Raw genomic sequence first — 56684 nt, 5'->3', positions numbered from 1 at the left:
TTAAATTATCAAATTATATAAATATGAATTTTAATACCAAAGTAATTCACGGAGGGCAGCATCATGAGTCTGCAACAGGATCTGTAAATGTTCCTGTATTTTTAACCTCTACGTTTGCACAGAAAAGTCCCGGAGTACATTCCGGATATGAATATTCAAGAGCCGCTAATCCAACAAGACAGGCATTAGAAGATTCTTTAGCGAGTATTGAAAACGGAGCGAGAGGTTTAGCTTTCGGTTCCGGGCTTGCTGCTATCGACTGCGTTTTGAAGTTATTAAATCCTGATGATGAGGTCATCGCGGTAGATGATCTTTATGGAGGAACTTACAGAATGTTCACAAGACTTTTTGAAAAATATCAGCTGAAGTTCACATTTGTGAATTTTGATGACGTTTCTAAAATTGCAGATGTTATTACAGATAAGACCAAACTAATCTGGGTTGAAACTCCCACGAACCCTTTGATGAAGCTTGTAGACATCAAAGCTGTAGTAGACATTGCTAAAGGAAAAGATATCTTAGTAGCTGTTGACAATACTTTTGCCACTCCTTATATTCAAAGACCTATTGATCTGGGAGCTGATATCGTAATGCACTCTGCCACCAAATATTTAGGAGGACACTCTGATGTAATCGCAGGAGCACTTATTGCTAAAGATGCAGAATTGGGTGAAAAACTTCACTTTATTCAGTTTGCAAGTGGTGGTATTTTAGGCCCTCACGATTCTTATCTTGTACTAAGAGGAATTAAAACACTGGCGTTAAGAATGCAGAGACATTCTGACAATGGTCTTGCAGTAGCAAAATATCTTGAAACTCATCCTGCTGTAGATAAAGTAATTTATCCAGGATTAGAATCTCACCCTCAATATGAGCTGGCAAAATCTCAAATGAAGGAATCTGGAGGAATGGTTTCATTCACATTTAAATCCGGAAAGAAAGAAGACGCAATCAAATTCCTTGAAAAAGTAAGAGTATTTACATTAGCTGAATCTTTAGGAGGTGTGGAATCTTTAGCAAATCACCCAGCATTAATGACTCACGCTTCTATCCCGGCTGAAAAACGTGCTGAATTGGGAATCACAGATGACCTTGTACGTTTAAGCGTTGGAATTGAAGATGCTGAAGACCTTATTGCAGATCTGGAAAAAGCTTTTTCTTAAGACATTAACAAAAATAAAATGAGAAGGATTTACTATCTTTCTCATTTTTATTACCATCACCAAATACCCATGAAAAATACAAGAAAAGCAATCGTTGCAGATTTACCTCAACTGGCTGAATTGTTCGATCAATACAGAATATTCTATCATAAGTCATCCGATATTCCTGCCGCTTCAGATTTTCTCCGGGAAAGAATTGAAAATAAAGACTCTGAAATTTTTGTAGCAGAAGAAAATGGTATCCTAACTGGTTTTGTACAATTATACCCTATATTTTCTTCCACAAGAATGCAGCGCTATTGGCTGCTGAATGATCTGTATGTCAATGCTCACCACAGAGGAAAAGGCTACTCCAAAGAACTTATTGAAAAAGCAAAAGAATTATGCAAAGCTTCCAACGCCTGCGGGATCCTGCTTGAAACAGGAAAAGGCAATGATGTAGGTAACCAATTGTATCCTGTCTGTGGTTTTGAACGCTATGATTCTGTGAACTTTTACGAGTGGACAAATAAATAATATAACAATGCATCAGTTTAACAGTTTACCAATGATTGTTACATGGTTAGACTGCTAAATTGTTAAATTCTAAAACTATGACAGATTTTCAAAAATACATTCAAAGATATTTAGACCAGATCCCATCGGGAGATTGGCTGGCTGAATTAAAAATATCAGAAGAGAAAACAGTAGGAATTTACTCTAATCTTACTGAAGAACAATCAAAATTTGCATACGCTGAAGGTAAATGGACCTTAAAAGGATTGCTCCTTCACTTATCTGATACAGAAAGAGTTTTTCAATACAGAATCTTAGCTTTTGCAAGAGGTGATAAAAACAATCTTCCAGGATTTGATGAAAATGAATATGCAGAGCAGTCTTTTGCCAATGAAAGATCCACAGAATCTTTACTAGAAGAATATAAATTGGTAAGAAAGTCGTCTCAGATTCTACTAGAAACAATGAATCCGGCAGCTCTACAAAATATCGGTACAGCTAACGGTCATGAAATCTCAGTGGAAACCATAGGAAAATTGATTATCGGACATAATTACCACCACCTGAATATTATTGAGGAAAGATATTTGCCGAAATTGGGATGGATGTAATGTAATAAAATGATAAATTGTTAAATGGGCTAAACCCCATTCCTATTGAATTGAATAAAATACTACACAGATTATTTTAAAATATATTTTCTATTCATTCGTAATAATACATTTGTAATTTACACGTATTGAACATCAATAGAGATGGGCTTCAGCCTAGTGGTGGTCGGAAGAATATCCGACCATTTTATTTTAAGTTTTAAAAACTTTATCAGGATTTCCCCCTGCCCCTATTATTAATATAGATATGGCAAGGTTCCTTATCTCCATAGCAAATCTTCTTTTGGCTGTTTTATATCCTATATTATTTGCTTTTTTATAGATGAGAATGAGCATAGCTGTAATAAGAGTCATGTAAATCATTACTTCTATACCATTTTTATTGAGTGAAAGAAGATGACTAGCATGAAGTTCCTGTTTTAGAAATCTAAAAAACACTTCAATGTCCCATCTTTTCCGATAATAATCCGCAATATCTTTTGCAGAGATTTGAAAGTCATTGGTTAGAAACCAAAATTCTTTTTCAGGTTGCTGTTTGCTGCTTACTACAACCAATCTGAAATGTGTTTCAATTTGCTCCTCCTTATTATAAGTTTTCCCTTTTTGAGTTGGGACAGGTTTTGACGAATATAACTTTACTAAACTATCTTTTATGAGTACAATTTCTCCTAAGTCGATATTCTGATCTTTTTCAATAAAAGACTTTATTTCTTCATGTTTTCTATTTTCTTTAGATCTTATAACAAAAAACACCCCTTTATCATCAAATTCTTTCATTCTTTGGGCAGAACCCAATCCTTTATCTATAATATAAATATTGGCATGTTCTTTTTCTCTTTTCACATGTTGCAATACAGCTTCAGAAAGAGCATTATCTTCTGCACAGTATTTAGGAGTATTGTAAATTTCAACTCCGCAAGGAAGCAGCCCATCAAATAAGACACTATACTTAATAAATTTCTTACCTCCGTTTTGAGCAATGCCTTCCTTTAATTTTCCAGCTGCTTCACCAATAACAGTGCTATCTGTTCTGATTAGATCATATTTTTCTCTTTCTGCCGGGTTATAGGAATCACAGAACATATTATAGATACAATCGTAGATTTCTTTAAAGTATCTTGAATCGATTTTTGAAAGCCTCTCAGAAATAGAACTGCGTCTTACAGTTTCAGTTTCATCAAGATTGAATAAAGCCTTAAATACAGGATCTTTAAATGTGTCTTCCAGTGTTCGCTGGCTTAATTTTTCATTGCTGGTAATGGCAAATAACAGAAGATAAAACATCTTTCTGCCTTGAAGTACTTTAGAATAATGATCTACTTTGGTATTGGCTGAAAGATGAGATAAGAGGGCTTCAGGAATAAAGCTTAACAACTGGGAAACTGAAATTTTGTGCTCGCTAAAAATGGACATATTAATAAGTATACTTATCAAAGATAAAACTTAAGTAACCCAAAATGAAAATCGGAAGAAAAAATCTTCCGACCATCACTAGGCTTCAGCCCATCTTTAATTTTATAAATCATCCATTGGCTTTAGCCAAAACCTAAAAACACATCAATACACAATCCTTTTTACTCTCATTTTTTGTCTAAAATTCATATATTTTTTACCTTTATCCCTTATTTTGAATGTAATAAAAATATGGAACCTATTATTGAAATATTAAAATCCGGCGGAACTATTCTATATCCTACTGATACCATTTGGGGAATTGGCTGTGACGCGACCAATATAGAGGCTGTCAATAAGATTTTTGATATCAAAAAACGTGAAAAAAACAAATCCATGATTATTCTGGTAGAATCTGAAAAAAGGCTTCAGGATTTGGTGGATGTTCCCGAAATGGCTTGGGAAATTATTGATTTAAGTGAAAAACCGGTAACTATTGTTTATGAAAATCCAAGAGGATTACCTAAAGAATTACTAGCCGAAGATGGCAGCATCGGAATCAGATTGGTAAAAAATGATTTTTGTAAAAAATTAATCACGAAGCTGAATAAGCCTTTAGTTTCTACTTCTGCTAATTTCAGTGGTGATAAAAGCCCGTTGAAATTCTCAGATATTTCTTCGGAAATTATTAATCTTGTGGATTATGCTGTGGAGGAAGACAGAGATAAAGTTTCCAAATATTCAGGATCTTCGGTGATCAAAATATGGAATGATAACAGAATAAAAGTCCTTAGAGAATAAAAATTCTGTAGTAATCTGCTTATTTTTTAGAGTCTTGTCAGTTCATATCGGCAGGATTTCTTTTTTTTAATTCTATCTTTGCAAAATCCAACTCATAAAATACATGCTATGCATCATCAAGAATTCGCTAAAATGTGGGTAAACACCTGGAACTCTCATGATTTAGAGGATATCCTCACCCATTATTCTGATGATATTGAAATTACAACTCCTATGATTGCAATGGCTGCCGGAGGAAAGGAAAGTTCTTTAAAAGGTAAAGAAGCCGTTCGTGAATACTGGAGAAAGGCATTGGACAAGTTTCCGGATCTGCATTTTGATCTGATTCATTCCACAGCAGGAGTAGATTCTGTAGCATTATTTTATAAGTCCATCATGGATAAACATGCTGTAGAAGTTATGTTTTTTAATGAAGAGGGAAAAATAAATAGAATGTACGCTCATTATGACTAATGGCCGGCATTGTTAATTGACGCTATTATAAACGATGAAAATTAATCTTACTCAAAATAAGAATTTAAAACTTTTTAAAATAATTTCTGAAGCCGCAGAAAGGAATAACCAGTCGGTATATATTGTCGGTGGATATGTTCGTGATCTTCTGATGAAGAGAAAAGCATCTACCGATATAGATTTTGTGACGGAACAAAGCGGTATTGAACTGGCTCAGAATGTAGCTCAGGACATTGATCCCAAATTAAAAGTTTCCGTATTCAAAACCTATGGAACCGCGATGATTAAATATAAGGATCTTGAACTGGAATTTGTAGGTGCCAGAAAGGAAAGCTATACCGAAAACAGCCGAAAGCCCGAAGTAGAAGGCGGAACTTTAGAAGACGATCAGAAAAGGAGAGATTTCACAATCAATGCGATGGCCATTTCTCTGAATAAAGACAATTTTGGAGAACTCATCGATCCGTTCAACGGGGTTGAAGATCTGGAAAAAGAAATTTTAAGAACCCCACTAGAGCCTGCCCAAACCTATTCTGATGATCCATTGAGAATGATGAGAGCGGTACGATTTGCCTCTACTTTAAACTTCACGATTGAAGAGAATTCTTTAGAAGCTATCAGGCAGGAAGCGGAAAGAATCAAGATTGTTTCTATGGAAAGAATCATGGTAGAATTCAACAAAATCATGCTTTCTGAAAAACCTTCTGTAGGATTAAAATTAATGGAACAAACAGGGCTTTTAAAGCTTGTTATTCCTGAATTGATCGAACTTAAAGGAGTGGAAGAAGTAGAAGGACAAACCCACAAAGATAATTTCTATCACACCCTGGAGGTAGTGGATAATATTTCTGTGAATACCGATAACCTTTGGCTGCGTTGGGCTGCATTACTTCATGATATAGGAAAAGCGCCTACCAAAAAATTTGTTGAAGGTACAGGATGGACATTCCATGGACATGAATTTTTAGGTTCTAAGATGGTAAAAACGCTTTTTCAGAGATTAAAACTGCCATTAGGAAGCGATATGAAATATGTTCAGAAGATGGTTAAACTTTCTTCCAGACCTATTGCCCTGATTACGGATGATGCTTCAGATTCTGCATTAAGGAGGCTTTTATTTGATGCCGGAGAAGACCTTGAAGAACTGTTTACTCTTTGCAAGGCAGACATTACGACTAAAAACTCTAAAAAGCAGGAAAAATTCAAGAAAAATTTTGAATATGTAGCAGTGAAGATCAAAGAGGTTGAAGAAAAAGATCAGGTAAGAAATTTCCAGCCTCCTATTACCGGAGAAGAAATTATGGAAATGTTTAACCTTCAGCCAGGCCGAGAAATCGGTATTTTAAAGGAAAAAGTAAAAGAAGCTATCCTTGAAGGTGAAATCCCAAATGAAAAGGAAGAAGCAACAAAATTTGTGATTGCTGAAGCAGAAAAACTGGGATTAAAAATAAACTAATTTTCACGATATAGAAAAGTAAAGCTGGATGAGTAATCCAGCTTTTTTACGTTTTTAAAGAGGTATATATCAAAGCCGGGCGGGTTCTAAGAACCCGCCCGGAAAAAACACAAATGATGAAAAAATAAAAAATTATATTATATACGCCGAAGCGCAATTTTTAGTTTTTATAGAACCCGTTTGTTCCAACACCCGCTGTAAAGGTTTTTAATAGAGTACCACTTAATGCATCGTAAACATTCACTTTACCATCTGTAGTAAAGTTTGCTTCCGCAGCAAATATCTTTCCATCAATAACATCAAACCCATACACATTCCCGGTAGCTGTTGCAAGAGGCATTATTGGAGCTCCTGTAGCAATAGGCTTCTCATATATTTTTTGGTATCGGTAATAAAATAGAATTCATTATTATAAGCTCTCAATTTCTGTACATTAGGAATGCTGGTAAGCGTAGTGGTAGTGTAGCTTCCTGTTTTGGAATTAATTTCATAAATGTATGAATCTACTTTATCAGCAACTAATACGTAAGCAATTCCCTCATAAGCAATAAGATCTTTGATAATTCCTTTTGCAGGTAATGTAATTGTGGTAGGATTAACCATTGTAGAAGGGTTTACAACAGTGATCGTATACCCAGTTGGAAGTTCTTGAGTAAAACTAGCATCATAGCCTACCCCATCGGTCTGTACAATAATATTACCTTCAGCTTCTACCACTTTCTCAGCTAAACGAGGAAATTCTATGCTTCCAACATAAGTATTATCTGAAATATTATAAGCATTTAATTTCTTTTTACCGGAAAAGTTATTATTCGTTACAAAATATTTACTTCCAGAAAATGCAATATATCTTGGATTATCAAGATTCTCCGTTACTGTAGTTTGTAATTTAAAGGTCGTTCTGTTGACAATATCAATTTTGTTAGGAATATTCGCAACAAGATATGCTTTATCTCCACTAAAGCCTATAGTTTGAAGCACTTTTCCAAAAGCTTCACCTTTATTATTGTTAGCATAAATATTATTATAAACTGTTCCCAGATTGTTACTAATAAAAGTAACGTCAGAAGTAGGTTTTGTAAAACCTCCTTCATTAGAAACAAGTATTCCGTTTGTATAGTTCACTTTCGTTTCTATTGTTTCAACATCATTATCACTGCTACATGAAACATTAAAAAGTAACATTGAAGCAAACGCAAGAGGTAAAATTCTTTTGATATTCATATATATTAAATTTTTTTTAAAAGTTGATATTTAAATTAACACTGTAATTTCTTCCAGGCAGCGGATAAGCAAACATGGTATAATAAGTCTGATTGAAAATATTATTGATTTTAAAACCCAAAGTATAATTTTTCAATAATGTTGCACTTACTCCGGCGTTCATTATAAAATATTCTTTCAGCGCCTCACTTTTCTTTTCGTTGGAATCTGTGTAAGTAAGTCCGGTAAACAATCCCTGAACATATATCTTTATGAATTCGTACTGATAATCAATATTTCCGGTAAACTTATGGAACGGTACATACATCAGTTGTTTTTTCTGTTCCAGATCCTGAGAATTGGTGTACGCATATCCTAAACCAGTGTGTAAAAGGTGATTTCCAAATTTTTTAGTAAACTCCGCCTGAGCTTCTACTCCATAAGACCTCACATGAGCTGTATTTACAGGAGTATAAATTCCTAATGAATTAGGAATCCAGCGTATCATATCTCTGATATCCATATAATAAGGAAGCAGTGAGGCTTTAAAATCTCCGGCTTTAAACTGATTTCTCAATTCAAACTGATAAGAAGTTTCCGGTTTTAGATCTTTATTTCCTCCAGGTCTCCAATACAAATCATTGAAAGAAGGAGCTCTGAAATTCCTCGAAACGCTTAAACCTAGATTATACCAACTTAAAGCATTCCATTTTCCTGAAAAAGAAAATAAAAGAGGCGACTTAGTCACTCCCACAAAATCCTGTCTTATTCCGGCTTCAAGACGCAAATCAGGGGTAGGAAAATATCTTATTAATCCTGCCACAGAACCCATATTCCGGCTTATATGATCTATTCCGGATCCATAACCTTCCCCTTTATTCAGCTGGTATTCTCCAATAATATTGAAGTTCCACTTTGAGGTAAGAAAATAATTGAAGTCGTTCTTTAGAATATAATTTTTTCCTGTCCCACTACTTAATTTAGGTCTGTCTATATCATTAAAATATTGAAAATTTTCTTCTGTATAAGCTGCTTTAAAAGAGTTATTAAATCTGATTTTATTCCAATCCCAGGAAACCAGACTTCTTACATTTTGAGTCTGATATTTAGTTTTTGTTTCTGTTTCAAAAAGAATTGGAAAATGCTGCTGCCCGTTATAGAACTCTGAAATCCATGAAATCTGATGGTGTGGAGCTAATTTGTAAGCAGCTGAAATATTAAAATTTGTATTGTAATACTCACCGTTAAGGTTGATATAATTTCGGGGTTCTTTACTCACCTCGTAGGCATTCTCACTGATAGAATAATTTCCGGAAGCTTTAAAGCTGAATTTATCATTACTGTAAGAACCTTTAATAAAATTATTATGGGTATTAAAAGATCCGGCTTCAGAAAACAAGGTTCCATGAAAACCTTGATTAAAACTAAGACTATTATCCAAATGAATACTTCCGCCAATAGCTCCGGAACCATAAGTAACGCTTCCGCCACCTGCTTTTATTCCGATTTGGTCATATCCAAAAAGAGAAATATTGTTTACATCTCCCTGGCCCAGAAAATTAGAATTAATACTAATTCCATTCCATACAAAAGAAGTCTGTTGAGCGGTAGTTCCTCTAAATGATGGTGAAGCTGTTCCACCACGTCCGTTTTCCTTAATATAGATGGAAGATTGAAACCTTAATAGTTCTGAAAGATTGCCAGAGTTTTTCTCTACATCTTCAATATGAATAATTTTCACAGGGTGAAATTGTTTCACCTTATTCATCTGGCTGTCAAATATATAAATAGTATCTACAGCTTTCTCCTGTCCGAAAAGAAAGCAGCCATAAGATGAGAGAAACAATACCAGAGATCTTTTTATATCCATATCCTTCTACTTTTCCACCGAAAGCAATATGTTTTTTGATTATTATTCTGGCAGGTCTCCTGACTTTCGCTTTCTGTGCCTTCCCGTTTTTATACAGTGGCTGAGTACAGAAATTGGTATTGCGATCTACAGTTGCGGGGACAGTTTGGGAGTTACACCCAATTCCCTTTTCATTCCAATATACTGGAAACCAAAATTTTTGCAAAGATAGCTTTTTAAATGTATTAGACAAAAAATGGATGTTGTAGCTGAAAACAAAGAAGATAGGAGTTGAAAAGTAGTAAAGTATATATATCAACAAAATAGCGATAGTAATCCCCTTTAAAAACTATCTCTTTTATCGTGTGCATACTCTGATAAAATTTCCAACATCCCTCTTCAATGATTCATAAAAAAACAGCTGCTTTCGCTATTGAAAACAGCCGTTCAATGATATAACTATTATTAAAATTTGCTGAATTTTATTTCTTAATGAATTTGTAATTCTGCTGCTTGCCTCCTTTCTCTGAAAGCTGTACGATATAATTCCCTTTTGGCAAAGATGATACATCAATCTGATGTTCCACAGCTGTATACGATTTTACTTTTTGCCCTACCATATTATAAATTTCTGCTTTTTCGATATTTACTGTTTCTTTTATATATAAAATATCAGCTACCGGATTAGGATAAATCCCCATTGTATTTTTATCTTTTGAAACATCACTCACTGATAAATATTCTGTAAGATCAAGATAAAATGCCACCATTTGATTCGAAGCATTCATTCCCGTTCCTGCTATTTTTTTCCCATCCTGAGAAATCGCCAAAGGAAGTCCCATAGTTACTCCATTGGTATTAATTCCTAAGCTTGTTGCATAGTCATTAAGGTTAACACGGCCATCTGTTTCTGTCCAGATAAAACCTTCTCCCGACATCGGCGGTGCTCCAAATGCCCTGTAAAATCCAATAACCTTTGTTCCATCTCCGGAAACACCGGTGGCCCCTCCTTTAAAAGAGAATGAAGCATTGGGATGTGTAATATAAGTCACTCCGGTAGCTGCTTTCCAAACATATGGGTTCGGGTTTGCTGAACCAATTATTGTATTTCCATCAGCAGAAACTGCTCCTGCTTCTCCTACATTATTTCCGTTGCTATCTGTAATGAAACTTTCCACCCCATCTATCCATTTTGCACCACTTCTGGTTCCTGTGGGTTCGTCCTGCCATCCTACTACCACAGCACCATCTGCACTTATGGCATTCGCTCTTGAGCTTCTTCCGCTTACCATACTTCCCAGGTCTACCACTCCGTTTGTCTGATCCCATTTTACAGCATGGGCATTTGCTGCAGTAAGCCAGCCTAGGCCTACAATAGTGTTTCCATTGGGAGACATTCCCCATGTGGAGCTCACACTTCCGTCCCAACCGGTAGGAACAAGGCCGCCTTTGTTTGTCCATGTTGAGGTAAGTACATCATAAATTGAAATTTCATTAAAGCCTGTTGATGCATTCGTAATTGATGATGCAATTGTATTTCCATCGTTAGAAACTACAGTTTTTCCCGCAGCCGGATACCCGTTTGAGATGGATCCTATCTGTACAATTCCAGTATTGGATGTCCACATATATATACCACCGCCGCTGGTATGCATACTTACTATCCCTTTATCAGACACTGCTCCTACATTATAATTCCCGAGTCCCATTACCGTAAGTTGAGCTTTTGCCACACCAATATTCAAAAAGAAACAAGCAACAATCATTTTTATTGACACTTTGTAAAAATTTTTCATATATTATTATATTTAATATTTAAAATCAACAGAAACAATATTAACATTATATTTACCCAACCAAAAGAAATAGACTTTCACAATTCGTGAATTTCGAAAGAATTAAAACTTTAAAAAATTAATAATCAAACACTTAAATAATTCTATTTTGTAAACAGCTTTTCAGGCAAGTTGTTGAGAAGAACATGAAAAATAAATGGTTATTCAGAAAAATGGTTAAAAACAGTAGAAGAATTTCTCTGCTGATCTTTACATTATGCTTCCTTGTTATCAATGGACAGTCTGGTCCTGATTTTACTATTATTGCTGATAAAGCATTTCAGAAACTGTATCAAAATCCTGATGACTGTATTAGTTATACTCAGGGACTTTTGGTAAGTGATCAGGATATAGAGCATAAGATTGTACTTCAGAACATTATTTCACAGGCTTTTGCCATGAAGGGAGATTATATGCAGTCAGTCAATAGTTTTTCTCAGAAAGAAAATCCAGGTCAAAGTCAGGAGCTCTCTTATTTTATGCAGATCTTTGGGGATTATAATCTTGCAGACCAATATCAAAACCTGGGATTGTATAATCAATCGAAAAAAATAATTGCTCATCTTTTATCAGAGCAGAAGATTCTGAAAAGCAATGATCCCAAATTAAGAATCACTACCGCCAAGCTCTATCAGCTTCAAGCTTTGAATCTGGGAATTAACAGAGACTATTCCAATGCATTAAAAAATCTTGACAAAAGTGATCAATATACCAACAATGATAATCAAGAGAATAGAATCATTACAGCAGAGAACAATATTTTCCGTTCCTCTTATTTAATGAAACAAAATAAGCTGGCCGAATATAAAAAACTGATAGAAAATGTAATTTCTGACCTTGAAAAACAGCAAAATCAACCATTTTTACTCAGTTTAGCTTATGAAAATCTTTCCCGATACTATTTTCTACAGCAGGATTATAAAACTTCAATTCAAAAACTGGAACTAGGATTGTTATTAATTGAAGATCTTCCTTTTAACAATATAAAGATTAAGATTTACGAGTCATTGTCCCGAACTTATTTTGCCCTCCATGATGATGTAAAATATCATCAATACAACAAATATTATAATGATTTAAAAACCAAAACGGATTCCAATACAAAAGAAGGAATACGATACATTGTAAAACTGGTGGAAACCAATCAAAATAAAACCCTTGAATTTGAAAAACAGACTTATTTAAAATCTTACTGGACTTTCACGTTGATTTTATCTGCAATCATCATTGCCTTATTCATCTATTTTTTAATTATTAAAAGCAAAAATAAAGATTTGAAAAAGCAATTTGACTTCTTTGAAAAACAGAATTATCAGCAAAAACAAACTGTCCCTCCTGCCACCATCTTACCTAAAAACATTTCTGATCCAGAAAGAAATCCCAATAAAATTTCTAAGGAAAAAGAGGAAGAAATCCTTCAAAAGCTTGAGAAATTTGAACAGTCTGACCGGTATCTGAACAAAAACATGTCATTATCAATGCTTTCAGCTCAGTTGGAGATCAACACCAAATACCTTTCGGAAGTTATCAATAATAATAAAGAAAAAAATTTCAATGGATATATTAATAAACTAAGGATCAATCATATTGCTCAACTGCTAAGAACAAACCCTACTTTTCTTAACTATAAAGTAAGCTATCTTGCAGAGTACTCGGGCTTTTCTTCACATAGTGCCTTTACCACTGTTTTTAAATCTATTACCGGAATGTCTCCTAACGCTTACATCCAGGAAATCAGTAAAAGTAAAGTATCATGAAACTAAGATTAAAAATTTTCTCATTATTCCTTTTGTCCTTTATTGTTATAAACGGTCAAAGCACTACAGATGCTTCCCTGTTGAAAAAAGCTAAATTGGAAATCTATGATAATCCGGAGAAGGCCATCCGCATTGGAAAACAACTTCTGAAAAAAGACAATAGCCTCAAAACCTCTATTGAGATCTATATGCTTCTTTCCACGGCCAATGTTGCTAAAAGAAATTTTGAAGAATCTCTTAAATATATTTTAAAGGCCAAAGAACTTTCACAAAAAACAAATGATGCGAAAAGCCAGGTAAGTGTACTTGTTTCCGTAGCGATACAGTATCAGCAAATGGAGCTTTTCAGCAAAAGCCTTGAAACATTGAATGAAGCAGATCAATATCTGGCCAAAATCCCTGAAAAAACTCCCGAAAAATATATAGAAACAGCCACAATCTATGCCATAAAAGGAATGATTTATAAAAGCCAGTCCAATCCTGACATAGCCCTGGAAAAGTTTTTGATCTCTATAGAAAACTTTGAAAAAGTGCCGGCAAAGAAAACTACTTATTCTAATATGAGTGTGGTGTATTACAATATTGGCTATTGTTATCTTAATCTCAATCAAATTGATAAGGCCCAACAGGCATTTTTGCAGTCAACAGATTGTGCCCAGCGAAATAATGCCAAAAGCCTGGAGGCATTCGCACTAAAAGGAATGTCTGAAGTATATAAACAAAAACATGAGAATCAAACCGCCATCAATCTTTTGATAAAGGCTGAAAATCTTAGTAAAAATACAGGTGATATTATTTTGAATGAAGGAATTTACAATGAGATGGCCAATAACTACCTCGCTATGGGACAGCAGGACCAATACCAGCTGTACAATAAGAAATACTTTGAAATGAAATTTAAGAGAAAGCAAAACGAGCTGTCATCCATCAACCAAGTCATAGATAATCACAACAAAGAAACGTCTGTAAAAAGCCAAAAACTGAAATCTCAGTATTATTATATGAATATTCTGTCTTTTGTGATCGCCAGCATTCTTATCCCTATTTTACTATATTTTATTGTAAGAATCACAAAACAGAATAAAAACTTTCAAAAAGAGATCCAACAGATCATACACACTCCATAATTTATGTGCACAAAAAAAACATTCCAAAATGGAATGTTTTTTTTGTGTATATGTTATTCAGCTTATTTACCCATAACTTCAGTAATTGGATTTCCAACACTTCCACTTGGGAACTGAATTTTCAGTAATGAAGAAACAGTAGGAGCAATATCTGTCATATGATAAGCTTTATTGCTTTCTCCCTGCTTCACTCCCCAGCCCATAAAAATCAATGGAATATGTGAATCATAAGAATTCCATACACTGTGGGTAGTTCCTGTTTTAGAATATGGAGGAAGCATAGAATCGTGAGAGATTAATTGGATATCACCACTTCTCTGCCTGTTAATTCCGTTGATAATTCTTTGTTTAATAGGTTCCGGAATGCTTGATTCAGCCACTCTATCTACAGAAACTGCATATAATACAGTAGGATCTTTTTCTAACTCTTTAACTGCGAAGTTTCTTACATCATCCAATTCAAGTTTGCTGTCTGCCAATACTTTTCTGTCAAAATAAATCTGATAGTTATCTATGGCGTTGATTAATTTATCCGCTCCGAATTTATCTTTCAACTTTTGGTTAAGATTCTTTTCAGCGCCTTCTCCAAAGAAACCAGTTGGGATTTTATGCTCTTTTAAGAATCCTACAGAATGTGCTCCACCGTGATCAGCAGAAAGGAAAACAGTATACTCTCCTTTTCCTACTTTAGAATCCAGGTAGTTGAAGAATTGTGCTAAATCCTGATCTAATCTGATATAAACATCTTCCACTTCAATAGAGTTTGGACCGAATTTATGTCCGGCATAATCTGTAGAAGCCAGGTTGATCGCTAAAAAGTCTGTAATGGCATCACCACCCAATTTTTCACCTTCTACAGAAGCTTCAGCCAATTTCAAGGTCAACGTATTTCCGAAAGGTGTATAACGGATGTTGTCTTTTTTGGTCTGATAATCTTTTGCAAGATCATTGTAAGGGAATGTAGGTGTTTTTGCGCTTCCTAATAGTCCTTCCCAAGGAGAATTGTCTGGTGCGCTTTCCGTATATTGATTAATCGGAAGTAAAGTATTCCAACCGTTAGCTACCAATTTTTCTGGTAAATTCTGTGAGTTAAATGATTTCACCCACTGAGGAAGATCATTCATATACCATGTGCTAGTGATGAAATTCCCGGTGCTGTCGTCAAACCAAAAAGCTCCGTTTGGTGTGTGACCTGCAGGAAGAATAGAAGCTCTGTCTTTTAAAGAAACTCCGATTACTTTTCCCTGAAAGTTCGTTGCCAGTCTCAACTCATCAGTTACTGTCGTAGACCACAGGTTTTTAGGAGAATGGCTTCCTGTCTTTGTATTGGTTGTACCTACCGGCTGAACACTATCATCGGCAGTACAATATACTCCTTTCCCTGTTTCTTTATCTGTCCAGTCGTTTCCGGCAATTCCGTGAATTGCAGGTACAGATCCGGTGTAGATACAAGTATGTCCTAGAGCTGTAATGGTAGGAACATAAGGAATATGTACGTTATTTAAAGAATATCCTGTATTCAAAAGTCTTTTGAAACCGTCATTGCCATATTTATTATAAAAACGGTATAAATAGTCCCAACGCATCTGGTCTACTACCAGCCCTACGACCAATTTAGGTCTTTCAAGTTGAGAATTTCTGTTCTTCTGCGCATTAATTGTAACTACGGACAAGAAAGTAGCTGCCGCAATTGAAATGTTCCTAAGCATCCAAGTAAAATTTTATTGTTCACAAATTTAGGGGTTTTGAATGTCTTAGAACGTGAAATTTTATTTAAATTTGATATTTATTCAATTCTCAACAAAAATTCATCATGATTCTCGGAGTATACTGGTACTTTAAATTTCCCGAAAACTTGTATCATTTCAAATTTTTTAATTTTTTTGAGGGATATGGCGGACATGCGGATAATGAAGCAGAATTAGCAGCAAGAGTTCAGGTTGATCATATGGATGATCTTATCAAAAAATTGGAATCATTGAAAGCCAGGTTTAAAAAAACTTTTTTACATCTTAACATCAGTGAAAACCAGCTTATCATCAGTATTGGAGATCATATGCTTTTTGATTTTTATTTTCAGTTTGCTCTTGAGATAGAAGACCTTTTGATTTGTGAAAATGCTTTATTATTGGATTCCAGCATTCCATTTAAATCACTTTCTACTAAAACTTATCATGCAGAAAGAGACCAATTTGAAAATAATGAGCATCGTTTTATACAGATTGTAGGTTCAGATTTTAAAAAGAATAATGCTGAAAACCTTTCTATAAGAATTGACTGCAACCTTCCTTTAGCAGATAAAAAAATTTTCATCAATGATCTGGGTTCTATCTGCCGGGAAGAAAACATCAATGTATTCTATTATAATGATCATGACTTTAACAGTCATTGTAATCTGATGCTTTTCTTTTCGAATGGCCGTCAGAAAGGAGACTCAATTCAAACAGTCAATCTCAGCTCGTTTGGAAATAAGGTCAGACAGCTTACTAAAAAACATCCTATTCATTTTGGTCATTTGGAAGGGGTAAAATATTATCCTCAAAATGGTCCTTACGTTGAATTGATGGTAGATGAAGAATATATTTTAAATAAAAAATAAAACAGATTTAATTCAAAAAACACCTTTAAATATCATAGTTATGATTAAGTTTAAATATGTCATTCTATATGTAGAAAATGTGGAATCAGCGATGAATTTCTACAAAAATACGTTTAATGCTGAGATCAAATTCATCACTCCGGAAAAAGATTATGGTGAATTGATTACAGGAGAAACCACCCTATCTTTCGCCTCTGTTGAATTGGCCAGCTCTAATATTAAAAAAGGATTCCTCCTTTCACAAGCTGAAGAAAAACCTTTCGGAATTGAACTTGGATTTGTGACAGACGATGTAGAGAATTTGGTAGAAAAAGCAGTTAAAAATGGAGCAATTCTGTATGAGAAGATTACCGTAAAACCTTGGGGACAAAAGACGGCTTACATTAAAGATCCCAATAATTATCTTGTAGAGATCTGTACTGAAATTCAATAAAACATTCTTCTGTGGAAATAAAAAAATTACAAAAACTAACTTCCAATCCTAGCATAAAATGGGGTCAAAATGGATATTCTACTGATATTATTTACTCTGTTTCTTCAATAGAGCTTAGCAGTAACTTTGAGTTTACTCTGAGAGAGAAAAAATTATCTTACACTAAAATCTGGGAAACCGGTTCCGATGATATTGATGAACTTAATATGATTATTGAAAAAGATTCCTCTTTCGGAGTATTTGCAGAGAATGAACTTCAAGGCTGGATCATTTGTGAACACAGAACCTGGAACAATAGTTTTTACATTGAAAACATTCTGGTTAATGAAAAGTACAGAAGACAAGGGCTGGGAATCATGCTGATTAAAAATGCCATCAAAGAAGCAAGAAAACTAAACTGCCGGGTGATTGAACTGGAGACCCAGAACACAAATTATCCTGCCATACAGTTTTACAGAAGAATGGGATTCAATATTACCGGATTGAATACGAGATTATATGACCAATCTGATGAAATTGCTCTTTTTATGACATTGGATGTAGAATAAACCAGTGAATATTTTAGGTTTTGGCTAAAGCCAATGGATACCGGGTTAATGATAAAAGCTAAATTTCTGTTCTTTTATTTAACTTTTGGTAAAACGATCAGGCTTTCGTTTCCTGAAGCATTTACAGCTTGTACAGCAAAAAAATAATTGTCTTTAGAATAAGGCAGCTTCATCAAAGTTTCTTTGGTAAAGAGTTTTTTCTGCCATGTAGAAGCATCTGTTTCACGCATCAAAACATAATATCCCGTTATATCTCCCGATTTGGGTTTTTCCCAGGAAAGATCTGTAAAGTTGGTAAGTTTGGTGACTTCTATTTTCACATTTTCAGGTTTTGAAGGTGACTTTGCCAGGTTGGCCAGAACCGCAATATTCACGCCTACATTCTTTTTAAAATAGTCAAAATCCATAAATTCCGGTAAGTCTCCATACTGCACTCCATTTTCTTTTCTGATATCTTGGTGCTGATGATCGAAGTTCTCGTTAAATTCCGTCAGCCGTACAGCAGAAAATCCTTTTTCAACGAATGGTGTATGGTCTCCGCCTCTCAAAAAACGGTCGTTTCTGTAAATTAATTTGACCTGAAGATTATCCACATACCGCTCCCCTATTTCTTTAATATATCTTGCCAGCTGTCTTGGTTCTCCATCATTTTCTAATCCGAATTTCCTGATATCCTGTGCTTTTTTATCCAGTTCATATTGAGGCAGTCCTTCGGAGAAAACTCTCAACTGATGGGTATTAATCAAATTTGTATCACTGCTGAGATTATTGGAAATCATATCATTATTTAGCAAGGCTTCAAGTTGCCAAGCTTCATTAGCTACTTTCTCAGCCAGCATCTTTGATCCCAACAAACCCTGTTCTTCTCCGGAAAAAGCAACCAATACAATACTGGCAGAAAATTTAGATTTACTTAATATTCTTGCACTTTCAATCAATGCTGCTACCCCGCTTCCATCATCATTAGCCCCCGGAGCATTGTCTTTGAAGTTCATCACATCACTTACCCTTGAATCCAGATGCCCACTCATCATAAATACTCTTTTATCATTAGGATTTGTGCCATGGATAATAGCAATAGCATTTCCTAAATCGGTAGGACGGTCAATTCTTTTACCATCCGGCTGAATGGTTTGACTCTGAAGAAAAACTTCCATTCTATCGCCAGCATTTTTTGAATAGTCACTGAACTTTTTAAGGACCCATTTTCTCGCGGCACCTATTCCTCTTTTAGGGTCTGTAGTGGAACTCATGGTATGCCTCGTACCAAAACTCACCAAGGAATTGATATGGCTTTTCAGAGAGTCTGTACTTACCTGTGAAACATAATTGATGATTTCAGGATCCTGTTGAACCGTTTGCTGGGCGTGAGATACAACGGGGATAAAGAACAAAGTGAATATCAGTTTTTTCATAATAGGGCTATCAATTAATCTTTTACAGCTTATTTTGAATTAATAAATTTACGAAAAAAGGGAATTAACAACTTAATTACAAAAGCCAATGACCGGAATATTTGATAAAAAATATGCATCTTTGAAAGATCTTATTTCTTTTCCAAAGATTTACCATGAAAAATCTCCTTACCTACATCCGTTCTCTTACCCCATTTTCTGATGAAAGCTGGACATTACTTCAGCCAGCTCTTTCTGAAAAACGATACAAGAAGAATGAAGTGATGCTGAGAGAAGGTGAAATATGTAAATCTTTATTCTACATTGATAAAGGATACTGTAAATCTTATTATGAAATAGATGGCATTACAAAAAATACTGATTTCTTTTTTGAAAATGAAATTGCTACCAATATAAGTAGTTTTGGCAGTGGAAAACCTTCGGAATTCAATATGATGGCTTGTGAAGAATTACATGTTGTTGTCTTTAATAAAGAAATACTCTTTACAATTGCACAACAATATATTGAAATAGAATCTCTGGGGCGTCACTGCATCCGTCAATTTGCAACTAAACAGGAGGAATTCGCCAACCTGTTCAAACTGTATTCGGCTCAGGAGAGATTGGAATATCTTGAAAAAAAATATCCTGAAATGGTACAACGGGTTCCTCTTATCCAACTGGCATCACTCCTTGGTGTCGCAAGAGAAACTTTAAGCAGAATCAGGAAACGGCGAATTTCACAGTAACTGAAGTTTCTTACCCAAAGAATCAAAACAATAACATCATATCCAAACCAAAATGAAAACATTAATCTGGAAAGGAATTGCTTTTCAATCCCTGGAATATTTCAACCTTACAGAAAATGACAAGAACCTGATCGTAGAATCAAAAATAATTGGTTTCTATGAAGACAAAATGTATACTGTAGATTATCAGCTAATCATCGATCTTAACTGGAATATCTTTGAGTTTATCATTGAATCTGAGGTTAACACAATCAAAAATAAATTAACCGGTAGAAAGCTGCAGAATGAATGGGAAATAAACAATGTAATCAATCCTGATTTTAATGGTTTTCCCTTCATTGATATTTCTTTAACTCCTTTTACCAATACTTTACCCATCAACAATCTAAAGTTGGCTGAAAATGATACTCAGCAAATCAAAGTCATTTATATTGATGTTCTGAATAACCTCATCAAACCTGTTACCCAGCAATATACCAGAATTGCTACTTATACCTATCATTATAACAATCTTCAGACTGACTTTAAATCTGATATTTTAGTTGATGAGAATGGTTTGGTGGTTAATTATCCCGGGTTATTTGATAAAATTGCTGAAATTTAAAACGCTGTTCCATTCAATATTAATTTCTTTATCCTTATTCAATTTTTTATCTTTGAATAGACATCAACAATCACTATGACTATTACCGAAATAAAAGAAGCTGCTCTTACTTGTGGCGTTCTAAACCAACAGGAACTGAGCAAGAAAATAAGAGAATTAAAAGACAGTGGAATTTCATATCTCGGATGTTTTACATTTACTCAACATAATCAACAGATTTCCACTTTAGAAGCTAAAAACCTAACATTGAAACTTGATGCATTTACAGAGAAAGAAAAAGCTGAATATAATGGGTATCATAATTTGATGATGGATGAATTTAAAGAAGAAGACTAAAATTACAACTAAATGGATAACAGAATTCAAGAAATTAAAGATAAAATAGAGAAGCCTGCCACAGAATTTTTTACTGGCGGCTTCAGACCTCTTAATATTTTGGAAGAATCATGGATCGGACGGGTATTTGCCTATGCTGAAGATGAAGAAATTCCTTTGGATAAAAATGGTGACCCAATGATGCCGCTTATCCAGTTCTATCTTCCCAACCAACCTTTTGTACCTGAACAGATCAAGGATAAAAAATTAATTACAGTCTTTATCTCTCAAGACTTTCCAGAAACTTTTGAGAAGATGGGGGAAAACTGGTTAATCAGAGAATATGATAGTCTGGAGAATATTATCATCAAAGATTTACAAAGTCCGGTTTCTTACTTAAAACCATTTCCACTGCGCTCCGAATTATATCCTAAAGACGCTCCTTTATGGGATGGTGGCGGAATTGAGGATATAGATTACAAATTAATCTCTGAAATTGTTAAGCTTGAAAGAGAAGGACATTTCAACAGTTATTATAATATCATTAAGCACTGCTACAGTACTAAATTGGGTGGTTATCCATCATTCTGCCAGCCGGGCATTGGCTTCAAAGATGGTTTTGGAGAAGGTTTTGAGTTTGTTTTCCAAGTTTCTTCAGATAACAAGGCTCAACTGAATGTGATTGACAGTGGAAGTTTTATGTTTGCCAAGAATAAAGAAACTGGTGAATGGAGTTTGTACTACGATTTTTATTAAGGTACTTAGACATAGTTTTACATATTGTTTTCTGATGAAGGAAGAATCTTATATGTCGTTTAAATTCTTCATTTCACTTCATTACATCCAGAATTTCAAAACAAAATGACTTATTAAATAAAAATATTTTCGGAGAGGCCTTTGGCCTCGCCGAAAATATTTAAATCAATTTTTATGGATTTCTGTAATCTGCCTCTGATAAAATATTCTAAGTTTGAATACTAATGTCATTATCATGAAAAAACTATTCTTCTTATCCGTTTTATCCTTACTATCATGTTCACAAAAAACTAATCCAGAAACTGAATGGACTAAAAACGGAAACCTTCATGATAAAACTATTATTGAATGGAAATCAGCTTCAGATCAAAACAAACTAGCAACATGTGCCGATTTTATGGCAAGCCTTAAAAGAGCTGAAAATCAAACTTACACCTCCATTCAGGAGATGAAATTTGATGCTAATAATTTGAAAGTTTGTATTGATGAAGGCACAGCAGACAATAAATATGCTGACTATATGAAAGTCAGAGAAATAGCAGTAACATGCTATATATTGATGAAAGCATATGAATAGACCCCCGCGCCCTTCGGGCGCGGGGGTCTATATAAATAAAAAATTCAGTATATTAGAATTTAAGATCTCCATTCACTTCTCTTACTGCATTAGCAGCTTCAGCGAATTTCAATTGCTCCTCAGCAGTTAATGTTACATTTACGATTGATTCTACTCCGTTTGCTCCGATGATAGCCGGAACTCCTAAACAGATATCGTTTTGACCGTATTCCCCTTCAAGCATTAAAGAACAAGGGATCATTTTCTTTTGATCACAAGCAATAGCCTGAACCATTACAGAAACAGCTGCACCTGGTGCATACCAAGCAGAAGTTCCTAATAGTTTAGTAAGCGTAGCCCCTCCTACTTTAGTTTCTTCGATAACATATTTTTGTTGGTCATCGTTCAAGAATTCAGTTACAGGAACTCCATTTCTTGTCGCTTTGCTCAATAATGGAAGCATACCAGTATCACTGTGAGCAGCGATTACCATACCATCAACATCAGAAATTGGAGCTTCTAATGCTTCAGCCAATCTGTATTTGAATCTTGCAGAGTCTAATGCACCACCCATTCCAATGATTTTGTGCTTAGGAAGACCTGAAGTTTTGTGTACCAAATAAGCCATCGTATCCATTGGGTTAGAAACTACGATGATGATTACTTCCGGAGAATGTTTTACTAAGTTTTCAGTAACTTCTTTCACGATACCCGCATTGATACCGATCAACTCTTCTCTTGTCATTCCAGGTTTTCTTGGAATCCCTGAAGTGATTACGGCTACATGAGAACCTGCAGTTTTGCTGTAATCTCCTGTTGTTCCGGTAATTTTTGTATCGAATCCGTTAAGCGACGCTGTCTGCATCAAATCCATTGCCTTACCTTCAGCAAACCCTTCTTTAATATCTACCAAAACTACTTCTGAACAGAAGTTCTTCATTGCGATGTATTCTGCACAGCTTGCTCCTACAGCGCCTGCACCTACTACAGTTACTTTCATATTGTTACTTTTTTAATTATTTATTGTTTAGTTACTATTTAATTTTGAAACTTCCCAAATTTAATAAATCCTGAAAAAATGCACAATTTTTCAGGAAATTTATTAGCATTAAAAGGAATTAGTTGACATTCAGTAAAAATGAGTACAGCTTTTTCGCGCCAGACAGCACTTCTCCGTACTTTTCCTCTGAAACTTCAGTGTCCAAAACCTCCTTAAAGTTCTTCCACATGGCTCCTGTATTTTCCTGATAGCATCCGAAGAAGTTAAAAGTCACCGCATCAAAACCTTCCGTTTTCGAAAGCTGCTTGGCAATTACATTCCCTCCCAATGTAGAACCTTCAATGACATACATGGCCCCTAAAGCTTCATGTTCATTTTCAAATTCAAGATGATGGGAGGCCGGTTGATTTTCAAGAGAAAGACTCTCAAGGTCCTTTTCAATAAGAGGAAGCTTCTTTCTTTCAGCAAGCTGAAGTTTATCAGCATACTTATTGGAAAGGCTGTTGAATATTTTATCTTCACTGTGAAGAAGCATCAGGTAATTGGTATGGATGATCTTTTTATAATCTTCTAAAGTGAAGGTTTTATTAAAAATCTTTTCAGAATTAAAAAGTTTCTCGGCTGCATCGTGATACTCTGCTGTATTGTGTTTAAGATATTCTGATACCATAATTACATTTTAAAGTTTCTCAAATGTAAGGCTTTTTGAACGTTAAAATGAAGGATGTCCCCTCTTTATTACTCTCATAATCTATATCTCCGCCTATTCTTTTCATAATACGGTGAACAATAGACAACCCTACTCCGTTTCCTTTGAACTTCTTGGCATTATCCATTCGGTTGAAGATCTTGAACATCTTATGCTTTTCAGATTCCGGAATCCCGATTCCGTTGTCTGAAATTCTGTAGACAATAGTTTGCCCATCTTCCGTCCCTTCAATTTCTACTTTAGGCTGATCTTTATGAGACGAATATTTCACTGCATTATTGATGATATTCAGAAATACCTGGTGAAGCATCGTTTTATCAGCCAAAACATCCGGACATTCTTTAATAACAATCTCACTTTTCGGACTTCCATAGGTGATCTTAGCGTTGTCTGAGATCTTTTGAATGGTATTGCTTGTTTTCAGAGTTTCAAGCTGTATTTCGCTATGTTTTGCACGGCTGAGCTGCAGAACGTCCTGCATCATTTCAGCCATATTATCGATTTCCTCAATAATCGTGTTGATCTTTGTCTTACTCTTTTCGGAACCATCGGTAAGATTTCCCAACAGCATTTGGGCATTCAGTTTCATAACCGTTAAAGGGGTTCCTAGATCATGAGAGATGGTATAGGAAAAACTATCCAGCTCTTCATTCACTTTTTTGAGCTCGTCATTAAGCCTTTTGATCGCGTTATAATTCTTATGAGAAGTTTCTAAAATAAGGTCTCTCACAGCCTGTACAGAACTTACATTTCTGGAATTCCATCTTTTGGAATGTCCTTTAATATTTTCAGTAAAAATACGGAATGAAGTTCTTGGGGAAATCATCTGTCTGTCTTCTCCATTTTGAGAAAACACCCCTATTTTCTTTTCCGGATTTCCGGCCCAGTCAATATGCTCATCGAATTCTTTACGGAACCAGATCAGCATCTCATTTTTATCTCTTTCAATAAAATAAATAATGATTCCCGCTGCATTTTCAGAAAGTTCTAATTCTTGACCATGGTTTTTAAGGAAGCTACGGTTAACATAAATTCTATCCGCCGTATTTTCAAGAGCCCAATGTACAATCCTGTTGATACAATCCATTGCCGGGGTCACTCCTTCAGTAATTATGTTTTCATCAGATACAATGGCCAAACCATCTGCTTCCGGCAGATTCATAATCTCGGATTTACTTTCCCACAGGGAATCAAATAAATTATTATGTTTTAAAAACTCCGTTTTAAGCTGTGAGATTCTCTCATTGAGTTCTAAACGGTGATTCAGTTCATTTTTAGATTTAAAAGAGGAATAGGCATTTGCAGCCAATGCTGTAAAAATTCCAGCCTGAACCCTGTCTTCAAGATCAATATGCTTAGGCTCTACATTCTGGCAGGTCACCAATCCCCAAAGATGATTATCTATAATAATTGATACACTAAAACTGGAAGAAACTCCTGAATTTTTAAGATATTGCCCATGAACAGGAGACATAGCCCGCGATGCAGAAAGACTCAAATCAATATCCTCCATCGTTTTGCTTACCACAGGAACCGTATCTGCATAGACATTACTGAAGATTCTTTTTCTCTTTTTAAGATAAAGATCTCTTGCCTGTTTCGGGATATCCGATTCAGGATAGTGAAGCCCGAGAAAACTTTCCATATCTTCATTTTTCTTCTCAGCAATGACCTTTCCGGAACCGTCCATCATAAATTTATAGACCATTGTCCGGTCATAATTCACAACCTTAGATAGGGTTTCCAGCAAGTGATTCCAAAGTTCCTGTTCATCATCAATCACATAAAAGTTATCGTATTTATTGGAAATCCTTTTATCCGGATTAATCAGAACTTCTTCAAACTCAAGAAAAATAGATCCATTGCTTCTGAAAACAGAAAAGTGATATTCTGTTTCATCAATAAAGATTTTATCGAAATAGGTTTCATTCTCCCTTCTGGTAAAGCGATCCAGGGAAGTGTAAATATCCGAATCAATAATGTTCTGAAAACTTTCCGGGAAATCCGTAAGTCTCCTTCCGAATAACTCATCCTGGTTTTCGATTTTAAAAATATCCGAAATGTTCCGGCTTAAAAAAGTAATGGAGTGAGATTCTGCATCAATGCCAATCAGATAGCCAAAACTTTGTATAGAACCCGGAATATGGATAGGTTCTTCATGACATTCTACAAAATTCATATTTCTTTTCAGTCTATCTATCAAAGATAGCGCTTTTTTTAACTGATTTTGGTGATGTGGTACATAATTATCACCTCGCTAATCTGGTATCATACAGTAGAAAAGCTGGGCTTATTTTCATTGAAAAATCATCGATTTTCAACCAATTTTGCTGTGATATCTCTAAAATATACGAAAAATTTCCCAATAATGGCGTTTTTACACACTAAACCATGATTCATAACATGAAATGCAGCTTATCAGCTAAAATAATTATGTTATTTAAACAAATTTAACTAAATTTATATCACCAAATAATGAATACCACCACAAAACAATTGAATTATTCACAATAATTTCAATATAAATTTTAAATTCAAATAATACTATTATGAAAAAGTTCCCATTAATTTTATTTTCTCTTGTTCTTTCAGTAGGATTATGGAATCCGTCAGAAGCATGTACCCGCGTTGTATACAAAGGTCCGCAAAATACTATTCTTACTGCCCGCTCTATGGACTGGCGTGATGAGATTCCGGCTAATATCTGGGTTTTCCCGAAAGGAATAGACCGCAATGGCCAAACCGGTCCTAAATCTGTAAAATGGACTTCCAAATACGGAAGTGTCATCAGTTCTACCTGGGATATTGCTTCTGCAGACGGAATGAACGAAAAAGGTCTGGTAGCGAATATGCTGTGGTTAGGAGAGTCTCAATATCCTAAATTCGATCCTAAAGGAGGGAAAAAAGGCCTTGCCATCTCTCTGTGGGCACAATATTATCTCGACAACTTCTCAACGGTAAAAGAAGCGGTGGAATTTTCAAGAAAAGAACCATTTGTAGTAGTGAGTGATAATATTCCGGGAACAGAAAGATTTACAACCATTCACCTTTCTCTTTCTGACGCTTCAGGAGATAATGCTGTATTAGAATACATCAACGGAAAACTGGTGATCCATCATGATCCGTCTTACACAGTAATGACCAACTCTCCTATTTTTGATGAGCAGCTTGCTCTTAACAATTACTGGAAAGGGATCCCGGGAACGGTGATGCTTCCAGGAACTAACCGTGCCGCCGATCGTTTTGTAAGAGCTTCTTATTACATTGATGCAATTCCTAAAACGGCTGACACCCGTACTGCTGTAGCCAGCGTATTCAGTGTTATCAGAAACTGTTCTGTGCCATATGGCATTTCTTCTCCTACTGAACCTAATATTTCTTCTACAAGATGGCGTTCTGTTTCGGATCAGAAGAATCTGGTATATTATTTTGAAACCGTTTTTACTCCCAATACATTTTGGGTAGATCTTAAAGATTTTGATCTGAGTGCTAAAGGGAAAGTAATGAAGCTGGACCTAAGCAACTATCAGACCTATCACGGTAAATCAAATACCAGCTTCAAAGAAACTCCATCTTTCAAATTCTTAGGTCTGGAATAAAAATTCAGGTTTAAAATAAAGATGTAATTCTGAATCATGATATTCAGAATAGAATATTAAGATCATTTCCTTCCTCTGAAGATGCATATATCGGAGATATAACGGAAGGAGCAAAGCAATAAAAGTTTTATCATATGTGGGCACGTGCAGTGCATCCCCTCAACTTTTTAAGGATCGAGACAGGAACTTTTATGCTTACGAGCATTCAAAAAAGCAAAAATTAAACAAATAGATATGGCCTTTTTTTCATTAAAAAGAGAAGCTTAATTCTGTGTATTCTCATGAGCTGTTTTTCAGCCAATGCACAGATACAGGATTCTCTACAGACCACCCCCCAACCACAGGAAGAAGATCATGTGAAATATCCTCAACTTCAGATCAAAGGGCTTTTTCAGGCACGCTATCTGGTAGGAATGAGCAAGGATGTAGATGTAAACGGCCTTCATCATTCAGACGGATCAGGAACCAGCAATAATTTCATGCTGAAATACATGAGGGTTCAGGTAAGAGCACAAATCAGTAAACGTACTGAAGTGGTAGCCTTGGCTAACTTCGCAGATTTCAAAAATGATCCCAAAAGCAGAGTCCTTGAAAATGCCTATCTGAAATACACTTTCAGTCCCAAGTTGGCATTTACCGTTGGACAGTTCAGACCCTGGTTCGGTATTGAGGAGACCTACCCTATCGATATTATTAAATCCCTGGACTGGTCTAATCAATATTCTGAATTTGGAAAACTGGGCTGGACGAGCTTTCAGATTGGACTTTCTGCCACAGGACAAGTAAAATTAGGAGAGATACCACTTCAATATGCGGTGTCTGTTGTCAACGGAAACGGGAAAAACCAGATCAATGATAATGACAACGGAAAACAATATTCAACACGGTTACTTTTCGGATTATCCAAGAAATATAATTTCAATGTTGGATTAAACGGAGGGATCGGTGAGGTATTTAGCAAAAAAGTATATGCTGTAGGGATTGACCTCAGCTCGATGGTTCATTTTGATCCGAGATGGAGCCTAGATATGCAGCTGGAAGCAAAACAGGCTACCAACCACGTTCTGTACAATTCTATCGCTCCTGAAGTAAGACCTGATAATCCGGATCAATATCTGATTCGTGGAGTTTATTTTCTTCCGAATCTGAGGTATGAGATCAATCACAAAAACCTAAGCGCTTTCGAATTGTCTTGCCGATATGAATATCTGGATACAAATTTCAGAATGGCATCCAATCCTAGACAAACTATCACTCCCATGGTAGGTCTTGAATTCCTGAAAAACTATGGCGCAAGAATTCAGCTGGGTGTACAATTCGACCGCTACAAATACCAGGTAGAAAATACTAATCAATACAACAACAATCTATTCATAGTGCAAGTACAAAGTAGGTTCTAAGGATTAAATAGAAAATTATGAAAGAAATTAATATTAAAAACGTTGCGATCACATTTGTCGTTGCGTTAATCATCTGGTTCATTCCTGCTCCCAAAGGGGTTGCTGAGAATGCCTGGCATCTGTTTGCCATCTTTGCGGCAACTATTTTAGGAATTATTCTAAAAGCCGCTCCTATGGGGACGATGTGTATGATGGCGATTGGATTTACTGCCCTTACCCAAGTGGTAGCTCCCGGAGATGCCGGAAAATCAATTACCAAAGCGCTTTCCGGATTTGGAGATAAAGTGATCTGGCTGATCGGGATTTCATTCTTTATTGCCCGAGGATTTATCAAAACAGGACTTGGAAACCGTATTGCCTTTTTGTTCATCAGAGTTTTCGGTAAAAGTTCATTAGGATTAGCTTACGGATTAGGGCTTGCTGATGTTTGTCTGGCTCCGGCTATTCCTAGTAACACCGCAAGAGGAGGAGGAATTATTTACCCAATCATGAAATCTATGGCCATAAGCTTTGATTCCGTTCCTGAAAAACCGGAAACCCATAGAAAATTGGGCTCATTCTTAACGTTGAACAGTTATTATATGAACCTCATCGCTTCTTCTATGTTCTTAACCGGAACAGCAAGTAACCCGATGTGTCAAAAGTTTGCAGCCAACCTTGGTATCGATATTACATGGATGTCTTGGGCTGCAGCTGGTTTTGTACCAGGTTTAGTAGCGTTCTTCGTAGTTCCTTTGGTCTTGTATAAATTATATCCACCTGAATTGAAAAAGACAGGAGATGCCCCGAAAATGGCCGCTCAGAAATTAAAAGAAATGGGACCCATTTCCAGAAATGAATGGTTAATGCTTCTAGCTTTCTTCATTCTTTTATTCCTTTGGATCTTTGGCGGAGCACTTTCTATTGACGCCACAACTACCGCATTTATCGGATTAACTTTACTGTTACTAACCTCAGTATTAACCTGGGAGGATGTAAAAGGTGAAAAAGGAGCTTGGGATACCATTGTTTGGTTCGCTGTTTTAGTAATGATGGCAAGTTCTTTAAATGAATTAGGCTTTATTGGCTGGTTCAGTAACCTTATTAAAGTTCAGATCGGAGGTTTGAGCTGGCAGGTAGCTTTCCCGGTTATTATCGTCGTTTACTTCTTCAGTCACTATATTTTTGCAAGTGCTACGGCTCATGTAGCTGCTATGTATGCAGCCTTGTTAGGTGTAGGTGTTTCTTTAGGAATTCCGCCTATGCTATTAGCGATGATGTTAGGTTTCATGGGATCTATTTATGGTGTGCTTACTCATTATGGACACGGTCCTGCACCGGTATTCTTCGGTAGTGGATATGTAGATCTGAAAGCCTGGTGGCTCCGTGGTCTTGAAATAGGAATCGTTCTCTTAATCATCTATATGGTTGTAGGAGGTCTATGGATGAAAGTTTTAGGATATTATTAATTATTAAATCAACTCTATGTTATCAACATTGTCAAGAAAAATGCTGATGTGCCTTACAGGACTCTTTTTGGGATTCTTCCTGTTGATTCATTTCCTCGGAAATCTTCAGCTATTTCTGCCTCAGGAGCAGGCTCATCTGCAATTCAATGCTTATTCGCATTTTTTATCAGGAAATATCATTATCAAAATAGTTTCTTACGTTTTGTATGCCAGTATCATCCTGCATGCTGTAGATGGGCTGATGATTACTTTAAAAAATAAAAAATCAGGAGGCGGTTATCAGTCTGACAAGCGTGGAAGAGCCAGCAAATGGGCTTCCAGAAATATGGGAATCCTCGGAACCTTAATCCTGCTCTTTTTAGTCATTCATTTTCAAAATTTCTGGTATGTCTATAAATTCGGAAATCCGCCATTGGATGAGAATGGAAATAAGGACTTATATATTTTGGTAGTCACTGTATTTAAAGAATGGTGGTATGTGGTTATTTATGTGCTTTCTATGATTGCACTATGCTATCACCTGATCCACGGATTGTACAGTTCCGTAAGAACTCTTGGATTATACCATCCGAAGTTTGTGAAATGGGTTAAAATCATCGGAACAGCCTACTCTATCATTATCAGTTTAGGTTTTGCCCTGATGCCTGTTTATGTATTCTTTACTTATCATTAAAAAAGACCTATCATGATTTTAGATTCAAAAATACCACAAGGCCCATTGGAACAGAAATGGGCATATTATAAAAAGAAAGCCAAGCTTGTGAACCCGGCCAACCGCAAAAAGCTTGATGTGATTGTTGTAGGGACGGGTCTTGCCGGAAGTTCTATCGCTGCCTCTTTAGGAGAAATGGGCTATAATGTAAAGGCATTTTGTTTCCAGGACAGTCCGAGAAGAGCGCACTCTGTAGCGGCTCAAGGTGGTGTAAATGCTGCTAAAAATTATAAAAACGATGGTGACAGTGTGTACAGGATGTTTGTTGATACCTTGAAAGGTGGAGACTTCAGAGCCCGTGAAGCCAACGTTTACCGAATGGCGGAATGTTCTTTAAACCTCATCGATCAGGCCGTAGCACAAGGTGTTCCTTTTGGCCGGGAATATGGCGGTTACCTTAACAACCGTTCTTTTGGAGGGGTTCAGGTGAGCCGAACGTTCTATGCCAGAGGACAAACCGGACAGCAATTGCTTCTGGGAGCTTATCAGGCTTTGATGAGACAGGTTGGAAAAGGTTCTGTACAATTATTTTCAAGACATGAAATGCTTGATCTGGTCATTATTGACGGCAAAGCAAGAGGAATTATCGTAAGAAACTTAGATACCGGAGAAATTGAAAGACACGCCGCTCATGCTGTCATATTGGCAACCGGAGGGTATGGAAAGATTTATTATCTATCTACATTGGCTATGGGATGTAATGGTTCCGCCATCTGGAGAGCCCATAAGAAAGGAGCTTTAATGGCTTCTCCAAGCTGGATTCAGGTACACCCTACTTCCCTTCCGCAATCCGGAGATTATCAATCAAAATTAACATTGATGTCTGAATCATTGCGTAATGACGGAAGAATCTGGGTTCCTGCAAAACAGGATGAAAACAGAGCTCCGAATGATATTCCTGAAGATGAAAGAGACTATTATCTGGAAAGAAGATATCCGGCATTCGGAAACTTAGCTCCAAGAGATATTTCTTCCCGTGCAGCCAAAGAAAGAATTGATGCAGGTTTCGGAATCGGTCCTTTGAAAAATGCAGTATATCTTGATTTTTCAAAAGCAATTAAAGAACAAGGAAAAGATAAAATCAAAGAGAAATATGGAAACTTATTCGATATGTATCTTAAAATCACCGGATATGACGCTTATAAAGAGCCAATGATGATCTCTCCTTCTGCTCACTTTTCCATGGGTGGCCTTTGGGTAGATTATGAATTGATGACGACCGTTCCGGGGCTATTTGCCTTAGGTGAAGCTAATTTTGCAGATCATGGAGCCAACAGATTGGGAGCCAACTCTCTTTTACAAGCTTCTGTAGATGGATATTTTATTGCTCCTTATACGGTCGCCAATTATCTGGCCGATGAAATTCACACCGGAAAAATATCGCCGGATGCTCCTGAGTTTGAGCAGGCTGAAAATGCCGTTAAAAACCAGATTCAGAATTTAATGAATATCAAAGGAACCAAAACCGTTGATTATTTCCATAAAACTTTAGGAAAGCTTCTTTATGATTATTGCGGACTGGCAAGAAATGAGGAAGGACTTAAATATGCTATCCAGGAAATCAGAAAACTAAAACAGGAGTTCTACAAAGACGTAAGGGTTTCCGGGCAAGGGGATAAGATGAATGCCGAGCTGGAAAAGGCTGGCCGTGTTGCGGATTATTTTGAAATCGGAGAACTGATGTGTTATGATGCTTTAACCCGCAATGAGTCCTGTGGTGCTCACTTCCGTGAAGAATACCAAACTCCGGATGGTGAAGCCATGAGAAATGACGCAGAATACCAGTTTATCTCAGCATGGGCATGGACAGGTGAAAACGGTGAACCTGAACTGGTTAAAGAACCATTAATCTTTGAAGAAATACAGCCAACGGTAAGAAGTTACAAATAAAAAACAAAAATTATGGATTTACACCTTAAGATATGGAGACAGAAAGACAGAAAAAGTGAGGGAAAACTGGTCAGCTATGACCTTAAAGACCTGAACTCTCACATGTCTTTCCTTGAAATGCTGGATACATTAAATGAGAAACTGATTACCGAAGGAGATGAGCCTGTAGAATTCGATCACGACTGCCGTGAAGGAATCTGCGGCCAATGTGGAATGATGATTAACGGTATAGCTCATGGTCCTTTAAAAAATACAACGACCTGCCAGCTTCATCTGCGTTCTTTTAAAGATGGTGAAACTATTCTGATAGAACCTTTCCGTGCAGGAGCATTTCCAGTGAAAAAGATTTAAAGGTAGACCGTTCTGCCTTTGACAGGATTATTTCTTCAGGAGGTTTTGTATCTGTGAATACAGGCCAGGCTCCTGATGCTACAGCTATTCCGGTAACCCATCAGACTGCTGAGGAAGCTTTTGATTCTGCAGCATGCATTGGATGTGGCGCGTGTGTGGCTACTTGTAAAAACGGAAGTGCAGCTTTATTTACTTCTGCCAAGATTTCTCATATGGCATTGCTCCCTCAGGGTAAAGAAGAAAGAAGCAAACGTGTACTGGATATGGTTTCTCAGATGGATACCGAACTATTCGGGCACTGTTCCAATACGGAAGCCTGTGAAGTGGAATGCCCGCAGGGAATTTCCGTTCTGAATATTGCCAGAATGAATTTTGAATACAACAGAGCTCTATTTTTCAATAAAAAGGATAAATAAACGAAGAACGCTAAAAATGATACTTTGTGAAAGGGTGAATCTGCAAATGCAGGTTTGCTCTTTCTTTTTTAAACAAAGTTTTATGGATCAGTCTCAAAAGCTGGGTGATCGTATTGCTGATATTTATGGAATTTAATTTAACGCAAAGTTTTTAGTATATTATCTCCTATTTTCAAGGGAGCAAAGGATGGAATAAATTTCATTGATTCATTCTAAGCAAATGCATATCCACTAAGCTTCTTCAGCAACAAAGTTGCACTTTTTAGCTTCCTAAAATAAAGCACTTGAATCATATTTCTTTGCGATTAAAAATGATCTTTTGGTTCAATAAAAAGTATAGATTTTGTACTAATAACTAAATTTTGCACTTGATCAATTTTTATTAATTCATCATGGCCACTACTCTTGCCGGAGCAGCAGAACCGCCAACGATCTTTAACGGAAATACGCAAACTTTGAAACCTGAAGGGGGCAGCGCCTGAAGATTGGTTAGCTGTTCTATATGCAGATATTCTTTTTCTATTCCCACACGGTGGCCTTCCCAAAAGTATTCAGGATCATTCAATTCTTTTGCTTTTTTAGCCATAAATTTTAAAGGTAAATCCCAGCCCCATTGATCAATTCCCATTACTTTCACGCCTTGATCAATCAACCACTCAGTTGCTTCACGGCTCATTCCGGTTCCTTTTTCTACAAAGTCAGGAGTTCCCATCAACTTATCCCTGTCAGTTCTGATTAAAACAATATTTCCTTCCTGGATGGTAATTCCATTTTTATCAAGATCTTTTTCAGATCATCAACGGTGATGGCTACAAAATCTTCTTTGTGGCTGCAGTCTATAACAATACCGTCTCCGTAACACCACTCTAAAGGAATCTGATCAATTGTTTTAGCCGGTTTTCCTTCCACCTCAGGTCCGTAATGCCAAGGTGCATCAATATGAGTGGTGGCATGAAGTCCCATATTTTTAATCGTATCATCTGCCCAACCTGTCCAGTTTTTTGGAAAAAGCCTAAAAGGAAGATTCAATGCCAAACGGATCAGCCAATGGGATTTTCTATGAGGTTTATGTTTGATTTTCACTCTCATAAACCATGGATCTCCGGCGTTATACTGAATAGGTTTTGATAAATCGATAATGTTTGTTTTCATAGAATCCGCTTTGGGGATAAAGATAGTAAGTTAGATTGGAAGATGGGGGCTGGAAGATGAAAGTTATAAAGACCACAAAAACAGTTATTCGTTTGTTTTACCCTATTCGAGATAAAATTAATGATGTGGTTGATTATTAGTAATTAAAACTGAAAGTAACTTCCAGCTTCTTTCTTCGTGCTTCCTACCTTTTAAAATATCTTCGGAATCATAATCTTCTTCGGATCATTTTCATCATACATAATCTCTAGAGCTCCTTTCTTAGGTACAGAAGAAAGATTCAGAAGGCTTACAATTTTCTTATAGATAGCAATTTGTTCATTTCCTCTGAAATCTTTAAAGCTAACCTGAAACATAATTTGCGGCTGATCATTAATGGTAACACCTGTTTCACTGACACTGAGAATATGAGCTTCCGCATTTCTTCCGGCAAACAAAATACGTTCTTCTTTATTATTCTTAAAAAACTTTCCTACAATCAACTGAAAGACCAACACATAAATGAGGGTCATGATTCCGCTGAAAATAATAGGGTGCATGAAAGTGAGAAACCTCCATCCAAAATCAAAGGATTCCCGCATATAGAAATAAGAATATAATCCTACCACGTAAGCAATCAACAATACTATAAATACAACTCTTAGCACCATTCCCGATGCATTGAATCCCACTTTCTGATCACTCAAAATAAAATAAGGTTCCTGAGACACATTAGGATTCAACAGCACTTTTACACTGTTTCCCACATCAAATCTTTTTTCCTGAGGTTTGGAATCATGAAACATCATCTCATGCTCAATCATCGTATTTCTAAGATTCGGAAATGAAAGCACAACCTGAATGGCATTCATATTGGTTTTCGGAAAGTATTTGAGAAGCTGATAGCGGATAATTTTTGCCTCTCTTGGAATTCCGTTTCTCAAAATGGAATGCATGGTATTCTTCTGTTTAAAGGTTTTAATGAAAAGAGTATTAATGAAGAATATGAGAATATATCCCCATATTAACAAAGAAAAACCAAGATATCCATAGCTCACCGCTAATGAATTTCTCGGTCCTATTGTAACTTCCTCAGTCATCATATAAATGAATATCGGAAAGGGTACGCAGAAAAAAATAAGGAAAGCTCCCCAGAAAATGAGCATAAATTTCATAACTACTGTTTTGCAATCAGCAATAAAGTTATGATATTATTTTTAATGAAAAACATAAAGGCTGGAAGCTGGAAGAAAGAAGCAGGAAGTTACTTTCAGTTTTCATTAAAAATAGTTAACGACGCCATTACCTTTACCTTAAAAGGATAATAACAGACGAAACCTGTTCTTATAACCTTCATAACTTCCAGCTTCCAACTTTCTAAAACTCTTCTTAATTATACTTCTTTATCGAAATACAATCTGTAATATTTTCCTTTATCATCCTCTCCCATCTCCAGTTTCTGTCTGTCTCCGTGGATGTAAATATGGAAGTTTTTATCTAGTTTGATGATACTTTTAAAGTGTCTTTGAGTCTTTTTCACAGCAGATTCATTGATCGGGAATTCTTCTGCAATATTCACCTGCATATCCTGCTCATAATCGGTTTTAAAGTTCACAAAACTTTCAATCACATGCTCATCTCCTAATACTTCATTGGTAAATTCATCCAATTTGAACTCTTCTTTTTCTTTGAAGAAATTGATTGATTTATTCAGGAAATCCGCCTGGTCCGCTTTTGAAACTTCAAATTCCTGAGGAAGCTGCTTTGTGATATAATCTTTGTAAACCATCAATGCTTCCTGAGTGTGGAAATACTCATCATCACGCTGTTTTACTTTTAAGAAATCTTCAAACCAGTAGTACATATCTCCGTTTTTGTTGTTGTCAACTACAGAAAGTACATAACCTGTATCTTTATTATTATTGTAGATTAATGCTGCTTTATCAATTTTAGATAAACCGATTCCCTGATCTTTTTCAATATCAAATGTTTCTTCCGTAGGATGAATTTTCAGGAATGATTCTCTTTTCTCCGTTTTAAAGATCCCGATCTTATCTACTTTATCTGGACGGTCACTTTCATCTTCAAAAAGAACGATAAACAACTCTCCACTCTGAACTCGTGGGTTTTCAGCCGCTTCAAAAAGGTGTTTTGCAATATTTTCAGATTCCCAGATAAATTTGGACTTATCATCAAAAATTTCAGATACAGCACTATAAATCGGGTTATTCACCAAATAGGTGTCACTGTAAAAATGAAAAGTTTCTTCTGACTTGAATGATCCTAAAAAGTAATCCTCAAGCATCTCTGCCATGCCTTCCTCCAGCTTCAATTCCTCCTGGGAAAGCGTTAGAGAATCTCCGTTGATCTTATTTCCGACTCTGTGTACTATTATTTTTGAAAACATCTTCTGAATATTTGGACTGCAAAGATATTCATTCTATTCTTCACATGAAACTGAAAAACAGGTTTGATTGTACTGAATCTTTAAACCACAAATCGAAAATTCTACGAAGTCAAAAGTCACAAAAACTTTATTTCAAAAACACTTTAGTTCACTTAAGAAGTTCAAAATAGTCCTGTTGAAAAGTTCAAATAAGATGAAAATCTTAGATTTAAAAAAACTAAAGTGTACTTCTTATGCATCAAGTTTGTCACTTCAAGGTAACTTAAATGTTTAAATTCTTTTGTGACTTTTGTGGTTGATATCATAAACGGCTAATACTTTAAAAAAATTCCTGCTTCTTCCAATTTGATAAAATCCTTATCATTTTGAAATGCTTTTTCATCTTTCAAACCTCAAAAACAAACACACAAACAATTGTTTTTCAAACAATTAAACAAAATTCATTTTCAAAGGTATACCATTGGCATCATGATTATCAAAACATACAAAAATGGACTTGAAAACATTGAACAGAATAGACAAACTAAGAAGATTAAAAAGCAGAGGACCTCAAACGCCTAAATGGTTGAAGCCTTATCATTTACTTTTTATCGCTTTTTTAATCGTTTTCATGTTTGGAGCTTTCATTAAACTGTTGGAACAAAACCACATTTAACAATATATACTATGAACTATTTACAAGCTGTACAGGAAATCAATGAGCTATTCCCTGACTTTGAAACAGAATTGGATGAAACGAAAAGTCCCAACTCATACAGTGTGATCCGGACTTTCACGGAACGTATCAAAAATACGATCCGCCAGAATGACAGTAATCTGCTGTTCAAAAGTTTACAAAAAATAGACAAAATGTACCTTCATGGAGATACGCTGTTAAAAAATGCCATTGAGAACACTTTTATTTACTCTCTGGACAATTTTACGACGTTTTGCAGTAAGGAATACCGCCAAATGATCTTCAGTCACATCTCTTCTGACCTGAAAAACAGCTATTCGAGACAAATTTACAGTCATGGTATATGAAACTTTTATTACATTTTTCAAAGGTTTCATTACAAAGTGTTTAAATTAAACAAAAATAAAAATAACTCACAATCAATAGATTATGAAAAATAAAATCAGAAGAATTTCCGATTGGAAAACCTGGAAAAACACGACTAACAGACACAATGCAGAGATATTACTCACTCACATCGCTGTGATTGTAGGGGTATTTATTTTTGCGGCATGTCTTTAAATTTTGGTATACATTTCGCTGCAATAAAAAGTGTTTGAAAAATTCTTAATTATGATGAAAGTACAAATGCAAACTATTAATCAAAAAATAGCTGTTGAATACTTAAAATTTTTCTATCCGCGACTTCGTAATGAAATCATACAGCTGTCTGGCCAGGACAACTTTGCAGGAATTATGCAGGCAACAGTCAATTATCTGAAAGGATTGTTGAAAGAATCGAAGATCAACATTATTGCCCATCATATCAAACTGATGGATGGACTTTACAGAAATGGAAATTCCTATGTAAGAACAATGATTGAAAACATCTTCGTAAGATCTTTTGAAAGCTTTAAAAAACATGCTAAGATTGCCCATTGGAAACTTCTTTATCAGTATATGCCGGTAAGCTTTCAAATTATTTATAATGAGCAGCAGAAGCAGGATCAGATTTATTTCGGAAAATAAATTCCAAAGAATACACAGAAAATAGATAATGATTTCACAAGGAAAGATCATTATAAAAATAAGATTCAATAGATAAAAAATTGCCTCAAATACTGTTATTTGAGGCAATTTTTATTTGGTCTGTACATTAGAAGTTTTTACTTCTTGGTAAACACCTTTTCAATGTTTAAAATCTCTTCTTTCTTCAGTTTTGAACTTTTCTCAAGCTTGGCTATAAAAGTGGCTACTTCTTCCGGAGTGGAAGGCGATCCCAAATTTTCTCCTTTGGCATTGAATGAATCTGCAAGCACCTCTCCTTTCGGATTTAAGATCAGCCAAAACGGAAGCCCTGCATTTTCTCCTTTGTATTTATTCATCACTTCCTGCCCGCCAGGATTTTCAAGAGATTTTTTATCACCTCTCTCCTGAACATCCACATAAGCAGTGACAAACCTGTCCCCAAAAATAGACTGTGTCTCTGGAAGATTCATATTTTTTTCCATCATCTTACACCATTTGCACCATGAAGCATGAAACACTAATAAAACATTTTTCTTACCTGCTTTAGCTTCAACCAATGCTTTATTTAATACCACATCAGCCTTTTCCTGTGCTGCACCCAGCTGAAACAGCAATAGGGAAACGATCACAATAATTTTTGAATATTTCATTGAATTTTATTTTATGCCATACGAATGTAGGAATTTTTCTCTTGTTGGCTTCCTTAAATCCGTCCCATAAAATCTTTATTTTACATTGGCATTTTTTGTAATTTCGTTTCAGTGAATATACAAAATGATTGAAGTAAAAAAATATTCTCATCAGGAAGGGCACTCAGCACCAAGACGGGTGATAAAATATACTTTGTTCTGGTGCAATACCGGAACTGCTGAAATTCTGATTGACGAAAATATTTTCATACTCAAAAGGGACCAAGCAGTGACCATTACTTCCGGACAGTTTCATCAGCTGATCTCTGTAGACGGGGAACTCACTGCCCTTGAATTCACTCTTGACTTTTTCTGTAAAAGCGACAGTGATATTGAGCTGATTTTTCACAACGGATTATTTTGTCACTTTGGAATGAATGAAATGATTACCGTTCAGCATCCTGTATTTTTTACAGAAACCCTTAACCTTATTGAAAAAGAGATTCAGGAAAAACCTTATCAGTATCTGATTTCCACCCATTCTCTGGTAGAATTACTTTTAGTGGAAATCAATCGCAGTAAAATTGCCAACGGTGATGAAATCTGGAAACCGGATGCTCTGTTTTTAAAGTTTTTGGAAAGTGTCCGAAATCATTTTTCAAATAACTATCCCGTATCCTATCATGCTGATGCTTTGGCAACCACTGAAGCTAAACTGAATAAGGTTTCTAAACTGCACACCAATAAAACGGCTCAAAACGTCATCTACAGTCTTACCATTTCCGAAGCCAAAAGATTGTTACTTTATGAGAAGTTGAGTGTGAAGGAAATTGCCTACCAGCTTGGCTTCAATGATCCTTTTTATTTTTCAAATTTCTTTAAAAAACATACTTCCCTTTCTCCCAAAGACTATCAAAAGTCGGTGAAGAATTAGAGTAAGGCAGGAAGATGGAGGAAGGAAGCTTCTGAAGCCTATATAACGATCCAGTGAATTCAAAATAATTAATTTTCTACCTCTAAGTTTTTTTTGTTTTTTTTCGCAAAGTTTTTATTTAAAGTACCCCTTATTGTTAAGGGAGCTAAGAAGAAATCGATTAATCGATTCTCATGAAGCGAATGTTATCCAGCTGCTTCATCAAATCAACTCTGTTGATCCCATCTTTGCCTCCTAAACAATACATAAGTTTCTTAAAACTTTGCGTCTGAACTAAACGCAGATTCAATATAATTTATTAACCCGGATCCTGAACTTCATCAAATATTATATGCTTTTCCCGGAATTGTCTATTCTTTAGGCGAGCGCTTTCGCTGAACTTTGCCCCTGTCATTAAGACCTAAAATTATTCTTATGAAAACAAGGCAGAACATCGCGGGATTTTTATTAAGAATAGCATTGGCAGCCGGATTTTTATCTGCTGTAGCCAGCCGGCTGGGCTTTTGGGGAGCACAGTCTTCAGGATGGAAAAATTTTATAAGCTATTCTGCTGAAGTTAATTCATTTTTCCCTTCATCATGGGCTCCTGCACTTGCTGTAATTTCTACTACTGCAGAATTAATCATCGGTATTTTTCTGCTAACAGGATATCAGGTTCGTAAAACAGCACTGGCTGCATCTGTTCTTACTTTACTGTTTGGAATTGCCATGAGCATTTCTTTCGGATGTAAAGAAGCTTTAGATTACTCTGTTTTTGTATTCAGTGCGGGAGCATTTTTACTCAGCACTTCCCCCGCTATATAGGGTCTTTAGATCAATTTTTACATCAATAATAATTTAAAATATACTATCATGAGTACTAACATCTACGACTACATCGTAAAAACAGAGCAGAAAGAATGGCAGCCTTTAATGGAAAAAGGAGTTCATTATGAAGGTATTTTTGTAAAATCCTTAAAATTTGATCCTGTACAAAATAGGGCTACAACAATCCTTCTTAAATTTGAAGCGGGAGCAAGCTATCCTTATCATAACCACCCGGCTGGTGAAGAACTTTTCATACTGGAAGGTGATGCGGTTATCGCAGGCGGAAACCTGGAAAAAGGAGATTATTTATATACTCCTCCTAATTTCAAACATTCTGTACAATCAGAAAATGGATGTATTATTTTGTTTATGGTTCCGGAGGAAGTAGAAATCCTTTAATCCGATCAATCCTTTTACAATCAAACCTTTGATGGACTGCTTTTTCATCATGGGTTTGCCTGTTTCTAGCCTTTTATTCACTGTAAAAAATGTATCTTTGACTATCAAATTACATCATGAATAAAGATTTTGAAGCTTTTAAAAAGCATTTGTCGTGGCTTATTCACCCTTCTCAAATTGATACCGTTTCAGAAGCGGAAATCAGATTATCTCAAACATTTAAAGATACCTTTTCCTGTTCTTACCAATTTAGAAACTTTTGAAATAAAAAAACGCCATGAACAATATCAAAAAACTAATAGTCGTTATTTCAGCATCAGTTCTTTGGAGCTGTCATAACAATACCCCGAAAAAAACTCCAAGTAAAGTGGACCACACTACTCTACTGGTGGCTACAGAAGGAAATATTTTTAATTTTGATCTTGATAAAAACACCATTGCCTGGCAATATAAAAGTCCGATAGATTCAGCCGGCAACAGGAATCTTTTTGTTTTAGACGGACAGAATATTTTCATGCCTTTTGAAAGCGGAAAATTCATCAATTTTGATCTTAATACCGGGAAAATCATCTGGCAGCAACAGATCTATGGAAATGAAGGAACTCCCATGAGCATGAGCAATGATCCAAATGCTGAAGCTGCAGTGTTACGCCCATTAGTTCCTTTGTTTATGGCTAAACCTTTGGTAGATGATCAGAATATTTTGATGGTGTCAGCCGGCCAGCCTGAGAATGTAAAAAGTGCCTGGTTATACAATTTCAACAGAACGAATGGAGAGCGAAAATGGCTGATTGAATTACCCACAGTATACAATTATTTTGCTCCGGTAAAATACCGTGATTCTTATTTTGTAAATTCAGCTGTTTTCCTTAACAAATACAGTATACAAAATGGTACAGATACATCCTACGGGATGTTTGACGGTGATGTGGAAATAGCAGGCCAGCCGAGACAACATCATGAACCTAATCAGTTTGCCAATACTACTTACAGCCAGATACAGACGGATGGAGAGCATCTGTTTATTGCCGAAGATAGCGGAAATATTTATGCTTTAAATCTAAATAAAAACGGCAACCTGCCTGATGGAGATATTTCTGATCCTAATAACACCTTTATCAAAAATCCAAAAGTTTTCAAATGGGCATTCCAGGATAAAACTTATGGTTCACATAAAAGCAACAGGTTCTTTTTGAAGGATGGTACCTTATATATAGAATTCGGACTTCCTATTGATGGCAGAAGCTGTCTTTTTACCCTGAATGCGGATGATGGAAAAATGAAATGGCGAAAAATGATACCTTCTGAAATCAAAAGCTGGACACTTAGTGGCGAAAAAATCATCGGTCATACAGCAAAAGGTATTTTTTATATGGATACCAATGGCGAAAACTATACGGAATTCAATGTCAAAAACTTACCGATTTCTGATATAACATCCATCGACAAAACTCATTTTGTATACATCACCCAGAAAGGGATTGAAATTTTTGATACTGCTCACAAAACAGCAAAGTTGGTAGTAGCAAAAGCATTCAATAATAATGAATATAATAATTTACAGATACAGTATATTTCAAAATAGTATTTTCAAGTATTATAATGTTATGGATAGTAATAAGCTGCTGTATAGAGGATTCTAAATAGATATACAATATTTTATTTTCAATATTATTTATTTTATCGTATTTTGCCTCCCCTCATAAAAAACTAAAAAACCTACGATGAAATTTAATTTTACAAAAAAATCTATTATACTCTGGGGCATTGTCATCATTGCCCTAATCATCCTGCCTGATTCACAAATATATTATCAGCGCTATAAACTGCAATCTGATCAACTTCCTGAACAATATAAGTCTTATTCTTCGCTAGACAGCCTGAAAGATAATGAGTATGAAATCATAAAATTGTCCCGCGGTATTCATGAGCCTGTTATTCAGGAAAACGACAGTACTATTGTCATCATTACCAAAAGAGATCACGATTCTGAAAAAGAAGGTAATAACAATACCTATACGTGGTATAAGATAAACCTGAAAGGCCAGATAACGGATAGTCTCCAATACCAATATAACAGTGAAGATGGTGTACATAACTATCAAACCTTCAATGATTATATCCTGGACGTAGATCAGAATACTTATTCTAATTGGCTGAAGGATGGTGATACCACCCATTATCCTTATAAAAATTTAGATGATGCTAAAATATTTTCGGTGGCAGAAACCGAAGATATCATTGCCAAAAGGGACTATATGTATGATGATATTATCCATTCTGAATCTCCCGAAAACGAATATAAGTATAAACTGACTGTATTTAAAGATAATGTCTGGAATTATTTTTATGCTGAAAAAAACTGGCATGGTTATCCGAAAAATACGCCCAACACTAAAGCCATTGATTATGGAAAATCTGGTTATGAAGTAGATAAACCGTCAGGACTTATCAAAAGAGATCATGTTCAAAAAGAAAAATGGAGTGCCCGTACTTTCTGGAGCCTAAAAAATCTAAGCTGGGGAACAGGAAATGGTTCTGGCGGCCATGGATGGACAGGAACCTCTTATTTCTCCATAAAAATGCCGAAAAAAACATTACATTATAAACAGAATGCCTTCATAGACTATCCTGATAATACTGTGAGAGATCCTTTTTCTTATTTCGTGTACCAGCCTAAAAATGGTGATTATATGCTGCTCATAGATGAAGAAAGCCAGATCTACTATCTCATAAGGCCTAAAAAACCTTAGAGGGATATTCAATCCATTTTAAAATATCATTGAAACTTTTATGAAAATCTTCAAACTGTTCTAAAAGATAGTGGGTAGAATGCAGCCTGAAAATAAAAACTATTCCCCAGCCTTCACTGTATCATAATTATTAAATCCTTTATAAATTCTTGTTTCCTTAAGCTTTCCTTTGTTATAAATTTCCACTTTTTCTATATCTGAAGATTTTTTATTAAAATATTTTATTTCGGTCAACTGTCCGTCATTGTTAAAAAATTCGGTTTTGAGGTTTCTTCCGTCTTCCTGAACATGCTTTGTTCCTAGTTTTCCGTTCTTTTTATAAGAATAAGTCTTTTGATTATAAAAATTACCTTCCTTGTAAGTAATTCCCTCATAGGTATACTGAGCAGTATATTTTCCTTCTTCTATCAGTTGCTGGCTTCCATTATAAACAAAATAATAAGCTCCATCTTTTGGGTTTATTAATGTATACTTTTCCATGAACTTTGGATAACTGTCAGGATGCTTTACCATTACCTCTTCCTTTCTGAAAACAGTAGAATCATTCTGTGATACCCATAATGTATCTGTATCATCTGGACCGCTTTTGTGATGGACTTTTGAAATGATAACGTTTTTTTCGCGGCCATCATTTTTTCCTTTGGTACAATTGCAGGCCATGATAATACCGGCGGGTAACCATAGCAATGATAATATTTTCAGCATTTGAATATATGTTTTTATTTTGTTGTTAAGGTATCGTCTCTACTCCTGATAATTTGAAGTTTCCTTTTTCTTCTTTTAACCAGAAAACAAATTGAGCACCTTCATGTCCATCTCCAAATTCATTTGGACGGTAAGTGGTATACAATACGATATAATTTCTGTCTTTAAATCCCGGATCAGATCCGTCATAGGAAAACTTTGTTTCATTACGCTTCAGTCTTTCCAGTAATTCTTTATTAAAAATAGTACTGACATGCTTTTTGTAAAAGGTATCCTTTCCTACAAAAGCATTTTTCTCAGGAGCACTTTCAAAGCAGAGGTAGCAGTATACTTTTGAAGTGGTTAACTGATTCAAGGCCGCATAATCTTTCTCCGTAATCAAGTGGATTATTTTTTGAGTAAACGCTTCAGCCTTAGTTTCTAATTGTTGAGTCTCCTCTTTTTTTTGCCCGCAGCATACCAGCTGTAACCCGATTAGAAAGAACAATGAAAGGTATTTTGTCAAATTCATTTTAATATTTTTTGGTGATTTTATTATCTTTTTTAGATCTGGTGATTCTCTATAATTTGCGATATTAAAACAATGAATATCATTGTCTGCTTTCTCAAAATTATGATTTACGGCATCTTCATTACTGCGAAAAATAAGTGCGTAAGCATAATTCTTACTTTCTCTTTCCAGTTTTTCTTTTCTTTTCAGCCCCACCAGATCAAACTCATAAATTCCTTTAGGCAGATCAAAACCTCTTGCCGGAAAATAAGATTCAATATGTCCATCTGCTCCTGTTGGAACCTTATCTTCCTTATCCGTTATATTCTGCTTGATATTTTCCAGACGGTATTCCAGATAATCAAAACTGGCAAAGCAAATTCTCTCGATCTCTCCCACTTCAAGAAAAAAGTTATTGTACCGGAAGACCTCATCATATTCCTGTGGCCATTCAACATTTTTTTCATTTACAGAAGTAAAAATAGTATATTCGAAAACACTGATCTGATAAAACGGAAGAAACTTTCCATCTTTAATGGAGTTCAAAAAAAGATCCTTATGCCTGTCAAAATAAGACAACAATTTCTTCCCTCTGCACTTCTTTTCCCTAAGATATTGTGTAAACAGATCTGTAGAGATAATAGCCATTCCATAGCCATCTGCAGAAAACTCACCTATATTTTCCATATTTCAATCCTATTTATATATACTCAGATAGTTAAATATTTCATCTCCAATTTTTTAACATGGAAACCACCAACTGATTGAATAGATCCTGTTGTCTTTAAAATACATATTAATATGGCCGTCAGAAACGCCCTCTTTATCTTCCCTTAATGTGATCACCGGAAGTTCTCCTTCACCGAAACGCTCCAAATGGCTTATGTTTCGTACCGAATTAGGAAATATCTTTTTAATATCCTCCAGCGTAGTCTTTGCATCTATTCTAATCCCTTTGTACAGAATAAAGTTCCCATTGAAAAACCTGAATTCATTAACTCCTACTTTTTGCTTGCTGCTTTCAAAACAAGATCCGTTTTTATAGAGATATTTATCCTCGGCGCTTCCTTCTTCAAAAATATAGGAACAAGGCTGCTCATCAGCCATTAGTCTGGTACTGTCTGCCTTACCGAAAACTTTTTCAAAGTCCTTAAGCTCAAAAATTCTTTTCAGTTTACCATTGAAGCGTATATCTTCCGCCAGCATAACATCGTCCTGCCCATCGTTTACTTCTTCTGATGTCTGTGTTATGTTTTGTACTGCGGAATCTGTTCTCGTTTTATTTTCAGTTAGTTCAGTTTTAGATGCCATCCCCTGCTTTTCCTCTTTTTTCGTATTACAGGCCTGAAATAGAATGATCATGAATACTATAGAAAAATACTTCATATTTTAAATTTGTTTACATGGTATAAAAACTCTGATCAAAAAACAAAGAAAAGGATTCGCCTTCTGCTATCAGAATCGGTTTTATCAACACGAAATTACAAAAAAGGCTTACTAAAGCATTTTTAACCCCATTATTAATCTTTTTTAACTTTTACAATAAAAACAAGGAGGTATATTTCAAAGACTCATTATTTCAGATATTTATATTAACTTTTGGTATTATTTTGTAATTTTAAAACCAATCGTAATAAAAGATTAATAACCCACTCATCAGAACATATTATGTCCAATATTGATCACGCTATACTCATTGGCTCTTCAAAAGAAAAAGTATACCATGCCATCGCCAGCCAATCTGGTTTATCAGCATGGTGGACTCCTCATACCAAAACCAGTGCTGAAGTAGGCAGCATTGCCAGATTCTCTTTTGGTCCGGATTATTTTAAAGAGATGAAAATCGTAAAGCTTACTCCTTTTGAGGAAATTCAGTGGCATTGTATTGCAGGTGCCCATGAGTGGATTGGAACTGATATTTCATTTCATCTTTCATCCGGAGATAAGGAAACGCTTCGTAAAATGCATCCGGAAATGGAAGGCCAGATTGAGCAATTGGTATACGACAGCGGTACATTATTGATATTTCGTCACAAAGGCTGGGATATCTACTCACCGATGTTCGCTGAATGCAATTACACCTGGGGCCAGTTTCTGAGAAGTCTTAAATTACTTTGTGAAACAGGGAAAGGAAAGCCCTGGCCACATCAGCATCGCATTTAATTCTTTGAGGATAGAATCTGGAAGCTGAAAGAGTGAGTTGGATATACTTTTTGCTTTAATAATTACTCAGGTATAGAGTAATTACGGAACCATATCAATTCCTGTTATTTTAAATTTCCCTTCTTTTTTTGCCAGAGTAATCATTCCCTGAGCTCCTTCCCAAGTTTTTGAAGGCGGAATCATAGTATATAAAAAGGAAATTCCTTGTATTTTAACTTCTTTATTAAAATAGGGATGAAAAAACTGTAGATTAAATTTCTGATGCTTTTTAACTTCAGCTTTTAGTTCTTTTTCAAAAAGACTTTGTAATATTTTTTTTGATATGAATCCCTGCTGACCTTCACTGTGACAAGGTTACTGTTTTTAGATCCTAAATAATCAATACAGGGTCTGCAATAGAAGGGAAATTCACAAAGTGTTTTTATTTTTCCTTTATCATTTCTGGTAACAGCATCGGTAAAATCTGTCCAGAACTTTTGTAACAGAATCTTATCCTGGGCAGAGATTTCGTCATCAGACTTTTTCTGACCACAGATAGATACTGAAAATAAAAAAAACAATATTAAAACCAGAAGATTTTTCATAGCAGATTCTTTTACTTCAGATTATTATTTTCCTTATAAAATTGATTGTCTGTTTCTCTCAGAAAATCAAGATAACTGAAATTAGCCGCCTTATTTTTCCGGTATTCCAGATAATCATTATAATATTGGAACACTCCTCCCAACCTGGAAGTTAACAACGGGGTTTCTTTGGCACTGATCGCTTCCAGATAGCCAACTTTCTTGCCTTTTTCATTTAACATTGACAGAACCAGATATGTGATACCGTTCTGTTTACCATTAAAGACCCTCGCTCTATCCACACTATCTTTGCCATTATCAAAAACCAGTTTGAACTTTTCTTTTTATTCAGCAGATAGTCTAATATTTTCTGAAAATTAGCCGGATTTTCGAGATTAAGTTTAAATCCCTCACAATTATTTCCCTGATTTTTCCCGTAAAAAGAAAGCATTCCCGGAGTAAAATATTCTGAGTCCGGAGCATCTTCGATATTAATTCCTCCAAAATTAATGGGAAGCTTACCATTATTCACAACATCCGCTTTGTAGATAGCATATTGAATAGCCTCTGTTCCTACTCCGGTTCCATACGCTTTCAATCCCAATGTTTTTAAATCGGTCTGCTTAACGGGAAGCTTCATTTTCTCTAAATCAAAACCCTGACTTTGACATGATTGAAAAAAAAATGAAAAGCTTAGGATGAAAAAGAGAAATTTCAGTTGATGTATCATATTAAAATTTTATATTGGTAATCAACAGACAATATACAAAATTTAGAATCTTACTAATCCAGATCCGGTTTTTGAAATGCTTTTTGAAAATTAAAGGCATATTCTGAGGATCCATTCTTTTGCAGATATTCTAGCCTTTCCAATGCTTCTTCTATACTTGGATATTGATCATCTTTAATCCACCAAAGTACATACGATGCTTTTCCGTATTTTTGAAACCATTCTTTTCTTCTTCGTAAAAAATCAACGTGAAACGTTTTGTAAGTAAAATATTCCAATGATTCTTTATCTTTCCATACTGAAAGGTTGATGATGACCTGTTCATCGTTAAATGGATTAAAACCTGCAGCGTTATTATTTTCATCCTTTAACCGCCATACAAAACCATTACTCTCTTCTGCCAGTTGATTCACTGAATCAAAGTGTTCAACAAATTCTTTCATGACCGGATCTTCAATAGTAACGCCAATCATCCTGGCTACATTAATTTGTGCTAATTGATACATTTTATTATTTCCTGTTTTATGTCTATTATTGTGTAAAAATAGTTCCTCCAGTATTAGTAGAAAATAACTATCAATTTAGATACTATAAAAAAGATGGAAAAAAAATGTGAAACTTCTTATATTAATGTCAACCAAAAATCCTACCCTTGTGCCGTAAGTTTTGTAATGGATCTCATTGGCGGCAGATGGAAAGGAGTCATTCTATGTCATTTAAAAAATGGAGACAAACGGTTTGGTGAACTTAAAAAAGAGCTGTCTTTTATCACTGAAACAACATTAAGCCTTCAGTTGCGACAATTGGAAAGAGACCAGCTTATTACCAGAACTGTTTTCGGGACAAAACCTCCGGTTAAAACAGTGTATAGCTTATCAGAATTGGGCACTTCATTCATTCCCTTGTTAGATAACATTAATGAATGGGGTAAAAATATTCTGGAAAGGAAAATACCCTCTTAAAAGCCTAAAGAACTCAAATTTTTAAGAAGATATTTTGCTTAATAAACTTTGCTTCCTTTGATCGTCAAAGCATGTTTAGTTTTTATAGAAGGACAGCATCTTCCGTCTTCTTCAGTATATTCCAGTTTTTCTACAATGATTTTTCCATTTTTGATGGTATCAAAAGCAAACAGATAATCCGGTTCATATCCGGCAATTACTTTCACGGTATGCCCATCATTTCTGTACAATGATAATCCCTGTCCTATCAAAGCATTTCCTCCGTCCGGTGCAATATTCCAGTAAATGGCTACATCTTCAATTCCATCACCGGTAAAATCTCCAACATGAGGATCCTGAAGATCTATAACTCCATCATCATAAGTCTTAAGGATATTAGGTAAATAAGCTTCAAATTGTTTTACAGCCAATTTCACGGCTTCTTCTTTGGAAATGCTTCTTTTGGGAGCTTCCGATTCTTTTGAGTTTGATTCCTGGTCTTTGGATAAAGACTTCCCTTCTCTCAGTTCATCTTTTTGCAGCCCTTTACGGTCAGAATTGTTGCAGCCTGTCAACACTGCAAGCATCCCTAGAACACCGATGATCTTTCTCATATACATTGTATTTCTGATAATAAAAATTGAAGTGATAAATATACAGTAATATGATACAATCGGGGCTATTGGATTTTTATTATTGGATTAAAAAACAAAATTAATGTATGAAAATCAATTTTCATTTTAACCAAATTCGTTAATCCAGCCACTTTATCAAAAATGGAAAAACCAATCGCTTATTATCATAAGAGATTGGCTGATTGCCATTATCTGCATTTCTTGTACAAAATTAATTTTAATTACTTCATTAAAACTTCAGGATTGGCAATATGAGTTGGATTGCCATTGATAAAGTTGATAACATTTTCAAAGGCTTTCCCAAAATACAGCTCGTAACTTTCTTTAGCCACGTACCCTAAATGTGGGGTACAAATCACATTATTCATATTCAGCAGACTAAAATCCGGATTGTAGATAGGTTCATCTTCATAGACATCAATTCCCGCTAAAATATTTTTACCGCTTTTCAGTGTATTCAGCAGTGCATATTCTTCAATAAGCTCTGCCCTTGCTGTATTTATTAATACTGAATTTTCTTTCATTTTCATTAAATCCTCTTCTTTTACAATGTGTAAGGTATTTTCATTCAGTCTTAGATGTAAACTGATAATATCTGCTGTCCTAAAGAATTCATCTTTATTGTCTGCTTTTTCAAAACCATCCTCTACAGCTTTGTTTCTGGAAGCTTCACTTCCCCAAACCAGAACTTTTGCACCAAATACTTTTGCATATTGAGCAATTCTCTGTCCTATTTTACCATATCCCCATATTCCTATTATTTTTCCATTAATGGTATTCCCAATATTGGTCTGCCAGTGTCCATTTTTCATACCTTCAATAGCTTGAGGAATTTGTCTTACGGTATTCATTATCAGTCCCCAGGCTAATTCTGCAGGAGCTATCGGAGATCCCACTCCTTCTGCAACAAGAATATTGTGTTCAGTACAGTCCTCCAGGTTCAGATGATTAGATATTTTTCCTGTCTGGCTTATCAGCTTCAGGCTGGGCAGGTATTGAAGCAGCTCATTAGAGATTTCAGTTCTTTCACGAGTCAATACGATAACTTCTGAGTTTCCAATTAATGATGCCAATTTCACAGGATCTTTTTCACTTTCATGCAGAATATTTACATTTTGAGGTTTCAATATTTGAAAACATTCTAGGTTTTCAATGATATTTTGATAATCATCCAATATTGTTATTTTCATATTTTTATTTTTAATATCAGGTTTACAATTGTAGATAATTCCTTACTTCAAATATTGTTCTATAGACTTTTCAAGAATCTCTTTACCATTTATTGTCAGATTTTGATAGCTATAGAAACCATAAACAGAGTCAAAATTCAATTCTGAAAGGCGTTTTTTAATCCTTATTATTTCAGATCTCTCTAAAGGAATTCTATTAGGATAACTATACATAATAGCAAAAAAATTCATACTTGGTGAAAGATACATCGTATCACCACAAAGCATCACTCCATGCTCTGAAAAATGAGAAAGCATCAATATGCTGCTTCCTCTGAAATGGCCGCCAATGTTTTCAATTGTTATAGCATCCCAGAGTTCAAATGATTTACCGGACCAAAGATGTATGCATTTCCCATGATCAACAATATACTCTTTATCAAGCTCATGGAGATAAATAGGACAATTAAATTGTCTTGCCCAATCATTCATATTACTGTAGTAGTGAGGATGAGAAATAGCTATTGCATTTATTCCTCCTTTTTCATTGATAAAGTTGATTACATGCTGGTCTAATAAAGGAATACAATCCCAAAGAATATTCCCATTTTCTGAAAGAACCAATAAGGCTCTTTGTCCTATAGCAAATCTTGGAGTAACTGTAATTTCATAAAGATCTTCTCTTATTTTCAGAATCCTGGTTTTATGTGTTTCTGATAATTTTTCATGCGTCGTCCAGGACTGTCCTCCTGTTGGTATATATTGTCTTTCATCTGCACATATACTGCATACCGGCAAATTATAGTTTTCCGGAAACTGTGTTCCACAGGCTGTACATACATTTTTCATTGTATTCATTTATCATAAAGTGTTAGTTTCAGAAGTCATATTCATCGAACCATATACTGTTCAATATCTTATGAATTTCATATTCCAAAATTATACAAAACACCTTTTTGCTGAAATGGATAAAATGTCGAAAGAAATGGATATTTAGGAAGCTAAGAATGAAGTTTTCTGAACTCTGTTGGACTCATCTGATTATTTACCATAAAAAATCTTGTAAAATATGAAGAATCATCAAAACCCAGCTGAAAAGCAATTTCTTTAATCGAAAAATCTGTGTAAGTCAACATTCTTTTAGCTTCTAATAAAAGCCTGTCTTTAATGAGCTGATGAGCTGTTTTATGGCTGTTTCTTTTACATAACTCGTTCAAAGTTCTTGTTGAAAATTTAAGCTGCTCACTATAAAAGGTAAGGTTGTGCTGATTTCTAAAATGATTTTCCACCAACTCCTGAAACACCTGAAACCGAATAGAATTGGAAGTATAAAGATTATCGATCGGGAAACTTTCTTTTTTGATTTGATATATCTTTAACAGTAAAGATTTTAATAAACTTAAAACCAATGTTGTCATTGGAACTCCACTTACTTTGGTTTCAGCAAAAATAATTTCAAAAAGATTTTTGATTTTTTTTGCCTCCGGTATCGATAAATTAAGAACCGGGAGAACGTCAACATCATTGAAAATAGCAAATTTCAATAAGAATTTTGATGCCGGCTCATCATTGGTGAAAAAATATTCATTGAATTTGATGACTCCGCCAGAGGATAGTGTATTTTTTTGAATTTTATGGGCATTCCTGGGATGTAACAAAAAAATACAGGGGCCTGAGTAATGGTAATCCACAAAATCAATCGTATGAATTCCACTCCCTTTTTCTACCCAAATAATTTCGTAATAAGTATGTTGATGAATATCAAGCCTGTTGCTATTTTTGAGATTTGCATCCTGATAATAACTAATGTAAAAGTTTTCTAATATGCTATTAGGAAAGCTATCTTGTTCAGAATAAATATGAATGTTATTTTTTTCAAAAATTATTGTCTGGAATGGTTAATTACTAGATACTATTCACATCAGCAAATCTATGTAAATTTTTATAAGTTAAAACTTTAGACTTAAAATTTTTTCTTTTCATAAGTTCTTTTTTTCGTAAAACAAACCCGGCGGTAAACGAAGTTTACCGCCGGGTTCACGTCTTCTTCTTTGAAAATGCTGCTTTTATTCTTTTGAGTTTAGTTCATGGTCTTTGGATTCTTATAACTTATGAAAATAATGCTATTAGTCTGATTGAACAAATAATTAATATCATTTGCTTCTTTTTTGAGGATCATTATATGAAATGGAAGATGGAGAAAAAACTGTTTACTAAATATGAGAATGGGTTTTCAGCTCCTGCAAGAAAAAAGACTTATAAAACATAAATAGAAACAAAAAATATACTTTATATTATTTTGTTAATAAAAACATATCGAAAATTAAGTATTGAAAAGCCAGCCAATGATATATACATGATAGAAAACATTTTCACTTTCCTATTTGCTAATATTGAAAGTCTTTCAATAATTCTTCATAATCAGGTATAAATCCAGGAAAAGCAGTACCTTCTATCCTATAAGTGATGACCTCATTTTTTCCTACATAAGCTTCTAAAACATCTTTTATATAATCTGATATATAGTCATTTTTTTGACCAGTTATATTTACTTTGCCTCCTGAAGCAATTGCTAAATAGATTTTTTTGTTATTAATAAGTCCCACTCTGCTGCCAGTTTGATCAAATCTATAAGTAATACCTACACGAACAAGTTGATCAATCCACGCCTTCAAATGAGCCGAAACTGAAAAATTATGAGTAGGAGTGCTGATCACAATAATGTCAGCTTTATTCACACTCTCTAACACATTATCTGAGTATTCGAATCCTTCAAAAGATGGATAAGCAGGGTTCTCCGGTGACATATAGAATCCACGAATCATTGTATTGGTAAATAATGGAGGCTGCTCTTCCACTAAATCCCATGTTTTAATCTCTATTGAAGAAACTTTATTTTTCAGGTTATTAATTATTTCTTTACCTAGATGGGTGCTGTAAGAATCATTTCCTCTGGCGCTTGATGTGATATGCAAAATCATTTTCATTTTTTGAAATTTTATATTATTACGATTAAGGTATGATGGGTAAAAAGGTCCCATAAAAATTTTATCATCAAATCATTATTGACAATCTTTTATAATGATCTCTTTCTACCTTTTTGATTATTTTTTTTTAGTTTCTGGATTGTATTTTAAGCTGGCATCAATAGTTTCACTGCTTTTCTATTCGTTATTTTTGGCCATCTGATCTACCTGAAGCCGAATATTATTCAAAAATATACCCTAATAAATATGGCTGTTGACTTACAGCATTTGGAAAGAACGATCCCATCCCCGGAAATACTATATGCGCGTCTAAAGCTATGGTTTTTAACATAACAAAAATTCTTATATAAAGTGAAGACACACATTAAGAGTGAAATGTGACGTTTTGTTAGCTACTATTCAATACAATCATGCTGCTTCTGTGAAAATAGCATGATTGTATTTTTTAATGAGTAATATATCTATTGGAAATAATAAGCAAAACTGTTCAAAACAAATAGATGTTCAGAAAAAAGCTACTTTTATTCTCTAGAATTCAGCAAGACAAGATCTCTCAATATTCCTTCTTCTTATATTCTAAATACTATTTTCTTTATTTCTAGACCATTGATTAACAGCCTTAGTCTGTAAGTTGAATTTGATCGCTATGAACCGAAGGATGGTAGCTATTACTATGGCTATTATAGCAGATGTTTGGGCATGAATCCCAAAACTTATTCCCAGAATTAAAAATATCGTAATAGCAACGATAGAGTTCACGGCATAATACTGTCCAGGTTTAAAGAAATGAGATTCTTCTTTAATTAATAAATCACGAAGCAGCCCTCCTCCAACAGCATTTATAAATCCGATAATGAATGCCGAGAAAATACTGAATTCCAATATAATAGCTTTCTGAGTACCAAAGACAGCATACATTCCTAATGAGATAGCATCAATAATATTAATAATCTGTGAGAAATGCTTACTGTATTTATACCAAAACATAGCAATACTGCCAGCTAAAAAAACCGATAACAGATATCTGTAATCCAAGAGAGGGGCAGGTGGCCCATTTTGTAATAACGTATCTCTAATTAAGCTACCTCCGGTACTGGTAACCATTGCAACAATAAAAACCCCTATAAAATCATATCCTTTTTCAATTGCTTTTACAGAACCTGAAAAAGCAAATAAAAAAACTGCTATAAGGTCAAAGAAAGTGGGAAGCAAATAATGTCCGTTCATATTTTTTGTGTTTTGGTAAAAATACACTTTTTATATGAAGGCTTATTCTTTTGGAAGATTAGGTCGTTTTAGAGACATGGAGAAAGAAATACTACAAAAAAGGTTAGAATTTAACTTTCAAATAATACACTCCCTATACTTCGCTAAAAAATATTAATTTCATTGTTTGAAAATCATATATTATTAAAAATCATTTGCATATAAATTAAACCCCAACGATTTAAAATGATAAAATATTAATAAAAGAAATATAAAATAGATGTCCAGTTTACTATAATACCTTTATTTTGAAGTACTATTTAAAAGTTTTGAATTTGTTGATTTATTGATGAATATCAAATAATCAAAAGAATTAGCAACATTTGTTTTTTTAAATTCATTTTTATCTGTCCCTGATCCCGTTTTGCGAAATTGAATATCTTTCAATATCCAATGACCAAGTTTGTTGTCATCCTTTCTGATTGCTTTTAAATCCAAAATAAAAATTGGAATATTAAGTGAATTAAGTTTATATTCTAATGTTCCCGGCCTTGCTTTTTCTGAGTTATAAGTACCTAGTTTGCCATCAATACTTGCAGAATAAGTGCCTTCATAAAAGGCAAATCCAAAATTCACAAAATCTTTATTATACATTTCATTGATCCAATACCCCATTCTATCTGATTTTAACTTGGCAATATGATAATTATGAGCCGAGACAATTACTTTA

61 protein-coding genes, 2 pseudogenes and 1 riboswitch (1 of these 64 cut by a window edge) are annotated in these 56684 nt (G+C 35.0%); of the genes and pseudogenes, 33 read left to right on the top strand and 30 right to left on the bottom strand.

The genetic code is table 11. The annotated features are described in order from the left end of the window. Positions 1-23: 23 nt before the first annotated feature. The 3 genes from H5J24_RS04090 (at position 24) to H5J24_RS04080 (ending at position 2269) form a co-directional block, all read left to right on the top strand. The gene (locus tag H5J24_RS04090; protein ID WP_068944278.1) at positions 24-1163 is read left to right on the top strand and encodes a cystathionine gamma-synthase; all 1140 of its coding nucleotides are present in this window, start codon (positions 24-26) and stop codon (positions 1161-1163) included. A gap of 69 nt (positions 1164-1232) precedes the next feature. Continuing rightward, on the top strand, positions 1233-1679 hold the full coding sequence (locus H5J24_RS04085) for a GNAT family N-acetyltransferase (protein WP_068944279.1): 447 nt from the start codon (positions 1233-1235) through the stop codon (positions 1677-1679). A gap of 77 nt (positions 1680-1756) precedes the next feature. Continuing rightward, positions 1757-2269 (top strand): DinB family protein, encoded by a 513-nt coding sequence (locus H5J24_RS04080; RefSeq protein WP_068944280.1) that lies wholly within the window; start codon positions 1757-1759, stop codon positions 2267-2269. A gap of 192 nt (positions 2270-2461) precedes the next feature. On the opposite strand, the gene H5J24_RS04075 is transcribed toward H5J24_RS04080, so the two are convergent. Beyond that, complete coding sequence (locus H5J24_RS04075) at positions 2462-3682, bottom strand: IS4 family transposase (RefSeq protein WP_068939257.1); 1221 nt, start codon at positions 3680-3682, stop codon at positions 2462-2464. Between the two features lie 231 nt (positions 3683-3913). Between H5J24_RS04075 and H5J24_RS04070 the strand changes: the two genes are divergently transcribed. The 3 genes from H5J24_RS04070 to H5J24_RS04060 all read left to right on the top strand — a co-directional run bounded on the left by H5J24_RS04070 (position 3914) and on the right by H5J24_RS04060 (position 6371). Next, the gene (locus H5J24_RS04070; protein WP_068944281.1) at positions 3914-4462 is read left to right on the top strand and encodes an L-threonylcarbamoyladenylate synthase; all 549 of its coding nucleotides are present in this window, start codon (positions 3914-3916) and stop codon (positions 4460-4462) included. Positions 4463-4570: 108 nt separating this feature from the next. Next, positions 4571-4915, top strand: a complete 345-nt coding sequence (locus H5J24_RS04065) for a nuclear transport factor 2 family protein (RefSeq protein ID WP_068944282.1) — start codon at positions 4571-4573, stop codon at positions 4913-4915. 34 nt (positions 4916-4949) lie between these two features. Then, the gene (locus H5J24_RS04060) at positions 4950-6371 is read left to right on the top strand and encodes a CCA tRNA nucleotidyltransferase (RefSeq protein WP_068944283.1); all 1422 of its coding nucleotides are present in this window, start codon (positions 4950-4952) and stop codon (positions 6369-6371) included. A gap of 160 nt (positions 6372-6531) precedes the next feature. Here the strand turns inward: H5J24_RS04060 and H5J24_RS04055 are convergent, their stop codons facing one another. From H5J24_RS04055 to H5J24_RS04040, 4 genes are all read right to left on the bottom strand, one after another. Beyond that, complete coding sequence (locus H5J24_RS04055) at positions 6532-6711, bottom strand: hypothetical protein (protein WP_232816055.1); 180 nt, start codon at positions 6709-6711, stop codon at positions 6532-6534. After that, a complete protein-coding gene (locus H5J24_RS04050; protein WP_232816054.1) occupies positions 6711-7595 on the bottom strand; it encodes a DUF5074 domain-containing protein in 885 nt (294 codons plus the stop codon). The genes H5J24_RS04055 and H5J24_RS04050 overlap by 1 nt, the downstream gene beginning before the upstream one ends. 16 nt (positions 7596-7611) lie before the next feature. Continuing rightward, the gene (locus tag H5J24_RS04045) at positions 7612-9444 is read right to left on the bottom strand and encodes a TonB-dependent receptor plug domain-containing protein (RefSeq protein WP_068944285.1); all 1833 of its coding nucleotides are present in this window, start codon (positions 9442-9444) and stop codon (positions 7612-7614) included. A 32-nt stretch (positions 9445-9476) separates the two neighbouring features. Next, positions 9477-9654: riboswitch (cobalamin riboswitch) on the bottom strand. Between the two features lie 251 nt (positions 9655-9905). Then, positions 9906-11219 carry a T9SS type A sorting domain-containing protein gene (locus tag H5J24_RS04040; RefSeq protein ID WP_068944286.1) on the bottom strand — a complete coding sequence of 438 codons (1314 nt, stop codon included), beginning with the start codon at positions 11217-11219 and terminating at the stop codon, positions 9906-9908. Positions 11220-11404: 185 nt separating this feature from the next. Between H5J24_RS04040 and H5J24_RS04035 the strand changes: the two genes are divergently transcribed. Together H5J24_RS04035 and H5J24_RS04030 are read left to right on the top strand one after the other, a co-directional pair. Further along, complete coding sequence (locus H5J24_RS04035) at positions 11405-13015, top strand: helix-turn-helix domain-containing protein (protein ID WP_068944287.1); 1611 nt, start codon at positions 11405-11407, stop codon at positions 13013-13015. Continuing rightward, positions 13012-14142 carry a tetratricopeptide repeat protein gene (locus H5J24_RS04030; protein ID WP_068944288.1) on the top strand — a complete coding sequence of 377 codons (1131 nt, stop codon included), beginning with the start codon at positions 13012-13014 and terminating at the stop codon, positions 14140-14142. The genes H5J24_RS04035 and H5J24_RS04030 overlap by 4 nt, the downstream gene beginning before the upstream one ends. A gap of 62 nt (positions 14143-14204) precedes the next feature. Here the strand turns inward: H5J24_RS04030 and pafA are convergent, their stop codons facing one another. After that, complete coding sequence (gene pafA / locus H5J24_RS04025) at positions 14205-15851, bottom strand: alkaline phosphatase PafA (RefSeq protein WP_068944289.1); 1647 nt, start codon at positions 15849-15851, stop codon at positions 14205-14207. A gap of 104 nt (positions 15852-15955) precedes the next feature. On the opposite strand from pafA, the gene H5J24_RS04020 reads away from it, so the two are divergent. Genes H5J24_RS04020 through H5J24_RS04010 form a run of 3 tightly spaced genes read left to right on the top strand, consistent with a single transcriptional unit; the run spans position 15956 to position 17722 of the window. Beyond that, entirely contained in the window at positions 15956-16741 is a 786-nt protein-coding gene (locus tag H5J24_RS04020; RefSeq protein WP_068944290.1) for a hypothetical protein, read from the top strand. Between the two features lie 40 nt (positions 16742-16781). Next, entirely contained in the window at positions 16782-17174 is a 393-nt protein-coding gene (locus tag H5J24_RS04015) for a VOC family protein (protein WP_068944291.1), read from the top strand. 11 nt (positions 17175-17185) lie between these two features. Beyond that, positions 17186-17722, top strand: a complete 537-nt coding sequence (locus tag H5J24_RS04010; protein WP_068944292.1) for a GNAT family N-acetyltransferase — start codon at positions 17186-17188, stop codon at positions 17720-17722. 74 nt (positions 17723-17796) lie between these two features. Here the strand turns inward: H5J24_RS04010 and H5J24_RS04005 are convergent, their stop codons facing one another. Continuing rightward, on the bottom strand, positions 17797-19137 hold the full coding sequence (locus H5J24_RS04005) for a M28 family metallopeptidase (protein WP_068944293.1): 1341 nt from the start codon (positions 19135-19137) through the stop codon (positions 17797-17799). Positions 19138-19292: 155 nt separating this feature from the next. Between H5J24_RS04005 and H5J24_RS04000 the strand changes: the two genes are divergently transcribed. The 5 genes from H5J24_RS04000 (at position 19293) to H5J24_RS03980 (ending at position 22117) form a co-directional block, all read left to right on the top strand. Further along, on the top strand, positions 19293-19865 hold the full coding sequence (locus H5J24_RS04000) for a Crp/Fnr family transcriptional regulator (RefSeq protein ID WP_068944294.1): 573 nt from the start codon (positions 19293-19295) through the stop codon (positions 19863-19865). A 52-nt stretch (positions 19866-19917) separates the two neighbouring features. Beyond that, positions 19918-20469 (top strand): putative glycolipid-binding domain-containing protein, encoded by a 552-nt coding sequence (locus H5J24_RS03995; RefSeq protein ID WP_068944295.1) that lies wholly within the window; start codon positions 19918-19920, stop codon positions 20467-20469. 75 nt (positions 20470-20544) lie between these two features. Continuing rightward, positions 20545-20805, top strand: coding sequence for a hypothetical protein (locus tag H5J24_RS03990; protein ID WP_068944296.1), 261 nt, complete (start codon positions 20545-20547; stop codon positions 20803-20805). A gap of 12 nt (positions 20806-20817) precedes the next feature. Next, positions 20818-21540 (top strand): YwqG family protein, encoded by a 723-nt coding sequence (locus H5J24_RS03985; protein ID WP_068944297.1) that lies wholly within the window; start codon positions 20818-20820, stop codon positions 21538-21540. Between the two features lie 235 nt (positions 21541-21775). Continuing rightward, positions 21776-22117 carry a hypothetical protein gene (locus H5J24_RS03980; protein WP_232816053.1) on the top strand — a complete coding sequence of 114 codons (342 nt, stop codon included), beginning with the start codon at positions 21776-21778 and terminating at the stop codon, positions 22115-22117. A gap of 52 nt (positions 22118-22169) precedes the next feature. Here the strand turns inward: H5J24_RS03980 and H5J24_RS03975 are convergent, their stop codons facing one another. The 3 genes from H5J24_RS03975 to H5J24_RS03965 form a co-directional block, all read right to left on the bottom strand. Next, positions 22170-23096: a malate dehydrogenase gene (locus tag H5J24_RS03975; RefSeq protein ID WP_066697467.1), complete on the bottom strand. Its 927-nt coding sequence runs from the start codon at positions 23094-23096 to the stop codon at positions 22170-22172. 118 nt (positions 23097-23214) lie between these two features. Then, positions 23215-23766 carry a biliverdin-producing heme oxygenase gene (locus H5J24_RS03970; protein ID WP_068944298.1) on the bottom strand — a complete coding sequence of 184 codons (552 nt, stop codon included), beginning with the start codon at positions 23764-23766 and terminating at the stop codon, positions 23215-23217. Between the two features lie 19 nt (positions 23767-23785). Further along, on the bottom strand, positions 23786-25984 hold the full coding sequence (locus H5J24_RS03965) for an ATP-binding protein (protein ID WP_068944299.1): 2199 nt from the start codon (positions 25982-25984) through the stop codon (positions 23786-23788). A gap of 370 nt (positions 25985-26354) precedes the next feature. Between H5J24_RS03965 and H5J24_RS03960 the strand changes: the two genes are divergently transcribed. The 6 genes and pseudogenes from H5J24_RS03960 to H5J24_RS03935 all read left to right on the top strand — a co-directional run bounded on the left by H5J24_RS03960 (position 26355) and on the right by H5J24_RS03935 (position 33621). Beyond that, the gene (locus tag H5J24_RS03960; RefSeq protein ID WP_068944300.1) at positions 26355-27404 is read left to right on the top strand and encodes a linear amide C-N hydrolase; all 1050 of its coding nucleotides are present in this window, start codon (positions 26355-26357) and stop codon (positions 27402-27404) included. 281 nt (positions 27405-27685) lie between these two features. Continuing rightward, the gene (locus tag H5J24_RS03955) at positions 27686-28804 is read left to right on the top strand and encodes a porin (protein WP_232816052.1); all 1119 of its coding nucleotides are present in this window, start codon (positions 27686-27688) and stop codon (positions 28802-28804) included. A 17-nt stretch (positions 28805-28821) separates the two neighbouring features. Further along, positions 28822-30252, top strand: coding sequence for an anion permease (locus H5J24_RS03950; RefSeq protein WP_068944302.1), 1431 nt, complete (start codon positions 28822-28824; stop codon positions 30250-30252). A gap of 16 nt (positions 30253-30268) precedes the next feature. After that, positions 30269-30925 (top strand): succinate dehydrogenase cytochrome b subunit, encoded by a 657-nt coding sequence (locus tag H5J24_RS03945; RefSeq protein ID WP_068944303.1) that lies wholly within the window; start codon positions 30269-30271, stop codon positions 30923-30925. 12 nt (positions 30926-30937) lie between these two features. Beyond that, a complete protein-coding gene (locus H5J24_RS03940; RefSeq protein WP_068944304.1) occupies positions 30938-32854 on the top strand; it encodes a fumarate reductase/succinate dehydrogenase flavoprotein subunit in 1917 nt (638 codons plus the stop codon). Positions 32855-32866: 12 nt separating this feature from the next. Further along, a pseudogene (locus tag H5J24_RS03935) lies at positions 32867-33621 on the top strand (succinate dehydrogenase/fumarate reductase iron-sulfur subunit). Between the two features lie 382 nt (positions 33622-34003). On the opposite strand, the gene H5J24_RS25850 reads toward H5J24_RS03935, so the two are convergent. The 4 genes from H5J24_RS25850 to H5J24_RS03920 form a co-directional block, all read right to left on the bottom strand. Then, entirely contained in the window at positions 34004-34357 is a 354-nt protein-coding gene (locus H5J24_RS25850) for a cyclase family protein (RefSeq protein WP_346729986.1), read from the bottom strand. After that, positions 34357-34773, bottom strand: a complete 417-nt coding sequence (locus tag H5J24_RS25845) for a cyclase family protein (protein WP_346729953.1) — start codon at positions 34771-34773, stop codon at positions 34357-34359. The genes H5J24_RS25850 and H5J24_RS25845 overlap by 1 nt, the downstream gene beginning before the upstream one ends. 191 nt (positions 34774-34964) lie before the next feature. Then, a complete protein-coding gene (locus tag H5J24_RS03925; protein ID WP_068944307.1) occupies positions 34965-35927 on the bottom strand; it encodes a hypothetical protein in 963 nt (320 codons plus the stop codon). Positions 35928-36145: 218 nt separating this feature from the next. Beyond that, positions 36146-37159 (bottom strand): nucleoid-associated protein, encoded by a 1014-nt coding sequence (locus H5J24_RS03920; protein WP_068944308.1) that lies wholly within the window; start codon positions 37157-37159, stop codon positions 36146-36148. A 490-nt stretch (positions 37160-37649) separates the two neighbouring features. Here H5J24_RS03920 and H5J24_RS03915 point away from each other — a divergent pair, with 490 nt between their 5' ends. The 4 genes from H5J24_RS03915 (at position 37650) to H5J24_RS03905 (ending at position 38843) form a co-directional block, all read left to right on the top strand. Further along, positions 37650-37814, top strand: a complete 165-nt coding sequence (locus tag H5J24_RS03915) for a hypothetical protein (RefSeq protein ID WP_167387027.1) — start codon at positions 37650-37652, stop codon at positions 37812-37814. Positions 37815-37825: 11 nt separating this feature from the next. Beyond that, positions 37826-38182: a DUF7674 family protein gene (locus H5J24_RS03910; protein WP_068944309.1), complete on the top strand. Its 357-nt coding sequence runs from the start codon at positions 37826-37828 to the stop codon at positions 38180-38182. An 82-nt stretch (positions 38183-38264) separates the two neighbouring features. Continuing rightward, a complete protein-coding gene (locus H5J24_RS25475; RefSeq protein WP_262495895.1) occupies positions 38265-38396 on the top strand; it encodes a hypothetical protein in 132 nt (43 codons plus the stop codon). A 51-nt stretch (positions 38397-38447) separates the two neighbouring features. Next, on the top strand, positions 38448-38843 hold the full coding sequence (locus tag H5J24_RS03905) for a DUF7674 family protein (RefSeq protein WP_068944310.1): 396 nt from the start codon (positions 38448-38450) through the stop codon (positions 38841-38843). A 137-nt stretch (positions 38844-38980) separates the two neighbouring features. Here H5J24_RS03905 and H5J24_RS03900 read toward each other — a convergent pair whose 3' ends face one another. Further along, entirely contained in the window at positions 38981-39493 is a 513-nt protein-coding gene (locus tag H5J24_RS03900; protein WP_068944311.1) for a DUF255 domain-containing protein, read from the bottom strand. 124 nt (positions 39494-39617) lie between these two features. Here H5J24_RS03900 and H5J24_RS03895 point away from each other — a divergent pair, with 124 nt between their 5' ends. The 5 genes from H5J24_RS03895 (at position 39618) to H5J24_RS03875 (ending at position 44365) form a co-directional block, all read left to right on the top strand. After that, complete coding sequence (locus H5J24_RS03895) at positions 39618-40406, top strand: helix-turn-helix domain-containing protein (protein WP_068944312.1); 789 nt, start codon at positions 39618-39620, stop codon at positions 40404-40406. A 414-nt stretch (positions 40407-40820) separates the two neighbouring features. Continuing rightward, a complete protein-coding gene (locus tag H5J24_RS03890) occupies positions 40821-41210 on the top strand; it encodes a DoxX family membrane protein (RefSeq protein WP_232816051.1) in 390 nt (129 codons plus the stop codon). 48 nt (positions 41211-41258) lie between these two features. Next, positions 41259-41612: a cupin domain-containing protein gene (locus tag H5J24_RS03885; protein WP_068944314.1), complete on the top strand. Its 354-nt coding sequence runs from the start codon at positions 41259-41261 to the stop codon at positions 41610-41612. A 277-nt stretch (positions 41613-41889) separates the two neighbouring features. Continuing rightward, positions 41890-43197: an outer membrane protein assembly factor BamB family protein gene (locus tag H5J24_RS03880; RefSeq protein ID WP_082811263.1), complete on the top strand. Its 1308-nt coding sequence runs from the start codon at positions 41890-41892 to the stop codon at positions 43195-43197. Between the two features lie 139 nt (positions 43198-43336). Next, complete coding sequence (locus tag H5J24_RS03875; RefSeq protein WP_068944315.1) at positions 43337-44365, top strand: hypothetical protein; 1029 nt, start codon at positions 43337-43339, stop codon at positions 44363-44365. A gap of 99 nt (positions 44366-44464) precedes the next feature. Here the strand turns inward: H5J24_RS03875 and H5J24_RS03870 are convergent, their stop codons facing one another. The 3 genes from H5J24_RS03870 to H5J24_RS03860 are packed head-to-tail and all read right to left on the bottom strand — an operon-like array spanning position 44465 to position 46946. Next, a complete protein-coding gene (locus H5J24_RS03870; protein ID WP_228407661.1) occupies positions 44465-45070 on the bottom strand; it encodes a hypothetical protein in 606 nt (201 codons plus the stop codon). Positions 45071-45095: 25 nt separating this feature from the next. Then, the gene (locus H5J24_RS03865) at positions 45096-46247 is read right to left on the bottom strand and encodes a hypothetical protein (RefSeq protein WP_232816050.1); all 1152 of its coding nucleotides are present in this window, start codon (positions 46245-46247) and stop codon (positions 45096-45098) included. 54 nt (positions 46248-46301) lie between these two features. Continuing rightward, on the bottom strand, positions 46302-46946 hold the full coding sequence (locus tag H5J24_RS03860; RefSeq protein ID WP_068944319.1) for a hypothetical protein: 645 nt from the start codon (positions 46944-46946) through the stop codon (positions 46302-46304). A gap of 282 nt (positions 46947-47228) precedes the next feature. On the opposite strand from H5J24_RS03860, the gene H5J24_RS03855 reads away from it, so the two are divergent. Beyond that, positions 47229-47723: an SRPBCC family protein gene (locus tag H5J24_RS03855; protein ID WP_068944320.1), complete on the top strand. Its 495-nt coding sequence runs from the start codon at positions 47229-47231 to the stop codon at positions 47721-47723. Between the two features lie 281 nt (positions 47724-48004). Here H5J24_RS03855 and H5J24_RS03850 read toward each other — a convergent pair whose 3' ends face one another. The 4 genes from H5J24_RS03850 to H5J24_RS03835 all read right to left on the bottom strand — a co-directional run bounded on the left by H5J24_RS03850 (position 48005) and on the right by H5J24_RS03835 (position 49522). Beyond that, on the bottom strand, positions 48005-48307 hold the full coding sequence (locus H5J24_RS03850) for a hypothetical protein (RefSeq protein ID WP_232816049.1): 303 nt from the start codon (positions 48305-48307) through the stop codon (positions 48005-48007). Positions 48308-48318: 11 nt separating this feature from the next. Beyond that, positions 48319-48528: a hypothetical protein gene (locus tag H5J24_RS03845; protein ID WP_232816048.1), complete on the bottom strand. Its 210-nt coding sequence runs from the start codon at positions 48526-48528 to the stop codon at positions 48319-48321. Continuing rightward, positions 48522-48926 (bottom strand): hypothetical protein, encoded by a 405-nt coding sequence (locus tag H5J24_RS03840; RefSeq protein WP_232816047.1) that lies wholly within the window; start codon positions 48924-48926, stop codon positions 48522-48524. The genes H5J24_RS03845 and H5J24_RS03840 overlap by 7 nt, the downstream gene beginning before the upstream one ends. Positions 48927-49069: 143 nt before the next feature. Further along, positions 49070-49522, bottom strand: coding sequence for a DUF3291 domain-containing protein (locus H5J24_RS03835; protein ID WP_068944323.1), 453 nt, complete (start codon positions 49520-49522; stop codon positions 49070-49072). Positions 49523-49615: 93 nt separating this feature from the next. Here H5J24_RS03835 and H5J24_RS03830 point away from each other — a divergent pair, with 93 nt between their 5' ends. Then, a complete protein-coding gene (locus tag H5J24_RS03830) occupies positions 49616-49978 on the top strand; it encodes a winged helix-turn-helix transcriptional regulator (protein WP_068944324.1) in 363 nt (120 codons plus the stop codon). 38 nt (positions 49979-50016) lie between these two features. Here H5J24_RS03830 and H5J24_RS03825 read toward each other — a convergent pair whose 3' ends face one another. The 8 genes and pseudogenes from H5J24_RS03825 to H5J24_RS03795 all read right to left on the bottom strand — a co-directional run. Further along, the gene (locus tag H5J24_RS03825) at positions 50017-50571 is read right to left on the bottom strand and encodes a membrane lipoprotein lipid attachment site-containing protein (RefSeq protein WP_068944325.1); all 555 of its coding nucleotides are present in this window, start codon (positions 50569-50571) and stop codon (positions 50017-50019) included. Positions 50572-50813: 242 nt separating this feature from the next. Further along, the gene (locus H5J24_RS03820; protein WP_068944326.1) at positions 50814-51782 is read right to left on the bottom strand and encodes a D-2-hydroxyacid dehydrogenase family protein; all 969 of its coding nucleotides are present in this window, start codon (positions 51780-51782) and stop codon (positions 50814-50816) included. A gap of 42 nt (positions 51783-51824) precedes the next feature. Next, positions 51825-52610: an MBL fold metallo-hydrolase gene (locus H5J24_RS03815; protein ID WP_068945179.1), complete on the bottom strand. Its 786-nt coding sequence runs from the start codon at positions 52608-52610 to the stop codon at positions 51825-51827. Positions 52611-52762: 152 nt separating this feature from the next. After that, positions 52763-53305: a helix-turn-helix domain-containing protein gene (locus H5J24_RS03810; RefSeq protein ID WP_232816046.1), complete on the bottom strand. Its 543-nt coding sequence runs from the start codon at positions 53303-53305 to the stop codon at positions 52763-52765. A 93-nt stretch (positions 53306-53398) separates the two neighbouring features. Continuing rightward, a pseudogene (locus H5J24_RS26120) lies at positions 53399-53569 on the bottom strand (AraC family ligand binding domain-containing protein); the annotation flags it as partial. A gap of 579 nt (positions 53570-54148) precedes the next feature. Then, complete coding sequence (locus H5J24_RS03805) at positions 54149-54748, bottom strand: FMN-dependent NADH-azoreductase (RefSeq protein WP_068945180.1); 600 nt, start codon at positions 54746-54748, stop codon at positions 54149-54151. A 576-nt stretch (positions 54749-55324) separates the two neighbouring features. Continuing rightward, positions 55325-55975: a trimeric intracellular cation channel family protein gene (locus H5J24_RS03800; protein ID WP_068944329.1), complete on the bottom strand. Its 651-nt coding sequence runs from the start codon at positions 55973-55975 to the stop codon at positions 55325-55327. A gap of 282 nt (positions 55976-56257) precedes the next feature. Continuing rightward, positions 56258-56684, bottom strand: partial view of an erythromycin esterase family protein gene (locus H5J24_RS03795; RefSeq protein ID WP_068944330.1) — the final stretch only. It continues 809 nt past the right edge of the window; 427 of the gene's 1236 nt are visible here — the last part of the coding sequence; the start codon falls outside the window, past its right edge; it ends in the stop codon at positions 56258-56260.

The organism is Chryseobacterium capnotolerans (assembly GCF_021278965.1).
In the GTDB taxonomy this organism is placed as follows: Bacteria; Bacteroidota; Bacteroidia; order Flavobacteriales; family Weeksellaceae; genus Chryseobacterium; species Chryseobacterium capnotolerans.
This window is presented reverse-complemented; position numbering and strand designations above follow the sequence as displayed.

Excerpts from the sequence above, each read along its gene's own strand:
- H5J24_RS04090 (WP_068944278.1), top strand. The coding sequence starts at position 24 with ATGAATTTTAATACCAAAGTAATTCACGGAGGGCAGCATCATGAGTCT.
- H5J24_RS04085 (WP_068944279.1), top strand. The coding sequence starts at position 1,233 with ATGAAAAATACAAGAAAAGCAATCGTTGCAGATTTACCTCAACTGGCT.
- H5J24_RS04080 (WP_068944280.1), top strand. The coding sequence starts at position 1,757 with ATGACAGATTTTCAAAAATACATTCAAAGATATTTAGACCAGATCCCA.
- H5J24_RS04075 (WP_068939257.1), bottom strand. The coding sequence starts at position 3,682 with ATGTCCATTTTTAGCGAGCACAAAATTTCAGTTTCCCAGTTGTTAAGC.
- H5J24_RS04070 (WP_068944281.1), top strand. The coding sequence starts at position 3,914 with ATGGAACCTATTATTGAAATATTAAAATCCGGCGGAACTATTCTATAT.
- H5J24_RS04065 (WP_068944282.1), top strand. The coding sequence starts at position 4,571 with ATGCATCATCAAGAATTCGCTAAAATGTGGGTAAACACCTGGAACTCT.
- H5J24_RS04060 (WP_068944283.1), top strand. The coding sequence starts at position 4,950 with ATGAAAATTAATCTTACTCAAAATAAGAATTTAAAACTTTTTAAAATA.
- H5J24_RS04055 (WP_232816055.1), bottom strand. The coding sequence starts at position 6,711 with ATGCCTCTTGCAACAGCTACCGGGAATGTGTATGGGTTTGATGTTATT.
- H5J24_RS04050 (WP_232816054.1), bottom strand. The coding sequence starts at position 7,595 with ATGAATATCAAAAGAATTTTACCTCTTGCGTTTGCTTCAATGTTACTT.
- H5J24_RS04045 (WP_068944285.1), bottom strand. The coding sequence starts at position 9,444 with ATGGATATAAAAAGATCTCTGGTATTGTTTCTCTCATCTTATGGCTGC.
- H5J24_RS04040 (WP_068944286.1), bottom strand. The coding sequence starts at position 11,219 with ATGAAAAATTTTTACAAAGTGTCAATAAAAATGATTGTTGCTTGTTTC.
- H5J24_RS04035 (WP_068944287.1), top strand. The coding sequence starts at position 11,405 with ATGAAAAATAAATGGTTATTCAGAAAAATGGTTAAAAACAGTAGAAGA.
- H5J24_RS04030 (WP_068944288.1), top strand. The coding sequence starts at position 13,012 with ATGAAACTAAGATTAAAAATTTTCTCATTATTCCTTTTGTCCTTTATT.
- pafA (WP_068944289.1), bottom strand. The coding sequence starts at position 15,851 with ATGCTTAGGAACATTTCAATTGCGGCAGCTACTTTCTTGTCCGTAGTT.
- H5J24_RS04020 (WP_068944290.1), top strand. The coding sequence starts at position 15,956 with ATGATTCTCGGAGTATACTGGTACTTTAAATTTCCCGAAAACTTGTAT.
- H5J24_RS04015 (WP_068944291.1), top strand. The coding sequence starts at position 16,782 with ATGATTAAGTTTAAATATGTCATTCTATATGTAGAAAATGTGGAATCA.
- H5J24_RS04005 (WP_068944293.1), bottom strand. The coding sequence starts at position 19,137 with ATGAAAAAACTGATATTCACTTTGTTCTTTATCCCCGTTGTATCTCAC.
- H5J24_RS04000 (WP_068944294.1), top strand. The coding sequence starts at position 19,293 with ATGAAAAATCTCCTTACCTACATCCGTTCTCTTACCCCATTTTCTGAT.
- H5J24_RS03995 (WP_068944295.1), top strand. The coding sequence starts at position 19,918 with ATGAAAACATTAATCTGGAAAGGAATTGCTTTTCAATCCCTGGAATAT.
- H5J24_RS03990 (WP_068944296.1), top strand. The coding sequence starts at position 20,545 with ATGACTATTACCGAAATAAAAGAAGCTGCTCTTACTTGTGGCGTTCTA.
- H5J24_RS03985 (WP_068944297.1), top strand. The coding sequence starts at position 20,818 with ATGGATAACAGAATTCAAGAAATTAAAGATAAAATAGAGAAGCCTGCC.
- H5J24_RS03980 (WP_232816053.1), top strand. The coding sequence starts at position 21,776 with ATGAAAAAACTATTCTTCTTATCCGTTTTATCCTTACTATCATGTTCA.
- H5J24_RS03975 (WP_066697467.1), bottom strand. The coding sequence starts at position 23,096 with ATGAAAGTAACTGTAGTAGGTGCAGGCGCTGTAGGAGCAAGCTGTGCA.
- H5J24_RS03970 (WP_068944298.1), bottom strand. The coding sequence starts at position 23,766 with ATGGTATCAGAATATCTTAAACACAATACAGCAGAGTATCACGATGCA.
- H5J24_RS03965 (WP_068944299.1), bottom strand. The coding sequence starts at position 25,984 with ATGAATTTTGTAGAATGTCATGAAGAACCTATCCATATTCCGGGTTCT.
- H5J24_RS03960 (WP_068944300.1), top strand. The coding sequence starts at position 26,355 with ATGAAAAAGTTCCCATTAATTTTATTTTCTCTTGTTCTTTCAGTAGGA.
- H5J24_RS03955 (WP_232816052.1), top strand. The coding sequence starts at position 27,686 with ATGAGCTGTTTTTCAGCCAATGCACAGATACAGGATTCTCTACAGACC.
- H5J24_RS03950 (WP_068944302.1), top strand. The coding sequence starts at position 28,822 with ATGAAAGAAATTAATATTAAAAACGTTGCGATCACATTTGTCGTTGCG.
- H5J24_RS03945 (WP_068944303.1), top strand. The coding sequence starts at position 30,269 with ATGTTATCAACATTGTCAAGAAAAATGCTGATGTGCCTTACAGGACTC.
- H5J24_RS03940 (WP_068944304.1), top strand. The coding sequence starts at position 30,938 with ATGATTTTAGATTCAAAAATACCACAAGGCCCATTGGAACAGAAATGG.
- H5J24_RS25845 (WP_346729953.1), bottom strand. The coding sequence starts at position 34,773 with ATGAAAACAAACATTATCGATTTATCAAAACCTATTCAGTATAACGCC.
- H5J24_RS03925 (WP_068944307.1), bottom strand. The coding sequence starts at position 35,927 with ATGAAATTTATGCTCATTTTCTGGGGAGCTTTCCTTATTTTTTTCTGC.
- H5J24_RS03920 (WP_068944308.1), bottom strand. The coding sequence starts at position 37,159 with ATGTTTTCAAAAATAATAGTACACAGAGTCGGAAATAAGATCAACGGA.
- H5J24_RS03915 (WP_167387027.1), top strand. The coding sequence starts at position 37,650 with ATGGACTTGAAAACATTGAACAGAATAGACAAACTAAGAAGATTAAAA.
- H5J24_RS03910 (WP_068944309.1), top strand. The coding sequence starts at position 37,826 with ATGAACTATTTACAAGCTGTACAGGAAATCAATGAGCTATTCCCTGAC.
- H5J24_RS25475 (WP_262495895.1), top strand. The coding sequence starts at position 38,265 with ATGAAAAATAAAATCAGAAGAATTTCCGATTGGAAAACCTGGAAAAAC.
- H5J24_RS03905 (WP_068944310.1), top strand. The coding sequence starts at position 38,448 with ATGATGAAAGTACAAATGCAAACTATTAATCAAAAAATAGCTGTTGAA.
- H5J24_RS03900 (WP_068944311.1), bottom strand. The coding sequence starts at position 39,493 with ATGAAATATTCAAAAATTATTGTGATCGTTTCCCTATTGCTGTTTCAG.
- H5J24_RS03895 (WP_068944312.1), top strand. The coding sequence starts at position 39,618 with ATGATTGAAGTAAAAAAATATTCTCATCAGGAAGGGCACTCAGCACCA.
- H5J24_RS03890 (WP_232816051.1), top strand. The coding sequence starts at position 40,821 with ATGAAAACAAGGCAGAACATCGCGGGATTTTTATTAAGAATAGCATTG.
- H5J24_RS03885 (WP_068944314.1), top strand. The coding sequence starts at position 41,259 with ATGAGTACTAACATCTACGACTACATCGTAAAAACAGAGCAGAAAGAA.
- H5J24_RS03880 (WP_082811263.1), top strand. The coding sequence starts at position 41,890 with ATGAACAATATCAAAAAACTAATAGTCGTTATTTCAGCATCAGTTCTT.
- H5J24_RS03875 (WP_068944315.1), top strand. The coding sequence starts at position 43,337 with ATGAAATTTAATTTTACAAAAAAATCTATTATACTCTGGGGCATTGTC.
- H5J24_RS03870 (WP_228407661.1), bottom strand. The coding sequence starts at position 45,070 with ATGCTGAAAATATTATCATTGCTATGGTTACCCGCCGGTATTATCATG.
- H5J24_RS03865 (WP_232816050.1), bottom strand. The coding sequence starts at position 46,247 with ATGGAAAATATAGGTGAGTTTTCTGCAGATGGCTATGGAATGGCTATT.
- H5J24_RS03860 (WP_068944319.1), bottom strand. The coding sequence starts at position 46,946 with ATGAAGTATTTTTCTATAGTATTCATGATCATTCTATTTCAGGCCTGT.
- H5J24_RS03855 (WP_068944320.1), top strand. The coding sequence starts at position 47,229 with ATGTCCAATATTGATCACGCTATACTCATTGGCTCTTCAAAAGAAAAA.
- H5J24_RS03850 (WP_232816049.1), bottom strand. The coding sequence starts at position 48,307 with ATGAAAAATCTTCTGGTTTTAATATTGTTTTTTTTATTTTCAGTATCT.
- H5J24_RS03845 (WP_232816048.1), bottom strand. The coding sequence starts at position 48,528 with ATGTTAAATGAAAAAGGCAAGAAAGTTGGCTATCTGGAAGCGATCAGT.
- H5J24_RS03840 (WP_232816047.1), bottom strand. The coding sequence starts at position 48,926 with ATGAAGCTTCCCGTTAAGCAGACCGATTTAAAAACATTGGGATTGAAA.
- H5J24_RS03835 (WP_068944323.1), bottom strand. The coding sequence starts at position 49,522 with ATGTATCAATTAGCACAAATTAATGTAGCCAGGATGATTGGCGTTACT.
- H5J24_RS03830 (WP_068944324.1), top strand. The coding sequence starts at position 49,616 with ATGGAAAAAAAATGTGAAACTTCTTATATTAATGTCAACCAAAAATCC.
- H5J24_RS03825 (WP_068944325.1), bottom strand. The coding sequence starts at position 50,571 with ATGAGAAAGATCATCGGTGTTCTAGGGATGCTTGCAGTGTTGACAGGC.
- H5J24_RS03820 (WP_068944326.1), bottom strand. The coding sequence starts at position 51,782 with ATGAAAATAACAATATTGGATGATTATCAAAATATCATTGAAAACCTA.
- H5J24_RS03815 (WP_068945179.1), bottom strand. The coding sequence starts at position 52,610 with ATGAAAAATGTATGTACAGCCTGTGGAACACAGTTTCCGGAAAACTAT.
- H5J24_RS03805 (WP_068945180.1), bottom strand. The coding sequence starts at position 54,748 with ATGAAAATGATTTTGCATATCACATCAAGCGCCAGAGGAAATGATTCT.
- H5J24_RS03800 (WP_068944329.1), bottom strand. The coding sequence starts at position 55,975 with ATGAACGGACATTATTTGCTTCCCACTTTCTTTGACCTTATAGCAGTT.